The sequence below is a fragment of the Limnohabitans sp. WS1 genome (genome assembly GCF_003063265.1).
Lineage (GTDB): Bacteria > Pseudomonadota > Gammaproteobacteria > Burkholderiales > Burkholderiaceae_C > Limnohabitans_A.
The window spans coordinates 1-55691 of the sequence record NZ_NERU01000016.1 but is presented as its reverse complement, the minus strand read 5'-3'; the positions used below and the strand labels follow the sequence as shown (position 1 = coordinate 55691).

The window sequence follows — 55691 nt, the reverse complement described above, 5'->3', positions numbered from 1 at the left end:
TGCAGTGATGTTGAAATCGATTCAAATAGCATTCTTTATCAACTTCGATCATCACAAGATCAACACTTCTTTCCTCACTGACATGACGCAATCAAATCCTGATAAAAAAAAGCTGCAATTCATTGATGCGCATCATCACTTTTGGGATTTGGAAAAGAACGACTACCCGTGGCTGAATGACCATCCAGAACCCAACTTCTTCCTGGGTAATTACGATGGCATCAAGCGCAATTATTTATACAAAGACTATTTGCAAGACAGCCAAGACTTTGAAGTGCTGGCCACAGTGCATTGCGAGGCCGAATGGAACAGAGATGATCAAGTTGGTGAGACCCAGTGGCTGACCGATATCCATGCGCAAACGGGTTTTCCCACAGCCATCGTGGCGCATGCATGGTTTGATACTGACAATGCGGCAGAAGTCCTTTCAAAGCAGGCTGCTTTTCCCTTGGTCAAGGGCATCAGGTCCAAACCCAAGACCACTTTGAGACCCGATCTTTTGACAAATCATTTGCCTGGGGGCATGCAAGACAAGAGGTGGCTAGAAGGGTATTCACGCTTAGAACAATACGGTCTTAGCTGGGATTTGAGGGTGCCGTATTGGCACCTGTATGAAGCGGCTGAAGTTGCGCGGCAATTTCCCAACACCCCCATCGTCTTAAACCACACTGGATTTCCTTGGGATCGAAGTGCGCAAGGCATTTTGGCCTGGAGCAAAGCCATGGAGGCTTTGGCCAAACACCACCATGTACACCTCAAAGTTTCTGAATTCGGTTTGAAAGACCAAGCTTGGGACTACGCCTCCAACAAAGAAATTGTGCTGCGTGCCATCGGCATTTTTGGCATTGAGCGGTGCATGTTTGCATCCAACTTTCCTGTTGCGGGTCTGAGGGTTGATTTTTCGACCTTGCTCAATTCTGTTGCCAACATGGTCTCAGAATTTACGGAGAAGCAGCAGCATGATTTCTTCGTGGGCAATGCTGCCCGGTTTTATCGCTTGGATATCTGAAGACGCCAGACTGACATGCCATGAAGAACGTCTGAAAGAACGAGGCATGCGACCGCAGAAACGAAAAAGCCCGCTTTTGGCGGGCTAAGTCGTAGTTTGTATGGCTCCTCGACCTGGGCTCGAACCAGGGACCTACGGATTAACAGTCCGGCGCTCTACCGACTGAGCTATCGAGGAACAGCTTTAAATTATAGAGTGCTTTTGGGCAAGTTTTGGGCAAGAGGTGCAGTTTTTTGAAAAATTTGAAGCCTCTGTTTAAAAACTGGTTTTCAGGGCCACACGCAGCGTCCGGGGGGCACCTGCGTACAGGTAATAGTGGCCAAACTGTTTGGGCGATTCGCGCCAATACTGGCGATTGGCCAGGTTGTCGACGGCCAAAGTCCATTGGGTGCGGGTGCCTTGGATGCGCGTGTCGTGGTGCACGGCCCAGTCCAGCGTGGTCCATGCGGGCAATTGAACGCTGCCGTCTTCGGTGGCTTGGCGCTCTGCCTCGTGGCTCAGGCGCAAGCTGGTGCGCAGGCCGGGTACGGCCGCAAAGCGGTATTGGGCTTGGGCGCGAAGCGTCATGCGGGGCACGTTCAGGGCGCGTTGGCCGTTGACGCTGGGGTCGATCACGGCGTTTTGGCGCAGGGCTTGTATCCAGGCGGCACCCATGTCCAAGGTCCACTGGGCATGCGTCATGCCGGCCGACAAGTCCAGTCCCCGGTGACGGGCTTGGCCGTCGATTTTTCGGGTGCAGGTGTTGTCTTCGTCGCAAGTGCCTTCGTCGCCCGATACGGGACGCGTGATGTCAAACCCACTCGCTTGCCAGCGCGTTTGGGCCCATTGGCCTTTGACACCGATTTCTGTTTGATGGCTGCGCAGCGCTGGCAGGGCCTGTCCAGCGTTGGTGTAACGGCTGCGGTTGGGCGCGACATCGGTCTCAATGCCTTCGCCGTAACTGCCATACACCGAATAAGCCGGCGTGATCTGGTGCGTCACAGCCAGCCATGGGGTGTTGAAGCTGCGCTGGTCCTGCACGGCTCGGCTGCCGTCGGTGCGTTGGCTGGCGCGGTTGAGCTGTGTGTGGCGCATGCCCAGCCACAGCGCGGTTTGTGTGTTGAGTTCAATGCGGTTGCGCAGAGCCACTTCGGTGGTGTATTCGCTGCGCTCGGTGTTCAGCTCGCTTGGGGTGGGCTGGGCCTCGGGGCTGACTGAAGTGCCGTCAATGTTGCCGGTGCCCGCCCAGTTGTAGGCTTGCATGAAAGAGGGGCGGTCGAGCAATCGGCTGCGCTGCACACTCAGACTCAGGTTGTGACGCAGGCCTGCCCAAGTTTGCTGGCCACTGAGTTCGGTGTGCAGCGCATCGCTGCTGCGGCGCTCGTTGTCGCTGCGGTAGTCGTACAGGTCAAAGCCGCCGTTGCTGCAGTACTTGTCGCCAATCCAGTCACCGTTGGGCAAGGTGCAGCCAAACGCAAAGGTCAAACGGTCGTCGGTGCGCAAGCGTTGTGCGCCGTATTGCGTGGTCCAAAGCCAGCCGCCGTCGAGGTTTTGCTTGAAGCGCAAGGTGCCCGTGGTGCCTGCAAAAACGCCGGGCACCGACCAAGCTTGGCGCGTGATGTTGCGTGTGCCGTCCACGGTGGGTGGCAGGGTGGGCACGCCGTTCAGGGGGTCGGTGGCGTTGGCCAGCAGGCTGTAGGCGTTCACGCCCATTTGCTGGCGCTCGCTGCGTTCGATCTCCCATTCCAGACGGCTGTCGGGCGTGAGACGCCAGTCCATGGCCAGTGCAAACAGTTTGCGGTGGCCTTCGGTGTTCTTGATGTACGGGTTCAGGTCTTCGTAGGCGGCGTTGAAACGGTAGCCCAAAGCCTGGTCTTGGCCAAAGCGGCCACCCAGGTCCAGCCCGCCGCTGCTGTTTTTGCCCGGGCCATAGCTGGCGCTGGCCGAGCGGATGGTCTCGTCCTTGGCTGTGGGCGGACGTTTGACCACGTAGTTGACCAAACCGCCGGGTGCACTGGTGCCAGCCTGGATGCCGCTGGTGCCCTTGAACAGTTCAATGCGTTCTTTGTTGTCCATGCCGATCATGGTTTCGGCCGAAATGGGCAGGCCTTCGCGGCGGTAGTTGTAGCGGTTGTCCAAGGTGTAGCCGCGCACGCTCAGGCTGTCCCAATAGGCGGGTGAGTTGTAGCTGTCGGCCACGCTGGCGTCCAGGCGCAAGGCGTCGGACACACGTTGTGCACCGATGTCTTGCAGGGTCTGCTGGTCGATGGTCACCGCGCTGAAAGGCGCTTTGCGCAAAGGCACATCGCCAAAGCCGCTGACCTGCGAGGGGGCCGCGCCGGTGATGGTGATTTCACTCACCGCTGGCGTTTGAGCTTGGGCGCAGCCCCAGGCCAGATAAGCCACGGCACTGGCGATGTGGGTGACGCGGCAAGTCAAACGCTCAGAAAAGCGGTGCGAACTGGACGAAAAAAATGGCGAAAAAAATGCCATGACGTTTTTCCTTCAACGTAATGGCAGGTCGGCTGGCTGGGAACGTGGTGCGCCCACAAATGGGACACGGTTCTTTTGACAAGCTTCCCTGCGCGAGGATTACCTCAATCAGGTTCAAAGGGACTTTCTCAGTCGAAGGCCTCACGGCTTTCAACACCCCTAGCGAATGCGCCGCAGAATTGCGGCGCGAGGAGGATTCTAGGTCAAGGCGCTCACCACTGCGTGGGCAGGGGGTTTGCCTGTGCTGGGGGTCCCACAAAATGCGGGGCATCTCGTTGTAGGAGCGGCGCCCTCGCCGCGATCAAGCCTCGCAGACCACCACCCATCGCCCCGAGGGCGGGGCTCCTACAAAATGCAGGACTCCCACAAAATGCGGGGCACCCACAAAGGGAGGGGCATCTCGTTGTAAGAGCGGCGCCCTCGCCGCGATCAAGCCTCGCAGACCACCACCCATCGCCCCGAGGGCGGGGCTCCCACAAAATGCAGGGCTCCCACAAACTGTGGTGCATTCGCCCAAACGGCGTTCCTGCAAACTTCGATGGGTTTCAGGCTTGTGTTGGTTGCAGCAACAAGCGTTGATGCAGCAGGGTGGAGGTTGTGGTGTATTGCAAGAGCTGTTTTTCGGCAGGCCGCAGCAAGGCCACCGCGCCGAAAGCGGCCAGCGTGGCTTCGTGGAAGCCGCAGAGGATGAGTTTCTTTTTGCCGGGATAGGTGTTGATGTCACCCACGGCAAAGATGCCGGGCTCCGAAGTGCCGAAATTTTCGGTGTTGACCACCAGTTGCTTGCGTTCCATGGCCAGGCCCCATTGAGCCACGGGGCCTAATTTGGGCGACAGGCCCAGACAGGTTTGCAGCACATCCAGGCTCAGCCATTCGGTTTCGCCTTGCGGGTTGAGCAGTTCCAGCGCTTGCAGGCGGCCTTGCTCCACCTTCAGTCCAGTGGGTTGTCCGGCCACAAAGCGCATGCGGCCTTGGGCGCAGGCTTGGCGCATTTGCTCGGTCAACTCGGGTGCGGCGCTGAACTGGTCGCGCCGGTGCAGCAGGGTGACGCTGGCGGCCGCTTGGGGGCCTTGGGCTGCGTCCAGGCAGGTTTGCAAGGCGGTGTCGCCGTCGCCGGCCACCACCAAGTGGCGTCCTGCCCAGCGCTTGGGCGCGGGGTGTTCGGCAAACACCTGCGTGCCTTCAAAAGCGCTCAAGCCATCCAGCACCATGCGGCGCGGCACAAAAGCGCCCACACCCGCCGCAATGAACAAGGTGGAGGTGAGAAAGTGTTGTCCCGCATCGGTGCTGATGGCCAGGCGCTGGTCGGCTTGGCGTTCGATGTGGGTGACTTGTTGGCCCAGGTGCAGCGTGGCTTTGAAGGGGGCAATTTGCTGCTGCAAGCGCTCGACCAGCTCTTGGCCGGTACAAAACGGAATGCCCGGGATGTCGTAAATCGGTTTGCCCGCATACAACTCGGCGCATTGCCCGCCGACATGGGGCAGGGCGTCGATCACTTGGCAGTGAATGCCTTGCAGGCCCAGCTGAAACACCTGAAACAGGCCCACGGGGCCTGCGCCAATGACCAGCGCTTCGGTCTCGATGGGGGCCTGGGTCATGGGAGGTATTTGAAAAAAAATGGCCGAAAAATCGGCCCCTTGCTTGAAGGGGCCGGGCAAACGATCAGCCTTGGGGCGCTGGCGTTCAGCGGATCAATTCGGCCAGCTTGCCGGTTTTGTCTTTCCAGGCATCGGCATCGGCCATGGGTGTTTTGCGTTTGGTGATGCTTTTCCAGCCGGGCAACAGGGCCAGCTCGGCGTTCAGCTTCGTCATGTGCTGTTGGTCGGCCGGCAGGTCTTCCTCGGCATAGATGGCGTTGACGGGGCATTCGGGGATGCACACGGCGCAGTCGATGCACTCATCGGGGTCGATGGTCAAGAAGTTGGGGCCTTCGCGGAAGCAGTCCACAGGGCAAACGTCCACACAGTCGGTGTATTTGCACTGGATACAGGATTCGGAAACAACGTGGGTCATGATGGACTCGGAAAAAAAGGGGTCCGCGCTGTCAGATGGGCACGGAAGTCTGGATTTTAAAGGAGATCGTTGGCCGACCTCCGGAGGCGAACCCCTGCTCATGAAAGGGATGATGGTGAATCAAACGTGCGGGCGATGCGGGTCGATTTGTCGGGGCTGAAGCCACCGACCTACAAAATCATGGTGTCAACCGGTGGTGCGGGCGATGCGGACCGATTTGTCGGGGCTGAAGCCACCGACCTACAAAATCATGGTATCAACCGGTGGTGCGGGCGATGCGGGTCGATTTGTCGGGGCTGAAGCCACCGACCTACAAAATCATGGTGTCATCCGGTGGTTTGAGCCCCGGCATGAAATGAACCTGTAGGTCGGTGGCTTCAGCCCCGACATGTCGACTCAGTTCACCAGCACAGCCCCCGAGGTTTTGTGGCTGGCCGTGTCCACCAGTACCAGCGCACCCAAAATGCGCGACTGGGCAAAGGGCAGGGTCGCCAGCGGCTCTTGCAGGGCCAGCGTGACATGGCCAATGGCGTTGGGGGGCAGTTCGCTGGCTTCTTCTTCGGCCAAGGTGTTCACGTTCAGGCGGTGCACCACGCGCTGCACCTTCACTTTGACCCAGCGGTGGCCGTGCAGCGCCCAGTACAGGCGGCCCGCCACCAAGGGCTCGTCGTCCATCCAGGCGATGGTGGTGCTCAGCTGGCGCTGGCCCTCAGGAGCGCCCTCGGCGGCCAGCAGCCAGTCGCCACGCGACACATCCACCTCGCGGTCGAGGACGATGCCTGCGCTGTGGCCTGCGGCTTTGTTTTGCGGCTGGCGGGTGGCCGACAGCACTTGGGACACCACGGCGGTTTGGCCGCTGGGGAAGACCTTGACGGTCTGGCCCGGCGCGATGCTGCCGGTGGCCACACGGCCCCAGAACACGCGTCGGCCCTGGGTGGTGACGCCGGAGTCATGGAATTTTTCGACCCACTGCACCGGGAAGCTGAAGGCCACATCGGTCTCGGCCGGGGTGACGGGCAGGTCTTCAAGGATGCTCAAAAGGCTGGGGCCGGTGTAGCCGCACCAGTCAGGCTGGTCGTTGTTCTCGGTGGTCACCACGTTCCAGCCCTTGAGCGCCGACACGGGCACCATGGCGGTGACGGTGATGCCCGCTTCTTGGGCGAATTTGTTCAACGCCCGCGCGATGTTTTGGTAAGCCACAGTGGCATCGGTCACAGCGTCGAGCTTGTTGATGGCGAACACGATGGAGGGCACACGCAGCAGGTTCACCAGCAGCGAGTGGCGGCGTGTTTGCGGCAGCAGTTGCAAGTTGGGGTTGGCCCAGTCGAGCTTGATGGCGTCGACCAGCACCACGGCGGCGTCGGCGCTCGATGCGGCGGTGACCATGTTGCGGGTGTACTGCTCGTGGCCGGGCGCGTCACCGATGATGAACTTGCGCGCTTCGGTGTTGAAGTAGCGGTAGGCCACGTCAATGGTGATGCCTTGTTCGCGCTCGGCGCTCAGGCCGTCGGTCAGCAGGGCCAAGTCGGTTTCGCCCGACCGCTGCACCCCGGCCAGGTGGTCTTGCAGCACCGCCTTGGTGTCGACCAGCAGGCGGCCAATCAGCGTGCTTTTGCCATCGTCGACCGAGCCGCAGGTGATGAATTTGAGGGCTGAGAAATGTTGGTTGTTGTGCATGTCTTTTGCTTCCTGATCAGAAATAGCCGTCTTTTTTGCGCTTCTCCATCGAAGCCTCGGACGTCTTGTCGTCCATGCGGGTCGCGCCGCGCTCACTCACATCGGCCGCCAGCGTCTCGATCACGATCTGCTCAGGCGTGGACGCGGTGCTCTCCACCGGGCAAGTGCAAGTGATGTCGCCCACGGTGCGAAAACGCACGTCGCGCACCACCACTTTTTCGCCGTCTTTGGTGGGTGTCAGCTCGGTCACCGGCACCAGCAGGCCCCGGCGGTCCACCACTTCACGTTTGTGGGTGTAGTAGATCGAGGGCAGCGCAATGCGTTCGCGGGCAATGTATTGCCACACGTCCAGCTCGGTCCAGTTGCTGATGGGGAATACGCGAAAGTGCTCGCCCGGTTGCAGCTTGTGGTTGAACAACGTCCACAGTTCGGGCCGCTGCGCCTTGGGCTGCCATTGGCCAAAGCTGTCGCGGTGCGAAAAGATGCGCTCTTTGGCGCGGGCCTTTTCTTCGTCGCGGCGGGCACCACCGATCAGCGCGTCAAAGCGGAACTCTTCAATCGCTTCGAGCAACGTGACCGACTGGTGCACGTTGCGGCTCTCGCCGGGGTGGGCCAGGCGCACGGTGCCTTTTTTCATGGAGTCTTCGACGCTGCGCACGATCAGCTCAGCGTCCAGTTCTTTGGCACGCGCGTCGCGGAAGTCGGTCACTTCGGTGAAGTTGTGGCCGGTGTCGATCATGAGCAGCGGGTAGGGGATGCGGCCTGCGCCGAAAGCTTTTTCGGCGCACTTGAGCATGACCAGCGAGTCCTTGCCGCCCGAAAACAGCAGGGTGGGGCGCTCGAAGGCGGCGGCAACTTCGCGCAGGATGAAGATGGTTTCTTCTTCCAGTGCGTCCAGGTGGGCGTTGCTCAGGGTGTGCAGTTCGGTGGGGGTGAAGGCGGTCATGTTGGGCTTTTCGTAGAGGTTTTTGTAGGCCGGTGGCTTTAGCCCCGACGTTGTCTGTTATCCAAGCTTGCATGTCGGAGCTAAAGCTGCCGACCTACGGGGGCCATGCATGTCGGGGCTGAAGCCACCGACCTACGAGGGATTCATTTCTTGACGTGCAGGCCACATTCCTTGGCCGCCTCGTCTTCCCACCACCAGCGCCCGGCGCGGAACTCTTCGCCCAGGCTGATGGCGCGGGTGCAAGGGGCGCAGCCGATACTCGGAAAAAACTGGTCGTGCAGCGGGTTGTAGTCCACCTCGTTTGTGGCGATGTAGTGCCACACGTCACCCCAGGTCCATTTGGCCAGCGGGTTGAACTTGTACAAAGCCTTGGTGGCCACTTCGCTCTCGTCGAGCAGGGGCACTTCGGCGCGGGCGTTGGATTGCTCTTGGCGCAGACCCGTGATCCAGGCACGTTGACCAGTCAAGGCGCGGGCCAGCGGTTCCATCTTGCGCACGCCACAGCAGGCCTTGCGCAAGTCGATGCTCTGGTACATCGCGTCCTGACCTTTTTCACGCACAAACTGGATGACCGATTCGGACACAGGGCGGTACACCTTGATGGGGGCTTGCGAATGCGCTTGGGTGCGCTCGAGCAGGGCCAGGGTCTCGGTGTGCAGCGCACCTGTTTCCAGCACAAAGACCGGGATGTCGAGCTGCAGGCTGTTGATCAGGTGCGTGATCACCACGTCTTCGGCACCCAGGCTGGAGGCTTGGGTCACGGGGGTGAACTCGGTGGCCGCGCGTTGCAGCAAGGCTTGGGTCTCGGCCAGTTTGCCTGCAAAGTCAGGGCTGGCCTTGGCGTTTTGCTCGGTGGCTTTGACCGGAGCATTGCGAGAAGAAATCAGGCTGGAAGTCATGGATGTTGTCTGTAGGAGCCACGCCCTCGTGGCGATGAAGCGGTGGTGAAGGTCCGGAAGTTATCGCGACGAGGGCGTCGCTCCTACGGCAAAGTGCGGTTGGGTTTCGACAGCCGAGCCTTGGTAGAACCCGGCAAAGCGCTCAAACTGGCGCTGCGCTGCCGAGGCGTCCACGCCTTCACGCAGCACGGCCACGTCAAAACCCGTGCGCTGCATCTGCACCAATTGGTCAATCAGCACATCGCCCGTGGCACGCAATTCGCCTGCAAAGCCCAAACGGCGGCGTAGCAAAAAGGCCTGGCTGTAGGCGCGGCCGTCGGTGAATTTGGGGAACTGCAGGTCGATGCGGGTGATGCCGTTCAGGTCGAGCGTGCGCGGGTCGGCGTCGTTGGTCAATGTGAGGGCCTCTGGCGATTCAATGGTTTGGTGTTCGGATGAGGAGAGGATGTTCATGGTCGTTCTTTTCTGGTGCAGGAGAGGCACCCTCGCTGCGATTTGAAGCTCATCGCGACGAGGGCGTCGCTCCTACAAGGGGATGCTGTGCAGGTTGTGGGAGCCCCGCCCTCGGGGCGATGGTGGGTGGTGTTGGATGTCGTGCATGTTGCAGGAGCCCCGGCCTCGAGGCGATGTTGAGTGGCGTTGGATGTTGTGCATGTTGTAGGAGCCCCGCCCTCGGGGCGATTCTTGGTGGTATGCGTGGCTTGATCGCGACGGGGGCGTCGCTCCTACAAAGGGGGTCAGGCGGTGGTTTCCTCGGCGGGGTGACGGGCGGCATTGGCCGCTGCCTTGAACGGGTCTTGCCCCACGCGGCGCAGGGTGTCGATGAAGGCTTCGGCCTTGTGGCCCTGGCTGGTCCGCAGGGCTTTGTAGGTGTCCAAAATCGCTTCAATCACATCAGGCACTTCAAACGACGAGAACGAAGGGCCGACCACCTTGCCGGGGGTGGTGGGGCCTGACAGGTCTTTGCCGTCCGAGCCGCCCAGCGTGACCTGGTACCACTCCTTGCCGTCCTTGTCCACGCCCAAAATGCCGATGTGGCCCGAGTGGTGGTGACCGCAGGAGTTGATGCAGCCGCTGATGTGAAAGTCGATGTGGCCCAGGTCGTTCAGCTCGTCCAGATCCTGGTAGCGTTCGGTGATGGCGGCGGCCAAAGGGAGCGAGCGGGCATTGGCCAAGGCGCAGTAATCGCCGCCGGGGCAGGCGATCATGTCGGTCAGCAAACCGATGTTGGGCTGGGCCAGGCCCAAGGCCTTGGCCTCAAGCCACAGGGCGTGCAGCTGGTCCAGGCGCACCCAAGGCAGCACCAGGTTTTGGGTGTGGGTCACGCGGGCTTCGCCTGCGGAATATTGGGCGACCAGCGCCGCGGCGGCATCGAGCTGGTCGGCGGTGGCGTCACCGGGGGCTTGGCCTACACGCTTGAAGGACAGGCTCACGGCACGCAGGGCCGGGTTCTGGTGGGGCTTGACGTTTTGTGCGATCCAGCGGGCAAAGGCGGGCGTTTTGGCCGCTTCGATGCTGACGTCGGCTTCGGCTTTAGCTGCCCATTCACCCTGATCTACAGGCAGGCTCAGCGCCGGTGCCGCAAAGCAGGCGGCCACGCGGTCGAATTCGGCTTGCGGGATGGTGTGCAGGCCGCCGTCCTTGACCAGAATGTCCTGGTACTCGGCCTCGACTTCGTCAAAGTAGCGCTGGCCTTCGGCCTTGACCAAAATCTTGATGCGGGCCTTGTACAGGTTGTCGCGGCGGCCCCAGCGGTTGTACACGCGGATCACGGCTTCGAGGTAATTCATGATCTGGTTCCAGGGCAGGAACTCGCGGATGGGCGTGCCCACCACAGGCGTGCGGCCCATGCCGCCGCCCACCAGCACCTTGAAGCCCACTTCGCCCGCGGCGTTCTTGACCATTTGCAGGCCCACGTCGTGCCAGCCAATGGCGGCGCGGTCCTCAAGAGCACCCGTGATGGCGATCTTGAATTTGCGGGGCAAAAACGCGAACTCGGGGTGCAGCGTGCTCCACTGGCGGATCAGCTCTGCATAGGGGCGTGGGTCGACCACCTCGTCCACCGCCACACCGGCCAGCTCGTCGGTGGTGGTGTTGCGGATGCAGTTGCCGCTGGTCTGAATGCCGTGCATGTTCACGCTGGCCAGCAGGTCCATCACCTCGGCCGATTTGGACAGCGGAATCCAGTTGAACTGCACGTTTTGGCGGGTGGTGAAGTGGCCGTAGTTGGTGGTCAGCTTGGGCGAAACTTTGGATGAAGGCCTGTCAATTTTGTCTTGCGTGGCCTGGGCTTCGGCCAGCAGGGCGGCGTCGGGCGTGTCGTATTCGCGGGCAATTTGGCCCAGCACTTTGAGCTGGGACGCCGAGATTTCGCCGTAGGGCACGGCCACCCGCAGCATGGGGGCGTAGCGCTGCACGTACCAGCCGTTTTGCAGGCGCAGGGGCTTGAATTCATCGCCGCTGAGTTGCCCGGCCTGATAGCGCTCGAGTTGGTCACGGTGTTGAGCAGCGCGGGCGCGCACGAACTGTTTGTCAAATTCGGTGTATTGGTACATGAGGGTTCTTCTTCAGATCAAAACGAGTTTGGTGCCAGCCCAAGCCAGCAAGACGGAAAGCAAGGAACGGATCACGCGATCGGGCGTGTGGTGGGTCAGGCGCGAGCCCAGCCAGATGCCAGGGAGTGAGCCCGCCAGCAGCTTGGCCAGCAAAGGCCAGTCGACAGACCCCAATGAGGCATGGCCCAGCCCCGCCACCAGCGTGAGCGGCACGGCATAAGCGATGTCGGCGGCCACGATGCGCGGCAGGGGCAGCATGGGGTAAAGCAAGAGCAAAACTGTGACGCCAATGGCACCCGCGCCGACCGAGGTGAGGGTGACCAAGGTGCCAATCAGGGCGCCGAACACCACCGGCAGGCTCCAGTGGCGTGGGGTGCTCGCATGGGCTTCGTCCGCACTGGCCAAGTGGCGGGGCACTTGCTTGCCACGCACAGCTTTGTAAAGCATGGCCGCAGCCGTCAGCAGCAAGGCCACACCCAAAGTGGTGGTCATCAACGACTGCACTTTGGGATCGGCAGGCCCCACCCAGTGCAAAAAGCCCAGGGTCACCAAGCAGGCCGGAATGCTGCCCGCGCTCAGCAAGCCCACCACGCGCCAGGGCACGATGCGCTGGCGGGCAAAACTGATGGTGCCGCCCAGTTTGGTGAAAGCCGCAAACAGCAAGTCGGTGCCGACCGCCATGTAGGGCTTGACGCCAAAGAAAAAGATCAAGAGCGGCGTCATCAAGGACCCACCGCCCACCCCCGTCAGGCCCACGATGGTGCCTACGAAGAAACCTGCAAAGACATAAGCCAAATCAACCATGGGGGCGACTTTAAGGCGTCTTTATGCCTAAACAAACGATTTTTTAGTTGGGTATATATTCTTGAGGCTTATAAGAGGATGTTGGACCCTGGCTCAGTGCTTGCTGCGTTGAAAGGTTCGAAAGGGGTTGAATCCGGTGAGCAATGCCGAAGCGATCAAGATGAGCAGCACACCTGGCAGCAGGCCGGGTGTGAGGGGTTCGTCCAAAAACAGGGCCCCCCAGGTCACGCCAAAAAGGGGAATCAAAAAAGCCGACGAGGTGGAAGCGCTGGCCGGGATGTCCCGCATCAGGCGCATGCTGATCCAGTAAGTGAAGCCCGAGGTGACTGCGCCCAGCACCAACAAAGCCAGCAGCGCGGGCAGGCCCACCGCTTGGCTGGGGGCGGTGGCAGCCGCTGCGGGCACCAGCACCAGAGCGCTGGTCAGGTGCACCACCGCTGAGGCGGGCAGCGCATGGTGGGCCAGGGTGGCTCGCTTCATGAAGATGGCCCCAAAGCCATAACAGCCAGCGGCCACCACGCAGGCCAAGGTGGCCAGCAGCACTTTCAGGTTCGGGTTCACGGGCCCCAAGCCCAGCAACAGCGTCACGCCCAGCAGACCGATGCCACAGCCCAGCAGTTTGCTGGGGGTGAACCGTTCTTGGGCCAGCATGACCCCGGCCAAGACCCCAAACATGGGGGCGGTGGCGTTGAGCACAGCCGAATACCCGGCCGGCAAGATCAGACCGGCCCAGTTGTACAAGACAAAGGGCACCACCAAGGTCAAGATACCCAGCCCGGTGAGCGAGCGCCAGTGTTGGCGTGCCGGCCAGGCCTGGCGCGTCCAGCGCATGATGGCGCTGAGCACCAGCGCCGCCAGGGCGCAACGCAGACAAGCCATGGTGATGGGGCCAAAAGCCGGGGCGGCCACGCGGATGAGCGGAAACGAGCCGCCCCAAACGGCGGACAAAAGAACAAGTTGGGTGAATTGGCGTCCGTTCATGGTCAGTCCATTATCAGCGGGGGCTTTGCTGAGCATGGCCTCGTTTTTTTGATGCGCGCACCCCGCTGGTTCTATGTGCCATCAGCGAGAGGCTCATGGACGGCAATGACAGTCCTTTTTGCTTGCTTGGTAGAGGCCTATGTGGGCAAGCTTTACCCACGCGGCGGCAAAGTCACCTTGGTGCAGTGGCCTTATGCCGATGGCAAAAACGAGCAAGCAAGCGATGCCTGTTTGAAGGCTTGCCGCCCGGCGCAAGCGATGAAGTAAGGGCTTCAGCCTGCTTTGGCTTTGGGCACTGGTCGGCTGCGCTTGAGCACGTCACCGGCTTCCAAAATCAGCGTGGACACGGGCAGGTTTTGACGGAGTCTGAAGTTTTCTGCCCGCTCTTGTGAGCGAAACGGCCCAGTGACAACCCAAAAACGTGTGCTTTCTGTGTCGGTGGGCTTGAGCATGATCATGCGGGCGTTGACCAACTCGGCTTTGGCGTCGATTTGTCGTTTGGCTTGTGCGGCGCTGCTGTGGCTGCCGTGCAGGATCAGAAAATAGTCTTTGGGGATGGCGGCCAGCCAGCGGTAACCGCGCTGCGCTGCCTCGGGCACAGGGGGCAGTGGTGTGGCCGCGGCGCTGGGTTCAGAGGCGGCGGTCACGGCGGCACTGGATGGCGCTGCGCTGGTGGATTCGGGGGCAGAGGCGGATGTGGGTGTGGATGAGGCTGTGGGTGCCGCAGCAGATGGCACTTGTGTGGCCATAGAGGGGGCAGCTTGGTTTTCTCCAGCCGCTTGGGCGCTGCTTTCACCCAAGCCGCGTGCCTCTGGTGTGGCACTGGCGATTGAGGCGTCTGGGCTGGCTGGCCTGGTTTGGGCCAAACCAGGCGATGTGGGCGCAGCGGGGGCTGTGGCCGGGCGTTGCGAGACCACGGTGGCAGCCAGCACGGCCAGGCCCAACAAGCCCGCCAACCACAGTTTGCCCGATGGGGCAGGGCGGGGCGCGGCGGCAGGCGCGGCGGGGCTGTGCATTTGCCAAATCATCAGGTTTTTGCTGGGCGCATTCAAAACAGCGCTGAGCTTTTCCGAGGTGTCCAGCGTGGTTTTGAACAACAACACCAAACCGAGGCGCCAGCCGGGAAATCCGTCGATGATGCCTTGCAAGAGCAGCAGTTCGGAGGCGGTCAAACACTCTGCATCGCGCACCACACACAGCTTTTGCAAGGGTGTGCAGTCTTGGGTTTGCATGGCCAGGTGCAGGGGTCGTTCGGCCAGTGTGGCATTGACCAGCCCCAACAAGCCCGCACTGTGGCGACCGCTGCAGTGCTCTAAAAGCACCATGGGCGCATGGGTGCGCCACAGCGATTGAAGGTTGTCACTGAGCGTGTCCAATTCTTCGGACGAAGACCGCACCACCATCAGGCTTTTGCCTTGGTCTGTGACCGCTTGGGCAAAGCGCGTCAGCTCGGACGGGGCCGCGTTGTGCGGCAAGCTGTCAAGGTCGAGGGTGGCGGGGGCAGTCCAGGAGTTCATGGCGCGGTGCAAACAATTCAATACGAAGTGAGCGGATTAGACACCATGAAGATTTCTAAAGTGATCTTTTTGAGCCTGCTGGGGCTGTTTGTACAGAAAATCGCTCGGCCATCAGGTGCCGGGCCAGACTGGGTGCCAAGGGCAGTGGTTCGTTTTCGAGCCAGGCCGCGCAGAGTTCGCCGGCCATGACGGCCAGGCTGATGCCCCGAGCCCCCATGCCCGAGACCATCCACAGCCCGGGCCAACGCTGGGGGTTGATCGGCCCCACCGCAGGCAGGCGGTCGGGCAAGGTGCAGCGCAAACCTGCCCAGCCCTGCACCTGCCCGGGTGCAAACTGGTCTTGCAGGCTGGCCCCCAGATGTGGCAACAAGGTGGACAAACGCTGCTGGTTGGCGGCGTTGTCTTCTTCTCGCACCGGGGCCTTGACGCATTGGCGCTCGAAGGTCGAGCCGATGAACCAGCCGGCTTGCCCGGTGAGTGTGGGCACGCCGCTGATGAAGCTGCCGTGGCCATTGACCGGAAAAGGCGGCAGTTGCGCATGTTGCGAAGCCGACAGCGCCTGCATCTCTCCCGCACTGATTTGCCCGCGCAAGGGGTTCAGTGGGACAGGCGGTTTTTCGCCATCGGCGCACAGGGCTTGCAGCAGGGGGTGGGTGTCATAGGCGCTGGCCAAAACCACCAGGCTGGCACGGGCCAGCTCTTGGCCTTGTGGGTCCAGCACTTGCCATGTTGTTTCGCCGTCTTCGGTGTGGCCTGGGCCAATTTGCACGCGGGCCGCTGTTTGCCCCCACATGACCCGAATGCCGGGTGTTTGCAATTGGGCGCTCACCAGTTGTCGCGGCCTGATCCAGCCAGCCAGGCCATGCCACAGTGCGGGTGAGCCGGGCGGCAAGCCTGCAGCGGCGATGAGTTCGGCGCTGGCAGGGGTGCTCCATTCGTGGGCGCTGTCGGGCCAGGCGGGTCCGGTGGGCAGACTGCGTTTGCCCTCCACACGGTGCTCCAACACGCCCGTGGGGGCCCAATCGGTGTCGGCAGTCAGCAGTGTTTGCGCTCGTTGCAAGGTGGCCCGCACACCCGCGCGGGTGATGCGCGACAACACGCTGTCATCGGGTGAAACATGGGGGGCGGCCAGTCCCACGGGCAAGCCAGACGCACCGGCACCCACACCCGTGCCTTGCTCAATCACCGTGACCTGCCACCCCCTCAGGGCCAGGCTGTGCGCCACGGCCGAGCCTGACAAGCCAGCGCCAATGACCACCACCTCACGGCGGGTGGGCGGCTTGGCCTGCCTCAGGTGTTGTCGGCTGCGGCGGGTGTTGTAAAACGGGTGTTCGGTGGGTTTGGCCCAGGCCGGGGTCAGGTGTTCAGCGCCCATCAGCACTTGGTCGGCAGGCACATCGAGTTCACGGCCAAGCTTGTCGGCAGGCCCTGCATGCACGGTCAAGTGGACGTGCCCACCCCCCAAAACCAGGCGGTGGGTGCCCGGTGACATGCCGTGCCAAGCAGCCAGCCACTCGTCCTTGAAGGTTTGCAGTGCAGGCTCTACCGGCCAAGCTTGCAAGGCCGACCGAGTCGGCAAAGGCTGATCGGTCACCACCGTGAAAAACAAGTGGCGAGGGCGGTGAGGGTCGCGCTGCGAACTGGCCGAGCTTGCCGAGGTGGCCCAAGAGGCCCAAGAGGCCCAAGTGGCCAAAAAATGCTGGCCTTGGTCAAACCCGGTTTGCAGCACATGCCAGTGCTGCCGGGCTGGCGCGTTCAGGTTCGGGCTCAGGCTGCAGGGGGCACGTAGCCTTGCGCGGCATCGGCACCCGCACCAAAGAAATGGTTTTCCATTTGGCGGGCCAAGTATTGGCGGGCTCGTAAATCGGCCAGGTTCAGGCGGTTTTCATTGACCAGCATGGTCTGGTGCTTGAGCCAGTCGGCCCAGGCTTGTTTGCTCACGCCTTCCCAAATGCGTTTGCCCAAATCGCCGGGGTAGGGCGGAAAATCCAGACCTTCGGCTTCTTTGCCGAGTTTGATGCATTGAACGGTGCGTGCCATGGTGTTGTCGAGCCTTGATGTATCTTAAGAAGCGCTGGTTATACGGATATAAAATTTCAGTATTTCCAGTTGTGAACGAATCGCACGAAAATACGCGTTGTTGCCCAGCGGCCGCGCCATCTTCGTGTTCTTGCAGGCCGCAACTGTAGCAAGCTTTCAGCATCCCTCAGCGGCATTGGGGCTCTGGCCCCAACCCAAACCAACACAAATCAAATGAGTGCATTTCTCGAAGAACGCGTTTTGAGCGTTCACCACTGGACAGACCGCTTGTTCAGCTTCACCACCACCCGCGATCAGGCCCTGCGTTTTTCGAACGGCCATTTCACCATGATTGGCCTGCGCCAGGAAAGCGGCAAACCGCTGCTGCGTGCCTATTCGATTGCCAGCGCCAACTACGAAGAACACCTCGAATTTTTGAGCATCAAGGTGCCCGATGGCCCGCTGACCTCCAAGTTACAACACATCCAGGTGGGCGACACCATCGTCGTGGGCCGCAAGCCCACAGGCACCTTGCTGTGCGACTACCTGCTGCCTGGCAAAAACCTGTACCTCATGGGCACCGGCACGGGCTTGGCCCCGTTCATGAGCATCATCCGCGACCCCGAAACCTACGAGCGTTTCGAAAAAGTCATCCTGGTGCACGGTGTTCGCCAAGTCAATGAACTGGCTTACCACGACTACATCACCCAAGAACTGCCAGCCAACGAGTTTCTGGGCGAGATGGTGACAAAGCAGTTGCTGTACTACCCCACCGTGACCCGCGAGCCCTATAAAAACCAGGGCCGGGTGACCGAGTTGATGGAAAACGGCAAACTCTTTGCCGACCTGGGCCTGCCCCCGCTCAACCCCGAGACCGACCGCGTCATGATCTGCGGCTCCCCCGAAATGCTGCGCGACTTGAAACGCATCTGCGAAGAACGCGGCCTGAAGGAAGGCAACACCAGCACACCGGGTGCCTTTGTGATTGAGCGGGCTTTTGCTGAAGCTTGATGCGTCGCGCTTGGCCCTGCAATGCCTGATGGGGCTGGGGCCATGTGATCGGCTTCACCCAGCCAGTCACCCCACGGGCGCACAATGCGCCCGTTCGCTTTTGTAACCCCCTTGCCCATGAACATGAACAACATCACCCCCCCACGTTGGCTGGCCCTGATCGCCTTGTCGGGCATCGGCATGCTGGCATTTGGTCTGTATTTGCAGCATGTTGTGGGCCTGAACCCTTGCCCCATGTGCATCGTGCAGCGTTATGCCCTGATCGGTGTGGTGGTGTTGGGGGCTGTCGGCTGGCGTTTGCGCGGCTGGGGGCTTGTGGTGTCAAGTGTGTTGCTGGCGCTGGTGGCGGGTTTTGGTGCCTTCACGGCTGCCCGCCAAAGCTGGCTGCAGTGGTACCCCCCTGAAGTCGTCAGCTGTGGCCGTGACTTTTACGGCATGGTCGAAAACTTCCCCATTAACCGCGCCATTCCCATGATCTTCAAAGGCAGCGGCGACTGCACCAAGATCGACTGGACCTTTTTGGGTGGCTCCATCGCCAACTGGTCGTTTGTGGCCTTTGTGGTGTTTGCGCTGTTGGGCCTTTGGGTGGCGGCCACAGTCCGTTCCAGCCGCTCTCTTGTAGGAGCGGCGCCCTCGCCGCGATAGAGCCTGGCCGCACCAAATCCCCCCCTCATTGTCGAAGCCTTGTGGTCTGGTGCTGAGCCCCTCGCGCCAGAACCTGATCGCCCACATGCAGCAGTTGGCCGCTCGTCCTTGAAACCGCTCGATGACCATTTGACCCATGTGTGCCCACTACGAATCCCCCCACAACAAGGCCCTGCTTCAAAAGCATTTTGGCGTTGACTTGCCCAGCGAGTTGGCGCGGCGCGATGTCTGGCCAGGCTACAAAAGCACCTTCATCCGCAGCCACCCCCACGCCGATGTGGGCGATGACGCCGTGCCTGCGCGTGAAGCGCTGCTGGGCAGTTTTGGGCTGATCCCCCACTGGTCCAAAGACGACAAAATGGCCCGCCACACCTACAACGCCCGCAGCGAAACCGTGGCCGAAAAACCCAGCTTTCGCGATGCCTGGCGGCGAGCGCAGCACTGCATCATCCCGGTCAGCGCCATTTTTGAGCCCGACTGGCGCAGCGGCAAAGCCGTGCCCACCCGCATCACCTTGGCCCGTGGCGAGCCCATGGGCCTGGCCGGTTTGTGGGCGCAATGGCGCTCACCCGCAGGCGAGACGGTGCACAGCTTCACCATGCTGACCATCAACGCCGATGCACACCCTTTCATGCGCAATTTTCACAAACCGCAGGATGAAAAACGCTCGGTGGTGATCTTGCCGCCCGAGCGCTACGACGACTGGCTGCAGGCCAGTGCAGCCGAGAGTGCGGCGTTTTTGCAAGCCTGGCCAGCGGATGACTGGCTGGCCGATGCGCCGGTGCAGGCGGCTTTGATTTGATCCAAGGTGTGGACCGAGTTCTGGTTTCAATCCCACTTGGCCCCGACCTGCCGCATGCCCTGCAGTTGCATGCCATCCACGCTGGAACGCACGCCCAAAGAACCGCTGCCTGCTCGCACCGGAAATTTGCGCAAGGCGATGTCGAGCGCCTCAATGACCGGGTAAGTCGCGCAGGCCTGCACGATGCGCGTCATCAACCGCTCTTGGGTCTCGTACAGCCCGTCGGCGGCCAGTCGTTCGATTTCGATCACCAGAGGGTCGTAATCGAACACATGCGCCATGCCGTCTTCGGGAATCAGCACCAGAGCGGGGGTGATCCACAGTGTCAAGTCCAGCGCGTGGTATTCGGGCACGGTGTCGCCGGGGGTATAGGTGCCGATGCGGGTGGCCAGGTGAAAGTCTTTCAGCTCGATCCGGCTGGCGGTAGGTGTTGTGGGCAAGTGCATGGGGGACTGTCAGGATTTAACTTTTCAAGCGGCGACTTTTGCGGCTTTTTTCAAAAAATGCGTCGGGCTTGGTTTGCACCCAGCGGATGAAGCGGGCCATCTCTTCGGGTTGCTTCAGGGCCTCGACCGTGGCGTAGGTGCGGGCCAATTCGGTCTCGGTGAACAGCGCATGGATTTGGCGGTGGCAAATGCGGTGCAGCACCACGGTGTGTGCGCCGCCGTGGGACTTGGGCACCAGATGGTGTGCGTCTTGTTGGCTGGGCGGAATGGGCCGCTCGCACAGCGGACACAGCACGGCGTCGCTGCGCGGTGCGGGCAGGGCTTCAAGCTGGGCTTGAATGAGTTTTTTTCGAATGCGCCCTGTCACGGCAACAAGACTGTTTGAACCATCGCCCAAGGCTACATCAGACCGACAACGGCACAGGCTGTAAAGGGCGATTGATCCCGGTCGCTTTCAGGGCATCAGGTCAATCAAGATCTCGTTGCGTCGATTCCAAGGCAGGGTGAACGGGTCGTCGTAGCGGGCGATTTGGGCCGTGGGGCTGAGTTTGAGTTGGCGGGTCTGCGCCCAAGCCCGCAGGCGCTCGGTCTGCTCTTGAATGCTCGCTTGTGTGGTGAAGCCGCTGAAGCGCACGGCCACCGTCTCATGCTCGGGCACGGGGCGCAGTTGGATTTGCGGGTTGAGCGGCTGTGGCAGGGTCTGCACGCTCTCGGCCGATGGCATCACAAAATGCACGCGCCAGCCCTCGGACTCGGGCACGACGGTGACGGGTGCGGTCATGGAAATTTTGCGCTGCGCACCCAGCCCGGCTTGCAGGTTGTCGCCAAAGATATAAGAAGCAATGCGCCGAAAGCCACTGCGGCTGGCGGCATCAAAGTCGCCCTGGATTTGCGTTTGGGCCACTGTGAAGGCGGCGTAGCGGCGCACCTCAAAAGGCGGGTCTGAAACGAGCACGGTGTAACGCGGTTCTTCAACGGCCATAGCGGCTCCACTCAAAAGGAACAGGACGGGAAATAAGAGGGGTGATAAGAGGGGCGATAAGAGGGAAAAAAGCCAGCGCATCGGAGTCTTTCGTTTGGCGAGTAGGGTCATGACAGCAAATTCAGGCGTGCACCTCGGTCCGCTGGCGCACGCCTGCGGACGCTTGATCAGCCCCGGACCATGCGCATCACCTCGCCCGCGTCCAGGGTGGACGCCCGGGCCTGGATGTCACCCAAGTGCTGCTGTTGCAGGGTCTTGCCGCTGCTCAACAGGCCTTGGTAGGTTTGGCGCAGCAAGTCGGTGGACATGACACGACCGCCTGCGTAATAGCGTTTGGCCAAATGGCCGAGCGCGTAAGTGCTGGCAAATGAAAACGCCATGCCCGTGGCTTGGCTGCCAATACCGCCCAGCAGCTTGCCCCCCGCCTTGCCCAGCAAACCGCCCAACAGCTTGCGGCCAAATTCTTCGATGTATTGCGAGGTCAGGCCCACACCCGCAGCGGCAATGAATTCCTTGATGTGACCTTGGTCGAGCGACACGCCGTGGGCCTGGCCCACGCGGTAGACCATTTTGATTTGCAGCGGAATGATGGCCATGGACGCCCAGGACTGGGGCAGCAACTCCAGCGCGCCATTCAAGATGGCGTAGTTGAGGATGGAGCGGTCGATGGCGGTGCTGTCCACGGCGGGGGCGGCGGGCGAGGCGGGCGCAGCAGGCACAGCGGGCGAGGTGTGTGCCAGGGTCCCGGCCGATGCAGCGGGCGCTGCGCCGACCAGGGCGACGCCAGACAAAGCGGTGGCCGCCCTAACAGCGTGCAGCGGCGCGGCGGCCTCTTCGGCATAGGCGGCTTGGGCCAATGCGTGGGTGTGCGCGGTGGTCTCGGGCTCCGCACCACCCAGCTGCAAATCGGTTTTGAGGCGCTGCAAAAACGCCGTCTCGACTGGGCTGCACAGGCCGTCGGCGTGGCACACGGCGGTGGCCCACTCATAGGCCAGTTGGCGGTGCATCGGCTCTTGCAGCTGCGCTGCGGCTTGTTGCGCCGACAAACGCCCCAACAGCGCGGCTTGCACAGCCTGGGCGAGTTGCCTGGCGCCACCTTGCTCGTCGAGCTGCAAAGACAGGTCGCGCACAAAGTCGCGCTCGGCTTGGGACTTCTCTCCATCGGCCATGGCGGCGTGAACCATGATGGCCAAAAGCGCTTGCTGGGTGGGGGCGTTGATCATGTGACTTGCAGGAATTGAATGGGGTTGAAGACAAAAACCAATTCAAGCACATGGGGCCAAAAGGGTACTCGTTGGCGAGGGGCAATGACCTGTAGCTAAAGGGAATTGACGCGCTTTGCGCAGGCGCTGCGCTTTTGACAACGACGCGCCTCATGGCGATAGGTGTAAAAGAAGAGGGTACCCCCCTCAAGGTATTTGTTGTGCTGCGTGTTTCACACGCAAGATTTCGACGGTTCGGCTCTCGGTCAGCACGCGGTAAAACACGATGTCGTTCGGGTGCACCACCAGTTCGCGCAACCATTCGGGCAAACCTGGCCGGCCCTGCCGACCAAGCTGTGAGTGCTGTGCCAGCCTCCCCGTCTTGTCTCGCAATTCTTGGCCAAAGCTCTGGGCTCGCGTGGGGTTGTCCTTGCCGATGTAGCGCACGATGGCGCGCAAGTCTTCGCGGGCCATCGGACGCCATGCGACGCGAAAAAGCGGCTGCGTCATGCTCGTATTTTCTGACTCAAGGCATCCAGCTCGGCGGCCATGTCGGCCATGACGTCATCGTGCGCAATGCTTGGTCGCGGGTCATCCAGCGATGCCTGGATTTCGCTGGCCAGCCACTGGTTATAGGCGGCGGCTTCGTGTGCACCGCGCATGGCGTTGGCCCTGCCTCGGTTACCCGCAGTCGGTTCTTTGTCGGCCGGGTCGTAGTCGGTCGCGTCGAACTGGCCCACTGTGATGCCAATTTCTCGCAACACATTGAACGCCGCCAGAGGATTGCCAAAGCGGCGCGGCTCGGTGCTGCGGGCCTTTGACAGCAGGGCGCCGGAGCCGCTGCGGGTGTCGATCTGAACCAGAAACGCCCCGCCTTGCCCCTTCAGGGTCACGCCCGACACACCGCCGGCGTCGTTTGCAGCACGCAGCTGCTCCAGGGTGATGCTTTGCATGATGGGCTCCTTGTCCGTTGCGTTTGAAAACAAGGTTGATTGTGCAGGTATTCAAGGAGCCGTGCAATCTGGCGAGGTCTGTCACCATGTGATGCGGGGGGCAGTCCCCGGGACAAATCAGCCAAGGGACACCGATGAACTTCCACGCCAAAGCCTTGCTGGCCTTTCTCACTTTTCACGTCATCGTCACGGGCGGCGGACTGATGTTTGACCAGGTACCGCAGGCACTTGGCCAAGGCGCGAACGAGAACGACGCCCAGCTGGTGGGCGCGGTGCTTTGGGCGGTGTGGTGTCTGACGCTGTCGATGGGCGCGCTCGGGATGGCGTACCTGGGGCGGGCGGCTTGGAAGTTGGGCGGGGGAGTTTGTGGCGTGGCGGGGTACGGTAGCGGGGATGGACGGACGAACGATCATCCTGCCCATGCGGAACAATCATAAAATTTGAAGCGCCGTGACGGCGAGCCGTGTCACCCGTCATGAATACCCGCCAGTGTCCATCGTCGTGCCGGGGGCTCCTTTTTTCAACATGCCCTTCATCCGCAAACTCATCCAAGACGCCAAGGCTGGACACTTCACCGCCGTGTATCTGGTGCTCGAATTGATCGCGGTCGGGATCACGGTCGCGTTGCTGATCACCTGATCCCACCGCTCAAGGTCTCGTTATACTGTTCATCTATACAGTATTCGACACCCCCCCCATGCTCGCCCTCATCGACGGCAACAACTTCTACGTCTCCTGCGAACGCGTCTTCCAGCCCTGGCTGCAAGGCCGGCCGGTGGTTGTGCTGTCCAACAACGACGGCTGCGCCATTGCCCGCAGTGACGAGGCCAAGGCCCTGGGCATCAAGATGGGCGCGCCTTACTTCCAGCTGCGTGAGCTCGAGCGCGACGCCGGACTGATCGCCCTGTCGGCCAACTTCGCCCTTTATGGCGACATGAGCCACCGCATGATGAGCCTGGCCGCAGGCCTGGGCCACCAGCAAGAGGTCTACTCCATCGACGAAAGCTTTGTCGACCTGAGCGGCATCCGTGGCGACCTGGTGCGCCGCGCCCGCACCATCCGAAAACGCATCCACCAATGGATCGGCATCCCCACCTGCATCGGCATCGGCCCCACCAAAACCCTGGCCAAACTGGCCAACGCCATCGCCAAAAGCGCTGAACGCAAACCCGGCAGCTACCCGGCCCAACACGCCCAAATCTGCCACCTGGGCGCGTGCACCCCCGAAGAACTGCAGGCCCTGCTGCAGGCCACCGAAGTGGGCGAGGTGTGGGGCGTGGGCCGCAAGATCGGGGCGCAACTGCGCGAAAACGGCATCCACACCGCCCTGGACCTGCAACGCATGAGCCCGGCCGCCGCCAAAGCGGGCTGGTCGGTGGTGCTGGAAAAAACCGTGCGCGAACTGAACGGCACCCCCTGCATCGAGTTCGAAGACGAACCCCCGCCCAAACAACAAATCGCCTGCACCCGCAGCTTTGGCCACCCGGTGACCGAGCTGATCGAACTGCAAGAAGCCATCACAGAATTTGCCTGCCGCGCCGCAGAAAAACTGCGCAAACAAGGCAGCCACACCGGCCAAATCATGGCCTTCATCCGCACCAGCCCCTTCCGGCAACAAGACCCGCAATACAGCCGCAGCGCAAGCATCCCCCTGCCCAGCCCCACCAGCGACAGCGCCCACATCACCCAGGCGGCCAACGCCATCGTCCAACGCCTGTACAAACCCGGCTTCAAATACGCCAAAGCAGGCGTGATGCTGATGGACCTGCAACCGGCCACCCGCGAACAACTGACACTGGACTTTGACGAGACCATGCCCGAAAACCGCGTGCGCCTGATGCTGGCCATGGACCAGCTGAACCAGCGCTATGGGCGAGGGACGCTCAAGCTGGCCAGTGCGGGGGCAGGGCACACCGCCAAACTCTGGCACATGAAACAGAACTTCAAAACGCCGGGTTACACCACCGATTGGGCCAACTTGTGCACGGTGCAGATGGACGTTTGAGGTCAGAAGCAAAGCGATTAGAATTCGCCGACCGCCCGGTTGGTTAATTTGGCAAATTGGGCATCAACCTCACAGAAAGCTCTCAACCATGTCCCAAGTCCTGCAAAGTTTCATCGGTGGCCAATGGATCGGCCAGCAAGGCGCACAAAATCTGCGCAGCGCCCTCAATGGCCAGACGGTTTACCAAACCCATGCCGAAGCCATTGACTTTGGCGACGCGGTGCACCATGCCCGCACTGTGGGCCTGCCCAATCTGCTCAAGCTGGACTTTCAAGAGCGCGCCCAGCGCCTGAAGGCCTTGGCCAAGTACTTGGGTGAGCACAAAGAGCAGCTCTACGCCATCTCTGCCCACACGGGTGCCACCCGCGCCGACAGCTGGGTGGACATCGAAGGCGGCGCAGGCACTTTGTTTGCCTATTCCAGCATGGGCAGCAACGAACTGCCCAGCGGCAACCTGATCCACGAAGGCCCAGCTTTTCCTTTGGGTAAAAAAGGCGGCTTTGCGGGCACGCACATCCTGGTGCCACGCGGCGGCATTGCGGTGCACATCAACGCTTTCAACTTCCCTATCTGGGGCCTCTTGGAAAAGTTCGCGCCCAGCTTTTTGGCGGGCATGCCCTGCATCGGCAAACCCGCTTCGTCCACCAGTTACCTGACCGAAGCCATGGTGCGCCTGGTCGAGCAATCGGGCATCTTGCCTGCCGGTTCGCTCCAGTTGGTGATCGGCTCCACGGGCGACCTGCTGGACCGCCTGAACGGCCAAGATGTGGTCACCTTCACCGGTTCGGCCGACACCGCCGCCATGCTGCGTGTGCACCCCAATGTGGTCAAACACAGCATCCCCTTCAACGCCGAAGCCGACTCGCTCAACTGCGCCATCCTCGCGCCCGATGTGACGCCCGACGACGAAGAGTTTGATTTGTTCGTGAAAGAAGTCGCCCGCGAGATGACCGTCAAGGCGGGCCAAAAATGCACCGCAATTCGCCGCGCCATCGTGCCGCGCCAGCATCTGGACGCCGTCGCTGAAAAGCTCAAAGCCCGTCTGGCCAAAGTGGTGGTGGGTGACCCGTCGGTCGAGGGCGTGAAGATGGGGGCCCTGGCCTCACATTCGCAACAAGCCGACGTGGCCGAGCGTGTGGCCCTGCTGCGCCAAAGCGCCGAGCTGGTGTTTGGTGGCGGTGCTGGTTTCAGCCCAGTGGGGCAGGGCGTCGAGGGCGGTGCTTTCTTCCAGCCTACGTTGCTGCTGTGCCAAAAGCCCTTGCAAACCGACAGCGTGCACGACGTGGAAGCCTTTGGCCCTGTGAGCACGCTCATGGCGTATGACGGCATCGACGAAGCCCTGCAGCTGGCCGCTCGCGGCCAAGGCAGCCTGGTCGGCACGCTGGTCACCAAAGACCCGCAAATCGCGGCCCGCGTGATCCCGGTGGCAGCCGCTTTGCATGGCCGCTTGCACATCCTGGACCGCGAATCGGCGGTGGAATCGACCGGCCACGGTTCGCCTCTGCCCCCGCTCAAACACGGTGGCCCCGGCCGCGCAGGCGGCGGTGAAGAACTCGGCGGCATCCGCGCTGTCAAGCACCTGATGCAGCGCACCGCCTTGCAAGGCTCGCCCACCATGATCGCCGCCGTCACGGGCGAGTACATGCGCGGTGCCAAGCTGATCGAGACCGAGGTTCACCCCTTCCGCCGCCACTTTGAAGACCTGCAGATTGGCGAGAGCTTGCTCACCCACCGCCGCACCGTGGGCGAAGCCGACATCGTGGCCTTTGGCGGCCTGTCGGGCGACTATTTCTACATGCACTTTGACGAGATCGCTGCCAAGGATTCACCGTTTGGCAAGCGCATCGCGCACGGCTACTTCGTGTTGTCTGCAGCCGCCGGCCTGTTCGTTTCGCCCGCGCCCGGCCCGGTGCTGGCCAACTACGGCTTGGACACGCTGCGCTTCGTCAAGCCCGTGGGCATTGGCGACACCATCCAGGCGCGCTTGACCGCCAAACGCAAGATCGACCGCAACAAGAAAGACGCCAACGGCGTGGGCCAAGGCGTGGTCGCCTGGGACGTGGAAGTGACCAACCAGTTGGGCGAGCTGGTGGCCAGCTACGACATCTTGACGCTGGTGGCCAAGAAGGGCTGAAACTGGGTCATGCAGGCCGCGCTTTCAGGCGTCTAATTGATGAGGCCCGATGAAGTCTGCATGAACGTTTTTTTGTTGTAGGAGCGACGCCCCCGTTGCGAAAAGCCCCGCAGACCAAAAGAATCGCCCCGAGGGCGGGGCTCCCACAAAATGCAGGGCAGCCCTTGTAGGAGCGACGCCCCCGTCGCGATCACCCTCGCAGACCCCAACAATCGCCCCGAGGGCGGGGCTCCACCAAAATGCAGGGCAATCTCCCCGTAGGAGCGACGCCCTCGTCGCGATCACCCTCGCAGACCACCAACAATCGCCCCGAGGGCAGGGCTCCCACAAAATGCAGGGCAGCCCCTGTAGGAGCGACGCCCCCGTCGCGATCACCCTCGCAGACCACCAACAATCGCCCCGAGGGCAGGGCTCCCACAAAATGCAGGGCAGCCCTTGTAGGAGCGACGCCCTCGTCGCGATCACCCTCGCAGACCACCCACAATCGCCCCGAGGCCGAGGCTCCCACAAAATGCAGGGCAGCCCTTGTAGGAGCGACGCCCCCGTCGCGATCACCCTCGCAGACCACCAACAATCGCCCCAAGGCCGAGGCTCCCACAAAATGCATGCAGCCCCTGTAGGAGCGACGCCCTCGTCGCGATCACCCCCGCAGACCACCAAGAATCGCCCCGAAGCCGGGGCTCCCACAAAATGCAGGGCAGCCCTTGTAGGAGCGACGCCCTCGTCGCGATCACCCCCGCAGACTACCCACAATCGCCCCGAGGGCGGGGCTCCCACAAAATGCAGGGTAATGTCCCTGTCGACATTCCTTTCACTTTAACCTTCACAGGGCCGGAGGCCATTGCCATGACTATTTATGACCGCTACGTCTTGCCCTACCTGATCGACATCGCCTGCGGCCTGCCCATGGTGCAGGCGCAGCGCCGCCAGTTGGTGCCCCAAGCGCAGGGTCGTGTGCTGGAGATCGGCATGGGCACTGGCCGTAACCTGCCGTTTTACGACCGAACCCGCATCACTCGCCTGGTGGGTGTGGACCCGGCCATGCAGATGCACCGCTTGGCCCAAAAGCGCAGCCGCGAAGCAGGCATTGAAGTGGAACTGATGGGCTTGTCGGCCGAGCAATTGCCCACGGCCAATGCCAGCTTTGACACCGTGGTCTGCACCTACACCCTGTGCAGCATCCCGGATGCGGCACAAGCCCTGCGCGAGATGCGCAGGGTGCTGGTGCCGGGCGGCAAGCTCTTGTTTTGCGAACACGGCCGGGCACCTGACGAAGCTGTGCGCCGATGGCAGGACCGCCTGCAACCGCTGTGGGGTCCGCTGGCTGGGGGCTGCCAGCTGGGGCGTGACATACCTGCTTTGTTGGAAGAAACAGGCTTTGCATCCAGCATCCAGTCGGGCTACCTGGCGGGTCCGCGCCCGATGACATTTCACTACTGGGGCCAAGCACAAGCGGCGTGAGTTGGCGCATCCGGGATAATCCCGCCCATGAGATCCCCCATTGCCGTCGTTGACGTTGACCGTTGCGAAACCTGGACCCGTTACAAAAACGGTTTGTGTGACACCTGTGCGGCCAACTGCTGCACCATGCCGGTCGAGGTCAAGTTGGCCGATCTGGTGCGGCTGGAGCTGGTGGACCCCTTTGAGGCCGAGCACGAAGACCCCAAACAAATTGCCAAGCGCCTCTCCAAAGCCGGCTTGATCGAGCATTTCAACTTCAAGAACAGCATCTTCAGCTTGGCACGCCGTGCCAGCGGCGACTGCCAGTTTCTGGACGCCAAAACCCGCCGCTGCACGGTGTATGACAAGCGGCCCAACACTTGCCGCCTGCACCCGCAGGTGGGGCCACGTCCCAACCATTGCCCTTACGGCAACAAAGCGCAGTCGCGCTGAGGGTGTTGCTCAATCGATGAGCAAGTGACTCGGCAACAACAAAAGCGCAGCCAGTGGCATGGGTTTGCTGTAAAAAAAGCCCTGTGCTTGCCTGCACCCCAAACGCAGCAAGGTGTCACGTTGGAAACGGGTTTCAACCCCTTCCGATGTGACTTCAAGCTCCATGGACTTGGCCAAAGCCAAAATGCCCAGAACAATTTTTTCGTTTTCTTTTCGATCGAGCCCAGCCGTGAAGGACATGTCGATTTTCAGTTTCTGAATGGGCAGAGTTGACAGACGTGACAGCGATGAATAGGACTTGCCAAAGTCGTCGATGGCAATGCGAAGCCCCAAGCCCATGATGGACTGCAGTTGAATGGACAGCTCTTGGGGACTTAAACCAAAATCCGACTCCGTGATTTCAAGCACAAAGGCGTCCAGGCCATTTTCCAAATCGGCCGCCAGCGCTGAGAGGATGGTGAAGAGCCGTTTTCCTGCCAGCAATTGGGGCGAGGAGTTGAAAGAAATCACGGCTTTGGGAAATTTCAGGCGGATCGCCAGGCTGTCATGCACCACCTGTTGGAACATGCTTTGGGTCAAGGGGACAATCAGGCCCGATTGTTCGGCCAGGTCAATGAATTCAGCCGGACTGACTGCGCCCAGTTCCTCATCATGCCAACGCGCCAAGGCTTCAAAACCCACGATTTCTCCGGTCAGCATGTCCACTTCAGGCTGGTAGTGTGGTGTGATTTTGCCTTCGCGAATGGCCCCGGCCAATTTGCTGTCCACTTTGGCTTTGCGCAGGGTGTCCGACATCATTTGGGCGTTGAGCCATTGAATTTGATTGCGGCCTGATGCCTTGGCAAAAAGCAGGGCGGTGTCTGCAAAAACCAGCAGTTCATGGATGCTGCTGGAATGGTCAGGATAGACGGCTGCGCCTGCGCTGAAGGTGGCTGTGACTTGCACTGCGCCAAGGTGGTTGAGGGTCAAGAGTGCGGGTTCAAAAATCCGTTTCAAGGTGTCTTGAAACGCGGGCCATGGCGTCTTGACGTCCAGGACGGCGATGAATTCGTCGCCGGATCTGCGACACAAAAAGTTACCCTCAGGCAGGGTTGATTTCAGATGTTGTGCGGTTTGCCTGAGCACTTCGTCGCCTTGTTCATGGCCAAATGTGTCGTTGATGTTTTTGAAATGATCAAGGTCAATGAACAGCAAGACAAACCCATCATCGCCATTTTTTTGATGGATGTATTCAAGAAATCCTCTGTAGTTGGGCAAACCTGTGAGGACGTCTTCGCACAACAGATTTTTGAGTTTTTTCTCGGCATCGCGAATGGCGCGAATGTCCGAAAACACAGACACATGGCCTTGGCTTTCGCCTTGCTCTCCCAGCAAGGCAGACACAGACAGCAGCACTGGCAACTGCGATTGCTGCTTGCTCAAGAAATAGGTTTCTCCTCGCCAAGCGCCCAAGCGTCGGACCGTGTCGGCAATGATCTTGGCATCCAGGTCCTTGTGATCCTGGATGTACAGCCGTCCTGCGGGTTGGTTGATCAGCTCTTGTCGGCTGTAACCGGTCATGTCGGTCAAGGCGGTGTTGACATCCATGATCAAACCCTGCGGATTGGTGATCAAGATCGCCTCGGCAGCGGTCTCAAAAATTCTTGAAAAAACCTGCAATTTTTGGGTGGCCAATTGTTGCTTTTGCAGCATGTTTTGCAAGGCACCGGACACTTTGGAAATTTCATCACCTGAGTGGGCATCAATACTTTTGATGCCATGGCCTTGCACAATGTCCGAGGCCAGTTGAACCAGGTTTTCCAAACGCAGCGTGGTGCGTTCAGAAAACAGCCTTGTCCACCGTTTGAGCCCGAGCAACAGCAAACCTGCACTGCTCAAAGAGAGCAGCAAACCAGCCACGACAAACTTGAAGGCAGACCAATACGTTTGTTGCAGTTGAATGTGCAGGGCGAAATTTTTGCCGCCATCGCGCCACTCAAACACGAAAGCTTCGGTGTGCTCGGTGAGCTCGGACGTTTTGTCAAAAGGCCTGAGTTGGTAGTTCACTTTCAGGTCTTCCGGAAAATTCAACACCGACATGATGTTGCCCAGATCCAGATCAAGCAAAACAAGCCCGATGGGGCTGTCCGAAAAATCTGCAGAGATCGGCCTGCTGACGCTCAAATGATCTTGTTGCCCCAGTTGGATGAGTTGCAGATGGGTCTGGCTGTCTTGAATGGTTTTTTGAATGTTGGTCTGTGATTTCAGAGCCAAGCTCGTTGCATGTTGACCTTGCACGAAAGGTCTGCCCAGGTAATCGAGCAGTTCAAATTGACTGTTGGGGTTTTGATTGGCCTGGGTCAACAGGGGCACCAGGTACTGGCCACGTCCGCTGGAGTCGGTCAAACCTGTCCAGACTTTGGTGGACTGGGCCAGGTCGGCAGATTGTTTGACCGCAGAATTGAATTCAAACGACAGCCGGGTCGACATCAAGGCTTTGTAGTGCTTGAAGTCCTCTTGTTGAAAAGCATAAATGCCGTAGCTGGCCAACAAGATGCTCAGGCTGGTGACCCCAATGAGGTAAGTGCCAAACAAGCCAAAAACATCGCGGCTGATCTGGGCTTTGATGGATGCTGCTTCACCCATGTCAATCCAGCGCTGTCAATTGGCCCGTGGGGGTCAGTTTGACAAACAGGACTTGCGATTTGTCCAGGGCATCATGCCGTTGCGGGGTGAAGGCTTGGGCGTAGTGCTTGACCGCGCCGCTGAAGGGAGGGAGTGTTTCCAGGGCTTGTCTGATTTTTGGGGGCGAAGTGGTTTGAGCGATTTGCACAGCGCTGGCAATCAGGTGCACGGTGTCATAGGCATGCGCGGCCCCCACGGCGCTGGGGATGTCATGTGGGCTTTTGATGCCTTTGTTTTTCAAGATCCAGTTGGCCAGATAAACAGCTCGGGGCCGTTTGTTCTGATGGAAAGTGAAAGTCTGTATGAAATCGACTTGCACCAAGTTCAGCTCGTCTTTGACCATGTCGTGCAAGGTGCCGCCTACGGCGCCCCAATGGGAGACCACGGGCAATCGCATGGCGCTGGGGTGCGTGGCCATTTCCTTGATCAAAATGGCAGCTTCTTTTTCGTTACCGACAAAGAGCAAGCCCTGGGTTTGCGCATCCAGGCAGTTTTGGTAGTGGGTCTTGAGGGACAGATCTCCCCAGTTGTACCAGCGGATCACGGTGAAGCTGACTTTGTCGTGGTCCGTTTTTTTCTGAATCACTTTTTCTGCCGATCTTCCCCAAGCGGTATTGGGCAAGATGGCGCAGGCGCGTTGTGCGCCATATCGGGTGGCCAGGCGCTTGACCATGGCCTCGACGCCCCAGGCGTCCTTGAGTGAGACGCGAAACGAATAGGACGGTTTGAATTCGTGGTCCGTGATGGGGTCGGCCGATCCCCAAACGCTGATCAGCGGCACCTGCAATCGATGGGCCTCGGGCAACATTTCGACGCTGATGGGGCTGTATTTTCCGGTCAGCACCGCCACCAAATTCTGGGTTTTGGCCAAGGTGACGAAATTGTCCTTGCCGCGTGCAGACAGGCCTTTGTTGTCGGTGCTGATCAGTTTCAGGGGGCGGCCACCCAAGACGCCGCCACCGCTGTTGATTTCTTCCATGGCGGCCTGAATGCCCCATTCAATGGCCATGGCCGAGGTGTTGGTCTTGAGGCTGTAGGCATCGTCAAACCCGATCCAGACGGGGGCGAGATGGGGGTTGACACCACTTTGTGCCCAGACTGTGAAAGCCCCTGCGCCTGCAGCCAAGGTCACAAGGCGGGGCAGCCATTTTTGAGCCCACTTGCGCAAAGGTCCAGGGCATGGGTTCATGAGTGATGTCTCGCGAGTGGCTTGCCCATCAATGCGCGTTGGCCGGATTCATGAATCGGTAGCAATCACACGCACGCGATTGCAACAGTGGCCGATCGAGCACCCGCAACTGGCCTCGGGTGACTTCGATCAAACCTTCTTGGCTCAATTTGCCGGCCGCCAATGTCACCGATTCGCGACGTATGCCCAGAATGTCTGCGATTTCCTGGTGGGTGATTTGGAGACTTTGCCCTTCGGTTTTGTCCAGCGTGTTCATGATCCAGCGCACAATTTGTTGTTCGTTGCTGTGCTTGCTGCTGCACACAGTGGGCATGGCAATTTGCAAAATCATTTGCCGTGTGGTGGCCATCCAGATTTTGAGAAAGTCGTTGTTTTGTCCCAGCTCTGACTGGAACAAGCCCAAGGGAAGTTTGTAGGCAAACCCGGCAAAGCGCACCTTGGCGCGGCTGAAATTTTGGTTTCCCCCCATGACACCACTGCCCACCATGCCTTCTTTGCCAATCAACACGATGTCTGCACTGGCACCGTTGGCCATGTCAATTTGCATGGCGATGATGGCGCTGACGGGGAAAAATACAAATTGGATGTTTTCGTGCGGTCTGAAAATCAGTTGGTCAGCTTCCAGGCACACCAGCTGAAAGTGGGGCAGGAGTCGCAGGTATTTTTCCTGGATCAAATGTTTGAGCATCAAATTTTTTGATGGATTGAGCATTGATTGACTATTTATTGTTTCGATTGTTTTTATTATTTTATTTATAAATCAATGTTTATATGTGCGGCACCGGACGCATGGCGCTCTTCAGATGAAAGCTGTGCTGGCATGGAGGCCCGTTTGGGTGAAGTCGGGTCAGCTCGGGTGATGTGCGCCGGTTTTTGGGCGCAATAAAAAAAGCCTCCAGACGGGGCAGTCTGGAGGCTTTGCGCTTTTGAGGGCCGAGTGGTTTACATCGTGTCGATGAAACTGCGCAGTTTGTCGCTGCGGCTGGGGTGCTTGAGCTTGCGCAGCGCCTTGGCTTCGATTTGGCGGATGCGTTCGCGCGTCACGTCAAACTGCTTGCCCACTTCTTCGAGCGTGTGGTCGGTGGACATCTCGATGCCAAAACGCATGCGCAGCACTTTGGCTTCGCGGGGCGTGAGGCTGTCCAGGATGTCCTTGACCACGTCGCGCAGACCGGCTTGCAAGGCCGCGTCGATGGGCGCGGTGTGCGTGCTGTCTTCGATGAAGTCGCCCAAATGGCTGTCGTCGTCGTCACCGATGGGGGTTTCCATGGAGATCGGCTCTTTGGCGATCTTCATGATCTTGCGGATCTTGTCTTCCGGGATTTCCATCTTTTCGGCCAGGATGGAAGCGTCGGGCTCAAAACCAAACTCTTGCAAGTGCTGACGCGAGATGCGGTTCATCTTGTTGATGGTCTCGATCATGTGCACCGGGATGCGGATCGTGCGGGCTTGGTCCGCAATCGAGCGGGTGATGGCCTGGCGAATCCACCAAGTGGCGTAGGTCGAGAACTTGTAGCCCCGGCGGTATTCGAACTTGTCCACCGCCTTCATCAAGCCGATGTTGCCTTCCTGGATCAAATCCAGGAACTGCAGACCGCGGTTGGTGTACTTTTTGGCGATCGAGATCACCAAGCGCAAGTTGGCCTCGATCATCTCTTTCTTGGCGTCACGGCTGGCGCGTTCGCCTGCGTTCATGCGCTTGTTGATGTCTTTGAGCTCATCGAGTGGCACGACCACTTGCGTTTGCAGGTCAATCAGCTTTTGCTGCAAGTCTTGCACGGGCGGGATGTTGCGGCCCATGACGGCGCTCCAGTTCTTGCCCGCTGCCGCCTGCTTTTCAATCCACTTGAGGTTGAGCAGCTGAGAGTCGACACGCTTGCCGTTCTTGTCACGCCCACTGAAGTCGGCGATGAATTGCTCTTGCGGGTAGCCGCATTTGTCCACAATGATGCGGCGCAGTTCGCGCTCTTTTTTGCGCACGTCGTCGACTTGGCCGCGCACCATGTCGCACAATTTTTCAATGGTTTTGGCCGTGAAGCGGATGTTCATCAGCTCTTCAGACAAGGCCGCCTGGACCTTGTTGTAAGCGGGCGTGCCCCAGCCTTCTTTGTCGTACACCTTGTGCACTTTTTCAAAGTACTCGGTGATGCGGTCAAAGCGTTCCAGGGCCTGGTTTTTCAGCTCTTCGAGTTTCTTGGTCAGGGCCTTGGAGCCGCCTTTGCCATCGTCGTCATCGGCTTCGTCAAATTCGTCGAAATCTTCTTCGGCCACGTAGTCATCGGCTTCGTTGAGCTTGGCAAAACCGTCGACCACGGTGGAGATGACGACCTTGCCTTCACGGATTTCGTTGGCCATGCGCAGGATTTCGGCGATGGTGGCGGGCGATGCGCTGATCGCGGCCATCATGTCCATCAAGCCGCCTTCGATGCGTTTGGCGATTTCGATTTCGCCTTCGCGGGTCAGCAGTTCCACGGTGCCCATTTCGCGCATGTACATGCGCACGGGGTCGGTGGTGCGGCCGAATTCGCTGTCCACGGTAGACAAGGCAGCTTCAGCGGCTTCTTCGGCTTCTTCTTCGGTTGAACCGGTGGGCGCGTTGTCGGTGATGATCAGGCTCTCGGCGTCGGGCGTTTGCTCGTACACCGCCACACCCAGGTCGTTCAAGGTGGCGATCACCACTTCCAGGGTTTCAGCATCGACCAGCTTGTCGGGCAAGTGGTCGCTGATTTCGCCATTCGTGAGGTAGCCGCGTGTCTTGCCCAGTTTGATCAGGGCTTTCAGACGGTCGCGGCGCTGCTTCATTTCGGCTTCGGTCAGGACGGTTTCGTCCAAGCCGAATTCCTTCATCAAGGCCCGTTCTTTGGCCTTGCTGATTTTCATGCGAAGGGGTTTGACCTTCTCTGCCGTGTCAGAGCCGGATTCAACAACAGGTTCGCCTTCGAGGTCGGCTTCGATGTCCAATTCGTCTTCGAGGCTGGGCTCGGCAATGCTGCCTTTTTTCTTGGGGCCGCGTTTGGCACCGGTCACCACTTTTTTGGCAGCGGGTTTTTTGTCTTCTGCGGGCGCAGCAGCTTTGGCCGCTTTGGTGGTTTTTTTGGCTGTGGCGTCGGCCACGGGTTCGCTGGCTTTAGCGGTGGATTTTTTTTCGGTCACTTCAGATTTCTTGGCAGGCACAGATGCGGCTTTCTTGACGGGCTTGGCAGATGGGGCAGGGTCGCTCGCGGCCAGGACTTGTGTTCCTGCTGCCTTGGCGCTTGCTTTGACCGCAGTTTTTGCGGGCAGGGGAGCAGACGATGGGGCGGACACCGGGTCAGGTGCTTGGGCAGGCGTTTTGACTGATGCCTTGGTTTTCACAGCAGCAGAGGTCTTGGCAACGGACGTGGATTGGGCGGGGGCCTGGGCAGGATTCTTCGGCTTTTGAGCGGGCATGGCGAACCTCGAAACACAAAAAGGGACAAGGAAACAGACACAGTCAGCGCCTAATACATCCCGGCGCGGGCGTGGGTTAAGGCACAGATCAAATCCTCAGGTGGGATTCAAATCTGCAATGGCAAGGGGGTGGGCGAACATTTGGTGTGCAGTCCTTGCGGAACGGTGACCTGCCCACATGGGGGCGTCGCTTGGATGGCGGTGGTCTGGCCGGAGGTGCTGCTGTCGCGCTTGCCGAAAAACGTTGATTATAACCAAATATGCCACGGCAGCGCCATGTTTGGGGTGCCCCTGAGGCTGGGGGCTTCAGCCTTGACCTGAGGGGCAGGCCTCAGCGGGCAGGTCGGATGGCAGTTTTGGGTCGGAAAGCTTTGCAGACTTCATCGCGGGTTTCAATGTAAGGCCCGCCAATCAAATCCACACAATAAGGCACGGCCGCAAAAATCCCGTGCACCACGGCTTTGCCCTCGGCGTCCTTCAGGCCTTCCAGGGTCTCTGCAATCGATTTGGGCTGGCCCGGCAGGTTGATGATGAGGCTCTGCCCCCGAATGACGGCGACTTGGCGCGACAGGATGGCCGTGGGCACAAACTTCAGGCTGATTTGGCGCATTTGCTCGCCAAAGCCGGGCATTTCCTTGTCGGCCACGGCCAACGTGGCTTCGGGCGTCACGTCGCGCAGGGCGGGGCCGGTGCCGCCCGTGGTCAGCACCAAGCTGCAGCCGGCATCGACCAACTCGATCAGGGTGGCGCTGATGCGGTCTTTTTCGTCGGGAATCAGGCGCGGCTCGAAAGTGATGGGGTTGTGCAGCGCACGGGTCAACCAGTCTTGCAGCGCGGGCAGGCCTTTGTCTTCGTACACGCCGGTGCTGGCGCGGTCGCTGATGGACACGATGCCGATCTTGACCGGGTCAAAAGGGATCGTGGCGTTGGATTCACTCATCTTCGGCTTCCTCGTCGGGGGTCTCATCGCTCTGGCCGCCTGTCAGCACGCTGCGCACCAGCTTGAACAGCTCGCGGTAAGCACGGCCTTGGCGCGGGGCCAGGCCTTGCGACACGGCTGCGTTGGTCACTGGCACGGCGTCCTTGCGTGCCTGGCGCACCAAGGCACGCAGCTGCTGGATGTCGGTTTGTGCGTAATGTGCAATCCATTCACCGACAGCAGCATCGTCGGCAATCAGCCGGTCACGCCAGGCTTCGGCCAGGTGCAGGGCTTGGGTGTCTTTGGCGCTGCCCAGGCGCTGGATGTCCAGGGCTTCGCGCACGGCTTGCAGGGTTTCGGGACTGAGCAGGCGCATTTGCTTGCCAATGAACTGCATTTGGCGGCGCTTGCCTTCGAAGTTGGTGATGCGCTTGGCTTCGGCCAAGCCATCGACCAGTTTGTCGGGCAAGGTCAGGCCCTCCATCAGGTCGCGGCGCAGGGTGAGCAGCTCTGTGCCGAGGTCTTGCAGTTCGGTGCTTTCGCGCTTGAGTTCGGTGCGGCTCGGGCCGTCGAGGCCGCCTTTGAGCTCGCGCTTGTACTCCAGGTCAAGCTCGCTGCCTTCGGCAACAAACTGACCCCGGACGAAATAGCCTTTTTTGGGTTTACGGGACATGACTGGGGGAACTCGTTTTCAGATGCAGCGCTGGGGCTGGGTGGCAAGTATCATAGCGGCCACTGCGGGCCTGGTGCCCGCCATTTTTTTTGAGAACCCTTCCGTGAAAAGTTCCGTGAAAAAAAACACCGCCACCGCCACCCCTGCGCATGCCCACGACGGCTTCAGCTACTCACGTGCCCATTTTGAAGAGCTGGTCGACATCGCCTTGCACCACGCCAAAAAGCTGGGTGCCACCAACGCGGGTGCCGAGGCGTCCGAAGGTTGTGGCCTGTCAGTCAGCGTGCGCAAGGGCGAGCTGGAAAACGTGGAGCGCAACCGCGACAAGTCGCTGGGCGTGACCGTGTACGTGGACCACCGCCGGGGCAATGCCAGCACGTCGGACTTTTCCAAGGCAGCGATCGAGCGCACGGTGCAAGCGGCCTATGACATCGCCCGCTTCACCGCCGAAGACCCCACCGCCGGGCTGCCCGACGAAGCCGACATCGAAACGAACCACCGCGATCTGGACCTGTTTCACCCCTGGGCCATCAACAGCGAAGAAGCGGCCCGTATTGCATTGCAGTGCGAAGCCGCCGCCCTGAAGACCAGTCGCCGCATCACCAACAGCGACGGCGCGGCCGTGTCGGCCCAGCAAAGCCATTTTTTCAGCGCCCACACACATGGCTTTCGCGGCGGCTATGCCAGCTCGCGCCACAGCATTTCGGTCGCCCCGATCGCCAAGCTGCCAGGGCGCAACGCCGAAATGCAGCGCGACGCCTGGTACACCTCGATGCGCTCGGCCGACGAGATGGCCTCGCCCGAAGCGGTGGGGCGTTATGCCGCCGAACGCGCTTTGTCGCGTCTGGGGGCCCGCAAGATCGCCACGACCGAGTGCCCGGTGCTGTTCGAGTCGCCTGTGGCGGCTGGCCTGCTGGGCGGCTTTGTGCAGGCCGTGAGCGGCGGGGCGCTGTACCGCAAGAGCAGCTTCTTGCTGGATTCGCTGGGCAAGAAGGTGTTCCCCAAACACATTGACATTGAAGAAGACCCGCACTTGCTTCGCGGCAAGGGCAGCTCGCCGTTTGACGACGAGGGCGTGCGCTCCGTTCGCCGCAAGGTGGTCAAGGGCGGGCGCGTGGAGGGCTACTTCCTCTCCAGCTACTCGGCCCGCAAACTGGGCATGAAGACCACGGGCAACTCGGGTGGTTCGCACAACCTGACACTCACTTCGCGCCTGACGCAGTCCACCGACGACCTGGACGCCATGCTGCAAAAGCTGGGCACGGGCCTGTTTGTGATCGAGTTAATGGGGCAGGGCGTGAACTACGTGACGGGCGACTACTCACGCGGGGCCAGCGGCTTTTGGGTGGAGAACGGCCAGATCGCCTACCCGGTGCACGAGATCACCATCGCGGGCAACCTCAAGGACATGCTCATGGGCATCGAAGCCGTGGGCGCTGACACCTACAACATGGGGGCCAAAACGACTGGCTCGATTTTGGTCAACCGCATGAAACTGGCAGGCAGTTAAGGCCGGCTGCGCTGTGCAGGCTGAACTTTTGGCGGCGCTGGCCGCCTTGTCGTGGGCTGTGGGCAGCTTGTTTTCTGCCGCCGCTTCGAGCCGCATGGGCGCGTTTGCCTTCACCCGCTGGCGCTTGTTTTTTGCGCTCACCCTGCTGTGGGCGTTGGCCTTGTTTACCGGGCAGTGGCGCAGCCTGGACGGATCGAACATCGCCTTGCTCGCGCTGTCGGGCTTTGTTGGCATCTTCATCGGCGACACGGCGCTGTTTGCCTGCATGAACCGGCTGGGGCCGCGCCGCAGCGGTGTGCTGTTTGCCACACACGCCATTTTTTCCACCTTGTTGGCCTGGTTGTTTCTGGGTGAAACCCTCTGGGGCTGGACCTTGGTGGGCGGCAGTTTGCTGGTTTCGGGCGTGATGGTGGCCATTGTGTGGGGCCGCCGCGAGAGCGAAACCCACGCTTGGGAAAATACCCACGGCACTTTGATGACAGGGGTTTTGCTGGGCCTGTTGGCGGCGGTGTGTCAGTCGGTGGCCACCTTGATGATCAAGCCCTTGATGGCTTCGGGCGTGGACGCGGTGGCCGCGTCTGCTGTACGCACATCGGCCAGCTTTTTGGCGCATTTGGGGCTGCTGTGGGCTGGGGCGCAGGTGGCGCGGGTGCAAAACCCATTGAGCGCCAAAACCCTGTTCAACACCTGGGCCAGTGCGGCCGTGGCCATGGCGCTGGGCATGACCTTGATCTTGCAGGCCCTGCACACCGGGCAAGCCAACTTGGTGGGTATTTTTTCGTCGCTCACCCCCATCTTGCTGCTGCCGCTGCTGTGGGGGGTGTACCGCCGCCGCCCGGCCTGGGGGGCCTGGGGTGGGGCGGTCTTGGCGGTGCTCGGGGCGGCCTTGATTTTGCAGCGCTGAACCGCCAGTGCTCTGCGGGCTTCGGGCGTTGTGCCCGATGGGCCGTTCAAGCCCAGTGCTTTTGCCGAATGTCCTCAAAATACCCCGCCAGTGATTGCACCAGGCGGGCCTGTTCGGTTTGCAGTTTTTGCGCAGGCATCTGGTCGTGTTGCCCGGTGAAGGGGCAAACCACTTCGGTCTTCAAACCGCTCATTTGTTCCAGCACCGACATGCCCCAAAACGGCACCGACACCGGGCAGTAGCCGCCTTCGTGCGTCATGACCACGCGGCCTTGTGCGTGCTTGCGGGCCATGTCCAGCACCGCATCGGTCATCCAGCGAAAGGCCACGCCGTCCAGCATCATGCGGCCCAGCGGGTCAAAACGTCCGGCGTCGTAGCCGCAAGCCACGATGATCAGCTGGGGCTTGTAGGCGTCCAGGGCGGGCAAGATGACTTTCTCAAACGACTCGCGGTAAGCCCCAAAGCCGCAGCCGGGTGGCAGCGGCACGTTGAGGTTGTAACCCGCGCCCGCGCCTTGGCCCAGTTCGTCGGCTTCGCCCTTGACGAACAGATAGCCCGCTTGCTGGTGCACCGAAATCGTCAGCACATCGCTGCGGTCTTCAAAACACTTTTGCGTGCCGTTGCCAAAATGCACGTCCCAGTCCACGATGGCCACGCGCTCCAGTCCATGCGCCTCGATGGCGTGGGCGGCGGCCAGTGCGGCATTGGCGAACACGCAAAAGCCCATGCCTTGCTCGGGTTCGGCATGGTGACCGGGCGGGCGGGTCAGGGCATAGGCCGTTTGGGCTTGGCCCTGCATGACGGTGTCCACGGCGGTGAGGGCGCAACCGGCCGAGCGGCGAGCAGCGGCCCAGCCGTTGGACGAGATGGGCGCGCCAATGCCAGTGTCACCGCCACCGGCCAGGGCAATTTGCTCGACCTTGGCCACATAGCTGGCGCTGTGCAGTCGGGTGAGTTCGTGCACTTGTGCGTCGCGCGCCGGGATCACCTGCAGGCTCTGCATCAGGCCCGATTGCTGGATCAGGTTGTGCAGACGCCGCTTGGGATCGGCGTTTTCGATGTGGCGGTTGTAGGGCTCGACAAAGCCGCCGGGCTTGAGCATCAGGGCGTAGTTGCCTGGGTCATGCCAGAAGCAGATTTCATCGGTGATGTAAGCGGTGGGTGAGGTCATGAGGGGTCAGGCTTTGCGGGAAGAGACAAGTCGGGACAGCCAAGGCCAGATCAGCATCAGGACCATGACGGCCAAGATCGTGGCCGAGATGGGGCGTGTGACAAAGGGCATGAGCGAGCCGTCACTGCGGCCCAGCGCCTGCCGCAAGGCCGACTCCAGCGTGTCGCCCATGACCATGCCCAAAATGAGCGGAATTGTCGGGATGTTGGCCCGTGCACAGACCAGCCCAAAGACGCCAAACACCGTAGCAATCAGCACGTAATACATCGAATTGGCGGCCGAGTAGGCGCCCACAAAGCACAGCGCCAAAATCGCCAGACCCAGGATGCGCGGGTTCACATAGGCCAGGCGGGCCAGCGGTTTGACGCACACCACCAGCAAAACCAAGATGAGCACGTTGATGACCAGCAAGGCCGACAGCACGCCGTTGATGATTTCAGGGCGGTCCATGAACAGAGACGGGCCGGGCACGATGCCGTGCACCACAAACACGCCCATGATGATGGCGGTGATGGCGTCACCCGGTATGCCCAGGGTCAGCACCGTGATCATGGCACCGCCCGAGTTGGAATTGTTGGCACTCTCGGCGGCCACGATGCCTTCGGGGTTGCCCTCGCCAAAAGGCGTGGGGTCTTTGGCACCGCGTTGCGCCCAAAAGTAAGCCAACGAGGTGGACAGGGCCGCACCCACAGCGGGCAAGACACCGATGGCCGATCCCAGAAACAAGCCTTTGCCCAAAGTTTTGGGATATTTGAAGGGCTCCAAAAAGGCCCTCCAGGACACGCCGGCACGGCCAATCAGCGAAGAGTCAAACGTGGGCACGGGCGAGCTGACCATGACCAAAGCCTGCGCCATGCCGAACATGCCCACCGCCACAGGCACCAGCGGAATGCCGCTGAGCAGGCCTTGCAGGCCCAGGGTGTAGCGCTGTTCATTCGAGTTCGGGTCGATGCCCACGGTGGCCAGAAAAAAGCCCAGGCACATCATCATCATGGCCGAGGCAAATTGGCGCTGATAGGCCTTGCCCACACACAGGCTGGCCAGCAAGATGGCCATCACGCTTTCCGGGGCGCCAAATTTGGCCGCAAAACCGGCCAGTGGGCGTGCGGCCAGACCCAGCAACAAGGCGCTCACGATGCCGCCAATGAAGGCCGACATGAAGGCCAATGACAAGGCTCTTTCTGCCTGACCCTTCTGAGCCATGGGGTAGCCGTCGAACATGGTCATGATGGACGAGGCCTCGCCCGGCGTGCGAATCAGGATGGACGTGACCGCGCCGCCGTAAAAGGCCCCGCAGTACACCCCCAGCAGCAAAGAAATACCCGCCAGCGGGGCCATGCCGTACGTGAAGGGCAGCAGCACAGCAATCGTCACCCCCGGCCCCACGCCCGGCAGTACGCCCACCACAATGCCCAAGGCTGAGCCCACCAACAGGGACAGCACGATTGGCCAGGTGCCCAGCGCCGCAAAACCCTGCGACAAGCTTTCAAAAAATTCCATGCTCAGATCAACCAGCCGTGTCCAAAGTGGACTTTGAGAAGTTTTAAAAATACCCACCACATGGCCAAGGCCAGCGGCAGGCTCAGTGTCCAGGTGGTGCGCCAGGCAAAGCCCAACACACGGCTGCTGACCACCAGAAAGAGCAAAGTGCTGCTCAGATATCCCAGCCAGGGCACGGCCAGCATGTACAGGCCCAAAAGGCCCAGCATGCCCCAGGCCAGACCCATGCGGGCCTGGCTGGAATCGAGCTCTTCAGAGTCCTTGAGCTCCATGGCGTGGCGGCGATTGAACACTTCCACCAGGCCGGCCAGGGCCATCAGCCCGAGTGCCAGCAGTGGAAAAAAGGCCGCCGACTCGTACCAAAGGGCCGCCTCGGGGTAGGGCACGATGAGTTGGCGACTGGCCATCACCAAGTTGCCCGCCATCAAGGCCAAGACCAGCAGCAGTTGCCGGTCCCACGACCAGCCGCGCGGATTGGACTTGGCGCTCACTTCTTGGTCATGCCCAGTTCGGTCATCAGATCGCCAATCCACTTGGCGTCTTCGGTCACGCGTTTGCTCATCTGGTCAGCGGTCATGGGGAAGGCCGGGATGCCGGCTTTTTTGAACTGGTCCTGCACGGCCTTGTCTTTGAGCGACTCCATCATGACGCTGGAGAGCTTGTTGATGATGTCCTTGGGCACGCCCACAGGTGCGGCCATGCCGCCCCAGGTGTACAAGTCGCCGTAGCCTTCTTCGGCAGGTGTTGCGGCGTTCGGGAACACGGGGTTGCGGTGCGGGCCCCAGGCGGACAGGATCTTGATCTGACCGGCCTTGGCGTAAGAGATGGCACCTTCGGCACCGGCGGTGGTCACATCGGCATCACCGGCCACCAGTTCTTTGGCGCTGGGGTTGGGAAAGGCCACCACTTTGTAGGCCCAGCCGTCTTTTTTGGCAATCTTGGCGGCGATCAGTGCAGGCACGGCGGCGGGCGCATAGCTGCCAATCACCACGGGCTTGCCGCTTTTCTTGGCCCAGGCGGCAAATTCCTTGAGGTTGGTGGCCGGAATGTCGCCACGCGCAGCCAGCACGAAGTCGTTGATCAGCATGCCGCCGACCGACTGGTAGTCACTCATTTTGTAGGGCGTGTTGCCCGCCACGATCTGCGAGATGCCGGGGCCAGGCGTCCAGGTGCCGATGGTGTAGCCGTCGGGTTTGGCGCGGGTCATTTCGGCAAAGCCCACCACCCCGCCGCCGCCGGGCTTGTTGATCACCTGCACCGGCACGCCCAGGCGCTTGCTCATGCCTTCGGCCAGCAAGCGGGTCACCACATCCATGTCGTTGCCCGGTGGGTAGGGGTAGATGATTTCAATGGGCTTGCTGGGCCACTTGTCTTGCGCCATGGCGGGCAGGGCAGCAGCAGCGGCCAGGGCTGCGAGGGTGATCAGTCGGATGCGAGGGGTCATGGTTGTCTCCAGGTCAGTCAAGGATGGGGGATTAAACTTTTTCGGCGGCAGTGAACGCAAGGTGCAAAACCCTGAGCGCTTCGTCCACGTTCTCACGGGTGAACACCAAGGGTGGGGACAGGATGAGTCGGTTGCCTTGCACGCGGATGATGGCGCCTGCGTCTCGGGCCGTGCCCACCAGCGTTTGAATGTAGGGCGAGGGCGGCAGCAGCATGGCTTTGCTGGCTTTGTCGGTGACCAGTTCCACGGCGGCCATCATGCCTTTGCCGCGCACTTCGCCCACATGGGCGTAGTGCGACAGTTCTTGCAACTTGTCTTGCAGGTAGGCCCCCACGCGGCTGGCATTGCCCGGCAGGTCTTCGCTGGCCACGATGTCCAGGTTGGCGTTGGCCGCAGCGCAGGCCAGAGCATGGCCGGAGTAGGTGTAGCCGTGCATCAGCGCAGCGGGCACACCGGGCTGGTTCCAGGCGCTGGCCACGCGTTCGTTGATGAGCGTGGCCCCCAGGGGCACATAGCCGGAATTGATGCCCTTGGCCATGGCCATGATGTCGGGGGCCACGCCCCAGGCGCGGGCACCGCACATGGCGCCGATGCGGCCAAAGCCAGTCACGATTTCGTCGCTGATGAGCAAGATGCCGTGCTGGTCCAGCAGTTGGCGCAGGCCTGGCCAGTAGCTGTCGTGCGGCACGATCACACCGCCAGCGCCTTGTACCGGCTCGGCCACCAGGGCGGCGATGTGGTGCGCCCCGACTTGCTCGATCAGCTGGGCCAACTGGTCCAGGCACAGCTGGGCCAGTTGGGCCGGATCGGTTTCGTTCCAGGGGTTGCGGTAGGTGTAGGGCGTTTCGGCAAGGTGGCAGCCCGGCAGCAGGGGCTCGTAGGCGCTTCGGAACATCGGGTTGCCGTTGATGGACGCGCCACCAAAATGCACCCCGTGGTAGCCCCATTTGAGCGAGATGAACTGGTGGCGATCGGGCTGGCCATTGAGCTTCCAGTATTGGCGCGCCAGCTTGAGCGCAGTCTCCACCGCGTCCGAGCCACCCGAAGAAAAGAACACCTTGTTCATCTTCTCAGGCGCAAACATGCGCATCAGCCGCGCCGACAGCTCGATGGCGGGCGGGTTGGAGGTGTTTTGAAAGGTGGAGTAGTAAGCCAGCTTGTCCAGCTGCGCCTTGATGGCGTTGATGACCTCGGGTCGGTTGTGCCCGACGTTCACGTTCCACAAAGAGGCGACCGTGTCCAGGTAACGCTTGCCGTCGATGTCATAAACGTGAACGCCTTCGCCCCGGTCAATGATCAAGGGCGGCGCAGCTTGCACCGCCTTAGGGTCGATCATCGGGTGGTACATGTGCTGCGCGTTCGCGCTGCGGATGTCGATGGGGGATTGAGTGGATGCGTCGAGGGATGTTGTGCTCATGCCTTGAAGCATAGGCAGCAAGCATGTGATGGAAAAAATCCATTATCCTCAGGTCTTTCCCGTAGACAGGCCACATTCACCATGGGTTTTCCCAAAGCATCATTGGCCGCGCAAAGCCAATTGCCGGAATTTGACGCGCCGCAATCGATTTTCGATTTGCTCAATTTCCGCTTGTCCGAGCTTTTGGGCATCAGCGGCTCTCTGGTCACCCGCATCTGTGAAAACGAATACGGCATCACCCGCGAAGAGTGGCAGTTTGTGGCCATGCTGGCCGAGCTGAAGGCCATGTCGCCTTCGGACTTGGCCGCGCGCACCACGGTGGACCGCTCACAAGCCTCCAAGACTTTGCGTGGGCTGATGAGCAAAGGTCTGGTGGAGCGCCAAGGCGTGCCCGGTGATGGCCGCCGGGCTTTGGTGTTGTTGTCTCAGGCCGGCTTGAATTTGTTTGCGCAGTTGTTTCCGCGTGTGGTGCAGGTGCACCATGAGGTGTTGCAGGATTTGGAGCCTGCCCAGCGGCAGGCCTTGGCGCACAGTTTGAGCACCCTGCAGGCCCGGGCCTTGGCTGTAGCGCAAGAGCACAAGCCCGAAGGCGCTGCGGGACGCAGGCAAGGCGGCAGTCGTGCCATCTGGAAAGCCTCGTCCTTGGGTGCTTAAGTCACCAGGTCTTCCCGGATCAGGTCAGCGGCTTTTTCGGCCATCATGATGATGGGCGCGTTGGTGTTGCCCGACACGATGAAAGGCATGACCGAACCATCCACCACCCTGAGGCCTTGTGCACCATGCACACGCAGCCTGGCATCGACCACCGCCAAGCCGTTTGATGCTGGGCCCATGGCGCATGTGCCGACCGGGTGAAAGATGCTGCCCGCCCGGCGGCGCACCCAGTCGAGGATGTCGGCATCGCTTTGAATGTGTGTACTGGGTTCGTGCTCTTGCGCCACGAAGTTCGACAGCGGTGCTTGGCGGGCAATGTCACGCATTTTTCGCACCATTTTGACGGCCAGCTGTTGGTCGTTGTCGCAGCTCAGGTAGTTCGCCTGAATGTGGGGGGGCGTCAAGGGATCGGCGCTTTGAATGTGCACGCGGCCACGGCTTTCAGGGCGCAGCATGCAGGCCGACAGCGTGATGCCCGGAAAAGGGTGTGGAGGCTGATGGGGTCTGTCAAAACTGACCAGCCCAAAGTGGATCTGCACATTGGGCCAATCAGGCTGCGCGTCATTGTCGAGTGACAAAAAAGCGCCTGCTCGGTAGACCCCGGTGGCCAAAGGTCCTGTTCGAGTGAGTTGGTAGCGCAAAAAATCTCGCGCACTGCGCCAACGGCTGTTGGCCACATCGTTGAGCGTTTCTATGCCCTGGCAGCGAAAGGAGGGGCGCACTTGCAAATGGTCTTGCAGGTTTTCTCCCACGCCAGGCAAATCGATCAGCGGGTCAATGTGGTGCTGTTTCAGGAGATCGGCAGGCCCAATGCCTGACAGCTGCAACAGTTGAGGCGACTGGATGGCACCTGCACACAGCACCACTTCATGCCGTGCGTGCAGGCTGTGGTGTTGCCCGTCTTGGACCCAGCTCACGCCATGTGCCCTTTGCTTGTTCATCAGCACGCGGGTGACCTGTGCACCGCTGATGACCTTGAGGTTGGGGCGGGTGAGTGCGCGTTGCAGGTAGGCCCGCTCAGTGCTCATGCGCTGGCCATGGCGGGTGTTCATGCGAAAGTAAGCCGCGCCAGCGTTGTTTCCGCCATTGAAGTCATTGGTGGGTGCAATGCCACATTGCCCGGCAGCGGCAATGAAGGCATCTGACAAAGGGTCATGTGGCAAGTCAGACACCCACAAAGGCCCATCTAGCCCGTCGTTGGCGTGAGAGCTTTGGCTGCCCATGGCCTTTTGGAAGTAGGGCAGCACATCGTCCCACGACCAGCCCGGGTTGCCCAGTGCTTGCCAGCGTTCGTAATCCTGGCGGTGGCCCCGCAAATACAGCATTCCGTTGATCAGGCTGGAGCCGCCCAGGCCCTTGCCGCGAGGCCATGGCAGACGCCGGTCGGCCATGCCGGCTTCGGGCTGGGTTTCAAATTTCCAATCGTGTGCCGGGTTGCCCACCGTTTTGAAGTAACCGATCGGAATGTTCAACCAAGGGTCGCGTGATGGGGTGCCCGCTTCGATCAGCGTGACGTGCAGCCGGGGGTCTTGACTCAGGCGGGCGGCCAGCGTGCAGCCTGCCGAGCCAGCACCGACAACGATGACATCGGTTTCAGTGGGGTGTGCTGACATTCAATCGGCCCGGATCTGTGCTGCGCGGCCAATTTTTTGCCACTTGTCGGTTTCGCTGGCAATCACCAAGCCAAACTGCGCACTGCTCATGGGCTCAGGCTCCAGGGCCAGGTTGGCCAGACGATCTCGCACATCGGGCATGTTCAAGGCTTTGTTCAGTTCGCTGTTGAGCCGTTCAACAACCTCTTTGGGAGTGCCTGTTTTGACCATCATGCCGTCAAAGGATCGCAGGACAAAATCACCAAAACCTTGCTCACTCATGGTGGGCACGTCTTTCAGTGCGGGCAAGCGTTTGGCGCCCGTCACAGCCATGGCTTTGAGTTTGCCGCCGTTGATTTGCGGAAGTGCGGCCGATGCGGTCAAAAACATGAAGTGGGTGCGGTCGGCAATCAGGTCGCCAATGGCCAAGCCAAATTGGTTGTACGGCACATGCGTGGTCACCGTGTTCGTTTGTTGTTTGAACAGCTCGCCCGCCAGATGGGCCGGTGTGCCGTTGCCGCCTGAGGCGAAACTCAAACTGCCGGGTTTTGCCTTGGCCGTTTGGACAATGTCGGCAGGTCCCTTGAGGGTGCTGGTGACGGGGGCGACCAGCACGTTGTAGCTCCAGGCCATGTGCCCGACCGACTCCAATTGGTTGAAGGGGATGCTTTGCGCAGGAAAGAGCAAAGGGGCCACCAAGGATGCCGATGACAGCAGGTAAAGGGTGTAACCATCGGCCGGTTGGCGCAGGGCGTCTGCCATGCCAATCGTGCCTGCCGCGCCGGGTTTGTTGTCCACCACAATGGCTTGCCCCAGGCTGGCGCTCATCTTTTCTGCCACGATGCGCCCGGTCACATCTGCGGGTGTGCCCGGAGGCCATGGCACCACCATGCGAATGGCTTTGCTGGGGTAATTTTGTGCGCTTGCCACCCAGCTCAGCAACAGCAAACTGGCCATCACCGGCAGCGTTCGACGGCGCGAAAAAAATGACTTTGACATGGTGATGGGTCTCCTCAATGGGTGAATGTGTGAGGTCATTATTCAAAGCCGTGAAGGTCCTGACAAATGAAAAAGTTCGATTCATTCATATCCAAATTGATATGATGGACCATGACTTTGAATTTGCAACGTGACCTGACGCTCAAACAACTTCGGTTGGTCAGTTTGCTGGGACGAACGCTCAACCTGAGCCGCTGTGCCGAGTTGTTGCACACCTCGCAACCCGCCGCTTCGAGGGCCTTGGCCCATTTAGAGACACAGTTGCAGCGGGTCTTGTTCCAAAGGACCACCAAGCAGATCTTGCCCACAGTGGCGGGCCTGAGTTTGATCCAGCATGCCAATCGAATATTGGCTGAGATCGATGTGGCCCAAGAAGAGTTGTTGGGCCTGTCTGCGGGAATCAGTGCCGAGATGCGCTTGGGGGTGCTGGCCGCCTTTTCACCCGATGTGCTGGCGGGGGCCTTGGCCAGGTCGCGTCAATTGCTGCCTGAGGTCTTGCTCTCGACACAGATGCAGCCGCTGGAGGTGCTTTATGAGCAATTGCTGGATGGGCGCATTGACCTGATGCTGGCCCATGCTGAGTTCAGGGTGGACCTGAATTTGGTGGAGGTGACGCCCTTGTACGAGGAGCACAGCACCATTTTGGCGGGCCAGTCGCATCGTTTGCACAAGAAAAAGAAACCCAGCTGGTCGGACTTGGCTCAGGAAGCCTGGATCTTGCCTCCGGTCAATACCCCGTTGCGTCCCAAAATTGACCGCATGTTGTCGGTATACCGCAGTGGCCAGCGCTCGGGTCTGGGGCCAGATGTGCAAACGGACTCGTCATTGTTGGCACTCCGGTTGCTCTCTCAAACCCCGATGCTGTGGGCCATCGCGCACCAGCAAGCCAGGCAGTTTGAGTCCACCGCCCAAGTGCGGGCCATTGCGGCCCCTGTGGAGCTGCTGCGAGGCCCCATGTGTTGTTTCAGGCTGCGCCAAGAGCGCATGAAGACGCCCCAAAGCATCTTCATGGGCTGCCTCAAGGACAGTGCAAGCCAACTTCGGGTGCCGTACCCACAAAATGCTGCAGGCCCCTGAGTCCTTGTCAGCCGGCCAAAGCGGCCTTGACCGCGGCAGACACCTGGCCCATGTCGGCCTTGCCTGCCAACTGGGCTTTGACCGCGCCCATGACTTTGCCCATGTCGCCGGGACCTTTGGCACCCAGTTCGATCACGATGGCCTGCACCGCAGCGCTGACCTCTTCAGCCGACATGCGTGCGGGCAGGTAAGCCAGCAAAACGGCCATTTCGGCTTTTTCCTTGTCGGCCAAATCCTGGCGGGCGGCTTGTTCAAAGGCAGCAATGGAGTCTTTGCGCTGCTTGATCAGTTTGTCCACGATGGCCACCACGGCCAGATCATCCAGTTCAATGCGCTCATCCACCTCTTTTTGTTTCATGGCGGACAGCAGCAAGCGGATGGTGCCCAGACGTTCACTGTCTTTGGCCCGCATCGCGGTTTTCATGTCTTCGGTGATCTGTTCTTTCAGGCTCATGAGAGGCTCCTGGGTGAGGTGTTGAAAAAAGGGAGTAGTCAGAAACAACAAAGCCCGCCTGAGCGTCCTCCAGCGGGCTTGTTTTGCAGACCTTTGCAGGTCATACAAAAAGGAAGATCAATACATCTTCTTGGGCAATTGCATGCTGCGAACGCGTTTGTAGTGACGCTTGACGGCAGCCGACTTCTTGCGCTTGCGCTCAGTGGTGGGCTTTTCGTAGAACTCGCGGGCACGCAGATCGGTCAGCAGGCCGAGTTTTTCGATGGTGCGCTTGAAGCGACGCAGGGCAACGTCAAACGGCTCGTTTTCTTTCACGCGGATGGTGGTCATTGAATCAAAGTTTCCAAAAATGTGCCGGCTGCAGAACCAAGGGAGATCGGGCCCTTGAATCCCAGTTACGGCGGTTCCCCGTCACGAACTAGTATTTGGCAGACGGGGGTTTGCCAGCAAAGCCTGAGATTATAGCCTTAAGTTTGGAGGGTTCTGTCCTTCACTCATCCAAGGATGGCCCTGGGTGAGAAACTGCAAAAATTTGTAACCTGTTCAATTGAATGAAGCAAATAATTTACATTATTGACTCTTTTAACTTCATTCGATATACAAAATGACTAAATTCACAAAAATCGTCGGTTTGACCCTGGTGTTGGCCGCTGCCGCTTCTGTTCAAGCTCAACAAAAGGGCCAGGGTTCGGGTTTGTACGGCGAGTTGGCCATTTCTCCAATCAAGCTGGACCTGGATGACGGTGCTCAATCGAAAGCCGGTTACAACCTGAACGGTCTGCGTGTAATTTTGGGTCAAAAAATCCACCCCAATTTGTCGGTTGAAGGCATGTTGGGCATGGGTTTGGGCGATGACACCAAGACCGTGGTCAGCAACAACGGCACGGCCAAGGCGACTGCGAAAGTGAACAACTTCACGGGCGCTTATCTGCGTGCGCACACCCTCCTGACGCCCGAGCTCGAAGTGTTTGGCCGTGCCGGTTTTGCCCGCATGAAGTTGAGTGTCACCGAGGTTGTTGGCGGTAAGACTGAAAAAAACAGTTCCACAGACAATTCGTTTTCTTACGGTTTGGGCATGAACTACAACCTGAACAAGACCACCTATGTGGGCCTGGACGTCACACGTTACAACACCGAAGGCAAGAGCAAGGTCCAGGGCGTGTCCCTGACAGCTGGATACCGTTTCTGATCATGCTGCAGGCCCTGCAGGGGCCTGCTTGTTCTGGGGGCCCGCATTGCAAGATGCGGGCCTTTTTCGTGGGTGTTGGTGACAGCTGCGCTGGTTAAAATAATTATTTTTACTTCTTGGTTTGAACGCCAAACCCACTCAAATGCAAGCTCAATATTGGCTGTTGGTGTCCATGGCGGCGGGGCATTTGTGGGCTCCTGGCTTGTTGCAAGCCCAAGAGGTGGGCCATCGGTCTGCCTTTGCATCTGTCTCTGCCCGGGCCCCGGCCCCTTCGGTCGTGGTGGTGTTGGCCGGTGGTGGGGCCAAAGGCTTTGCGCATCTGGCCTTGCTGCGCAAGTTGGAACAGGACCGAATTCCGATTGCCCGGATTGTGGGCACCAGCATGGGGGCCGTGATTGGTGGCTTGTATGCCAGCGGCTTGTCCACCGACGACATTGAACGCGTGGTCGGGGGCTTGGACCCGTCCAAAGTGGCGCTGGACCAACTCAACCGTTTGGAGTTGCCATCGCGCACCCGGGCTTACCAGCAAAAGTACCCGGTGGAGTTGGAGTTTGGCATCAAAAACGGCGGTCCCAGTTTTGCCCGCGGGGTCAGCGATGGTCAGCGGTTTTTGGCTTTGCTGCAGGATTTGACGGCCCATGTTCCGCCGAACGTCGATTTCAACGATTTGAAGATTCCTTTTCGTGCGGTGGCCACCCGTTACCGAGATGGCGAGATGAAGGTGTTTGACCAAGGGGCCTTGCATTTGGCCATCCGGGCCAGCATGGCCGCACCTGCTGTTTTTGCACCGGTCGAGGTCGATGGTGAAACCTACGTCGATGGTGGGTTGGTGGCCAATTTGCCGATTGAGGTGGCTTTGCGCGAGGGTGCCGATGTGGTGGTCGCTTCGTATTTGGCTGGGGGCATCGACGAAGCGAAATCCGATGCGCCCAACCATGCCTTGGTGGTGGCCAACCGCATGCTGGACATTTTGATTCGCCAAAATGAGAAAAGAAATTTGGCTTTGCTGCGCCCCCAGGATGTGTTGGTTGCACCGGCCTTGGCTGACATTGGCTTTGCAGATTTCAACCGCGCCCGAGAGATTGTTCAGCGAGGCCAGACGGCCCTTGGCACTGTGCAGGCACGTTTGACCCAATTGAAAGCCGATGCAGGCGGGGTGGAAAGCCTGAATAAGACAGAGCTGTCGTTTGACCAAAGGGAAAAACGCATCGTGGCCATTGAGGCGCAAGGCCACCAAGATGTCTCAGCCCAGTTCATTCAAGAGGCTTTGGCCGGGTTGTTGGGGCAGGAATTCAAGCCCAAAGAGGCTGAACGCCACATCGATGCGCTCTACACCAGCGGTTACTTTGAATTGGTCAGCTACAGCTTGGCGCAAGTTCAGGGCGATCAATACAAATTGGTGGTGACCGTGCGAGAAAAGCCCTATAGCCCCCATTTCATGAAAACCACGCTGGGTTTTTCGACCGAATCGGGCGGCGTGACCCAATTCACAGCGGGTTTTGGTTACCGCCGACCCTGGTTGACCCCTTCGGGTTTGGAGTTTTCACTCGATGCCCGAGTGGGCACGCAGTCTGAGTTGGCTGCTCGCCTTTACCAGCCGCTGGGCGCAGGGTGGAGTGCCGAAACCGGGCTTTCATGGGATCGCAACTACTTGCCGCTGTACAAGTCTGTCATCGACAAAGACGACCGAAGCAACATCAAACTGGCCTATTACAACCAGACCACCCGAAGCCTGGATGCCCGTGTGGTTTATGACTTTGAGCGCAAGGCCAATATCAAACTGGGGGTCACGTCGAGCAGCATTCAGCAAACCTTGGACACCGTTTCCGAGTTGGCCGACACGGGCTCGCGAACAGACACGCTGCGCTTCAACGGTCTGAGAGCACAGGTGCAGATTGACCAACTCGATTCGCTGAGCTTTCCCACTCGGGGTTTTTACCTGAATGCCATTTACGAACAGGGCATTTCAGGGGCGGATTATTTCGGTGGGCGTTTGAGCGCCAAGTGGGCCACTGCGCTGGGGCCGCATATTTTTAACTTCGGCTTCAACTGGGCGCAGGACCAAGTGTCATTGAATTGTGTCAAGTGCAAAAGCCCTTCCCAGTTGATCTTGGGAGGGTTTCAGTCCATGGGTGCGTATCGCATGGGGCAGTTGGTGGGGGACCAGTTGGCTCACTTGCATGCCACCTACATGTACCGATTGACCGATGGTGGTTTGTTGAACCAAAAAACCTTTGTGGGCACTGTGCTTGAAGCCGGGGATGTCTGGAACGCTGGCGATACCCTGCATGCCCGTTACAGCGGCACTTTGTTTGTGGCTGTGGACAGCAAGATCGGTGACATTTATTTGGGTGCGGCCAGAGGGTCCGGTCGGGCGTACAACCTGTTCCTTCAGTTGGGTCGGCGCTTCAGTTTCTGAGTGGAAAGGTCCGAATCATGGGTCTGAGCTTCATGCGCATCGATCAAGTCGTGATGAGCGGCGATGGTTTTTACCAATCCATGGCCTACCACGCCTATGGCCAACTGTCGCTCAGCAGTTTTGTGTTGCAGTGCGCACTGTGCCTGGCCTCCATTGCACTGGCTTATGGGGTGCGCCATTGGGCCCTTGTCCGTCTGCGTTGGCAGGGCCCTTGGCTGCGGCATGTTCGTTCGGGCATCCAAACCATGGGGGCGGCTGTGGTGACCGTCTTGTTTTTGTCCACCCTGTTTTGGGGAGGACGGGTACTGGGCTTGAGCGCTCACGACTTGATGGTGCTGTGGAAAGTTCTGGCCTTGACCCTCTGGGTTTTGGCCATTCGGGCGGGCGGGTGGTTTTTCAGGCATGTGCTGCATCCTCACGAGGTTCTGCGGATTTTTTTGCATCTGTTTGAATGGGCAGCCGTGGCCGTTGTGGTGCTGACGTTTTTTGGCCTGTTTCAACCCATCACGGCCTACATTCAGGCTATCGAGTTTTCCATTGGCGAGCAGGTGTTCAAAGGCGCCAACATCGTCACCGGCGTGCTCATGGGGGTGGTGGCGCTCACGGTGGCCGGGCAAATTGCCGACGTGGTGGACCGCTTGCTTCAGCGCTATGCGCGGCAAGAAACCATTCAGGGCAACGACGCCCTGATTTTGACGCGCCTGTTCAGCATGGGCATTTTTGTGTTGACTTTGGTGGGTGTACTGGTCAGCTCGGGCATTGACCTGACCACCCTGGCCGCTTTTGCCGGGGCCATGGGCATTGGCTTGGGTTTTGGTTTGCAGGAGTTCGTGGTCAACTATGTCAGTGGCCTGTACGTGCTGCTGGAGCGGGCGCTCAAGGTGGGCGATTACGTGACCATCGACAAGATCACTGGGCGTGTGGTGCAAATGAGCAGCCGCGCCCTGGTGGTGCGCGATGCGGTGGGCACCGAAAGCCTGATCCCCAACAGCAGCGTGATCAAGGGCGTGTTGCAAAACCATACCCTGAGCAACGACGATTTCCGAGTGTCTTTTTTGTTGAAAATCGCCGATGTGGCCGACTATCCACGCGCGCGCGAATTGATTTTGCAATCGCTCAAAAACGCGCCCCGCGTACTGCCCGATCCGGCAGGGGATGTGCTCATCGCTTCAGTGGCCGCTGGTGAGGTGACGCTGGAGACCAGCTTCTGGATCAACGACCTGCACAACGGCCACAAGGGCCTGATTTCTGATTTGATGTTTGACATTTGCATGCTTTTTCGCAGCGAAGGCGTGCTGCTGGCCTCCGAAGGGGCTGATCTGTTTGCGTCTGCCAAAGCCCTCACCCCAAAGGCCCTTGGCACTGAATGGCTGCTTCGATGAATGTGACCCAATGAAGTTGGCACAGATGTCATTCCCGTAAGACCAACACTCCCGCCGCGATAAAGCCCCGCACACCACCCCCCCCATCGCCCAGGCCGCGTTGCTCTCCCCCCTGTAGGAGCGGCGCCCCCGCCGCGATC

53 protein-coding genes, 1 tRNA gene and 1 riboswitch (1 of these 55 running past the window's edge) are annotated in these 55691 nt (G+C 60.1%); of the genes, 19 read left to right on the top strand and 35 right to left on the bottom strand.

Annotated features, from left to right (window positions below):
• Positions 1-81: the final stretch of a flagellar biosynthesis protein FlgA gene (locus B9Z48_RS16905; RefSeq protein WP_158273302.1), read on the top strand. Its footprint begins 1314 nt before the window's first position; 81 of the gene's 1395 nt are visible here — the last part of the coding sequence; the start codon falls outside the window, past its left edge; its stop codon occupies positions 79-81.
• Complete coding sequence (locus tag B9Z48_RS16900) at positions 8-1009, top strand: amidohydrolase (RefSeq protein WP_233261171.1); 1002 nt, start codon at positions 8-10, stop codon at positions 1007-1009. The genes B9Z48_RS16905 and B9Z48_RS16900 overlap by 74 nt, the downstream gene beginning before the upstream one ends.
• Before the next feature lie 101 nt (positions 1010-1110).
• Here the strand turns inward: B9Z48_RS16900 and B9Z48_RS16895 are convergent.
• From B9Z48_RS16895 to B9Z48_RS16845, 11 genes are all read right to left on the bottom strand, one after another.
• Positions 1111-1186, bottom strand: a tRNA-Asn gene (locus tag B9Z48_RS16895).
• A 78-nt stretch (positions 1187-1264) separates the two neighbouring features.
• The gene (locus tag B9Z48_RS16890; protein WP_108379962.1) at positions 1265-3481 is read right to left on the bottom strand and encodes a TonB-dependent siderophore receptor; all 2217 of its coding nucleotides are present in this window, start codon (positions 3479-3481) and stop codon (positions 1265-1267) included.
• A gap of 68 nt (positions 3482-3549) precedes the next feature.
• Positions 3550-3652: riboswitch (TPP riboswitch) on the bottom strand.
• A gap of 374 nt (positions 3653-4026) precedes the next feature.
• Positions 4027-5079, bottom strand: coding sequence for an NAD(P)/FAD-dependent oxidoreductase (locus B9Z48_RS16885; protein WP_108380036.1), 1053 nt, complete (start codon positions 5077-5079; stop codon positions 4027-4029).
• 85 nt (positions 5080-5164) lie between these two features.
• Positions 5165-5494: a ferredoxin FdxA gene (gene fdxA / locus B9Z48_RS16880; protein WP_089963447.1), complete on the bottom strand. Its 330-nt coding sequence runs from the start codon at positions 5492-5494 to the stop codon at positions 5165-5167.
• A 396-nt stretch (positions 5495-5890) separates the two neighbouring features.
• Positions 5891-7171, bottom strand: a complete 1281-nt coding sequence (locus B9Z48_RS16875) for a sulfate adenylyltransferase subunit 1 (RefSeq protein WP_089963449.1) — start codon at positions 7169-7171, stop codon at positions 5891-5893.
• Positions 7172-7187: 16 nt separating this feature from the next.
• Positions 7188-8117, bottom strand: coding sequence for a sulfate adenylyltransferase subunit CysD (gene cysD / locus B9Z48_RS16870; RefSeq protein WP_089963452.1), 930 nt, complete (start codon positions 8115-8117; stop codon positions 7188-7190).
• A gap of 143 nt (positions 8118-8260) precedes the next feature.
• Positions 8261-9016, bottom strand: a complete 756-nt coding sequence (locus B9Z48_RS16865) for a phosphoadenylyl-sulfate reductase (RefSeq protein ID WP_108379960.1) — start codon at positions 9014-9016, stop codon at positions 8261-8263.
• A gap of 60 nt (positions 9017-9076) precedes the next feature.
• Positions 9077-9469, bottom strand: coding sequence for a DUF934 domain-containing protein (locus B9Z48_RS16860; protein WP_108379958.1), 393 nt, complete (start codon positions 9467-9469; stop codon positions 9077-9079).
• Between the two features lie 284 nt (positions 9470-9753).
• Positions 9754-11571 (bottom strand): nitrite/sulfite reductase, encoded by a 1818-nt coding sequence (locus B9Z48_RS16855; RefSeq protein WP_108379956.1) that lies wholly within the window; start codon positions 11569-11571, stop codon positions 9754-9756.
• A gap of 12 nt (positions 11572-11583) precedes the next feature.
• A complete protein-coding gene (locus tag B9Z48_RS16850) occupies positions 11584-12375 on the bottom strand; it encodes a sulfite exporter TauE/SafE family protein (protein ID WP_089963460.1) in 792 nt (263 codons plus the stop codon).
• Between the two features lie 93 nt (positions 12376-12468).
• Positions 12469-13356 carry a DMT family transporter gene (locus tag B9Z48_RS16845; RefSeq protein WP_089963474.1) on the bottom strand — a complete coding sequence of 296 codons (888 nt, stop codon included), beginning with the start codon at positions 13354-13356 and terminating at the stop codon, positions 12469-12471.
• A 105-nt stretch (positions 13357-13461) separates the two neighbouring features.
• Here B9Z48_RS16845 and B9Z48_RS21580 point away from each other — a divergent pair, with 105 nt between their 5' ends.
• Positions 13462-13623 (top strand): hypothetical protein, encoded by a 162-nt coding sequence (locus B9Z48_RS21580; protein ID WP_158273301.1) that lies wholly within the window; start codon positions 13462-13464, stop codon positions 13621-13623.
• A 5-nt stretch (positions 13624-13628) separates the two neighbouring features.
• On the opposite strand, the gene B9Z48_RS21575 is transcribed toward B9Z48_RS21580, so the two are convergent.
• From B9Z48_RS21575 to B9Z48_RS16830, 3 genes are read right to left on the bottom strand one after another with little or no spacing between them, the layout of a single operon-like run.
• Positions 13629-14873 carry a hypothetical protein gene (locus tag B9Z48_RS21575; protein ID WP_158273300.1) on the bottom strand — a complete coding sequence of 415 codons (1245 nt, stop codon included), beginning with the start codon at positions 14871-14873 and terminating at the stop codon, positions 13629-13631.
• Between the two features lie 55 nt (positions 14874-14928).
• Complete coding sequence (gene mnmC, locus B9Z48_RS16835) at positions 14929-16602, bottom strand: FAD-dependent 5-carboxymethylaminomethyl-2-thiouridine(34) oxidoreductase MnmC (protein WP_233261170.1); 1674 nt, start codon at positions 16600-16602, stop codon at positions 14929-14931.
• A 38-nt stretch (positions 16603-16640) separates the two neighbouring features.
• A complete protein-coding gene (locus B9Z48_RS16830) occupies positions 16641-16913 on the bottom strand; it encodes an oxidative damage protection protein (protein WP_089963464.1) in 273 nt (90 codons plus the stop codon).
• Positions 16914-17126: 213 nt separating this feature from the next.
• Between B9Z48_RS16830 and B9Z48_RS16825 the strand changes: the two genes are divergently transcribed.
• From B9Z48_RS16825 to B9Z48_RS16815, 3 genes are all read left to right on the top strand, one after another.
• On the top strand, positions 17127-17903 hold the full coding sequence (locus B9Z48_RS16825) for a ferredoxin--NADP reductase (protein ID WP_108379954.1): 777 nt from the start codon (positions 17127-17129) through the stop codon (positions 17901-17903).
• 117 nt (positions 17904-18020) lie between these two features.
• Positions 18021-18548, top strand: a complete 528-nt coding sequence (locus B9Z48_RS16820; protein WP_108379952.1) for a disulfide bond formation protein B — start codon at positions 18021-18023, stop codon at positions 18546-18548.
• A 136-nt stretch (positions 18549-18684) separates the two neighbouring features.
• Positions 18685-19350 carry an SOS response-associated peptidase gene (locus tag B9Z48_RS16815; RefSeq protein WP_108379950.1) on the top strand — a complete coding sequence of 222 codons (666 nt, stop codon included), beginning with the start codon at positions 18685-18687 and terminating at the stop codon, positions 19348-19350.
• Between the two features lie 26 nt (positions 19351-19376).
• On the opposite strand, the gene B9Z48_RS16810 is transcribed toward B9Z48_RS16815, so the two are convergent.
• The 6 genes from B9Z48_RS16810 to B9Z48_RS16785 form a co-directional block, all read right to left on the bottom strand.
• Positions 19377-19796 carry a dihydroneopterin aldolase gene (locus tag B9Z48_RS16810; protein ID WP_108379948.1) on the bottom strand — a complete coding sequence of 140 codons (420 nt, stop codon included), beginning with the start codon at positions 19794-19796 and terminating at the stop codon, positions 19377-19379.
• Between the two features lie 16 nt (positions 19797-19812).
• Positions 19813-20163 carry an HNH endonuclease gene (locus tag B9Z48_RS16805; protein ID WP_233261169.1) on the bottom strand — a complete coding sequence of 117 codons (351 nt, stop codon included), beginning with the start codon at positions 20161-20163 and terminating at the stop codon, positions 19813-19815.
• A gap of 87 nt (positions 20164-20250) precedes the next feature.
• A complete protein-coding gene (locus B9Z48_RS16800; protein ID WP_158273299.1) occupies positions 20251-20778 on the bottom strand; it encodes a heme-binding protein in 528 nt (175 codons plus the stop codon).
• A 167-nt stretch (positions 20779-20945) separates the two neighbouring features.
• Complete coding sequence (locus B9Z48_RS16795; RefSeq protein ID WP_108379944.1) at positions 20946-22001, bottom strand: DUF533 domain-containing protein; 1056 nt, start codon at positions 21999-22001, stop codon at positions 20946-20948.
• Between the two features lie 186 nt (positions 22002-22187).
• Entirely contained in the window at positions 22188-22490 is a 303-nt protein-coding gene (locus B9Z48_RS16790; protein ID WP_108379942.1) for a type II toxin-antitoxin system RelE/ParE family toxin, read from the bottom strand.
• Entirely contained in the window at positions 22487-22933 is a 447-nt protein-coding gene (locus B9Z48_RS16785) for a hypothetical protein (RefSeq protein ID WP_089963285.1), read from the bottom strand. Before B9Z48_RS16785 ends, B9Z48_RS16790 begins: the two co-directional genes overlap by 4 nt.
• Positions 22934-23067: 134 nt before the next feature.
• Between B9Z48_RS16785 and B9Z48_RS16780 the strand changes: the two genes are divergently transcribed.
• The 6 genes from B9Z48_RS16780 (at position 23068) to B9Z48_RS16755 (ending at position 28965) form a co-directional block, all read left to right on the top strand.
• Positions 23068-23370 carry a hypothetical protein gene (locus B9Z48_RS16780; protein WP_089963283.1) on the top strand — a complete coding sequence of 101 codons (303 nt, stop codon included), beginning with the start codon at positions 23068-23070 and terminating at the stop codon, positions 23368-23370.
• A gap of 13 nt (positions 23371-23383) precedes the next feature.
• A complete protein-coding gene (locus B9Z48_RS16775; RefSeq protein ID WP_089963281.1) occupies positions 23384-23572 on the top strand; it encodes a hypothetical protein in 189 nt (62 codons plus the stop codon).
• A gap of 58 nt (positions 23573-23630) precedes the next feature.
• Positions 23631-24938, top strand: coding sequence for a Y-family DNA polymerase (locus tag B9Z48_RS16770; RefSeq protein WP_108379940.1), 1308 nt, complete (start codon positions 23631-23633; stop codon positions 24936-24938).
• A gap of 88 nt (positions 24939-25026) precedes the next feature.
• Positions 25027-27072, top strand: a complete 2046-nt coding sequence (gene paaZ / locus B9Z48_RS16765) for a phenylacetic acid degradation bifunctional protein PaaZ (RefSeq protein WP_108379938.1) — start codon at positions 25027-25029, stop codon at positions 27070-27072.
• An 846-nt stretch (positions 27073-27918) separates the two neighbouring features.
• Entirely contained in the window at positions 27919-28533 is a 615-nt protein-coding gene (locus tag B9Z48_RS16760; RefSeq protein ID WP_108379936.1) for a class I SAM-dependent methyltransferase, read from the top strand.
• A gap of 27 nt (positions 28534-28560) precedes the next feature.
• Positions 28561-28965, top strand: coding sequence for a YkgJ family cysteine cluster protein (locus tag B9Z48_RS16755; protein ID WP_019430691.1), 405 nt, complete (start codon positions 28561-28563; stop codon positions 28963-28965).
• A gap of 9 nt (positions 28966-28974) precedes the next feature.
• On the opposite strand, the gene B9Z48_RS16750 is transcribed toward B9Z48_RS16755, so the two are convergent.
• The 6 genes from B9Z48_RS16750 to yjgA all read right to left on the bottom strand — a co-directional run bounded on the left by B9Z48_RS16750 (position 28975) and on the right by yjgA (position 37839).
• Positions 28975-31590 carry a bifunctional diguanylate cyclase/phosphodiesterase gene (locus tag B9Z48_RS16750; protein ID WP_108379934.1) on the bottom strand — a complete coding sequence of 872 codons (2616 nt, stop codon included), beginning with the start codon at positions 31588-31590 and terminating at the stop codon, positions 28975-28977.
• Between the two features lies 1 nt (position 31591).
• Positions 31592-32818, bottom strand: a complete 1227-nt coding sequence (locus B9Z48_RS16745; RefSeq protein ID WP_233261168.1) for an ABC transporter substrate-binding protein — start codon at positions 32816-32818, stop codon at positions 31592-31594.
• A 28-nt stretch (positions 32819-32846) separates the two neighbouring features.
• The gene (locus B9Z48_RS16740; protein WP_108379932.1) at positions 32847-33506 is read right to left on the bottom strand and encodes a Crp/Fnr family transcriptional regulator; all 660 of its coding nucleotides are present in this window, start codon (positions 33504-33506) and stop codon (positions 32847-32849) included.
• Positions 33507-33760: 254 nt separating this feature from the next.
• Positions 33761-36247 carry an RNA polymerase sigma factor RpoD gene (gene rpoD, locus B9Z48_RS16735; protein WP_199233540.1) on the bottom strand — a complete coding sequence of 829 codons (2487 nt, stop codon included), beginning with the start codon at positions 36245-36247 and terminating at the stop codon, positions 33761-33763.
• Positions 36248-36578: 331 nt separating this feature from the next.
• Positions 36579-37187 (bottom strand): molybdopterin adenylyltransferase, encoded by a 609-nt coding sequence (gene mog, locus B9Z48_RS16730; protein ID WP_108379930.1) that lies wholly within the window; start codon positions 37185-37187, stop codon positions 36579-36581.
• Positions 37180-37839: a ribosome biogenesis factor YjgA gene (yjgA, locus tag B9Z48_RS16725; protein WP_108379928.1), complete on the bottom strand. Its 660-nt coding sequence runs from the start codon at positions 37837-37839 to the stop codon at positions 37180-37182. Before yjgA ends, mog begins: the two co-directional genes overlap by 8 nt.
• Before the next feature lie 22 nt (positions 37840-37861).
• Here yjgA and pmbA point away from each other — a divergent pair, with 22 nt between their 5' ends.
• Together pmbA and B9Z48_RS16715 are read left to right on the top strand one after the other, a co-directional pair.
• Positions 37862-39349 (top strand): metalloprotease PmbA, encoded by a 1488-nt coding sequence (gene pmbA / locus B9Z48_RS16720; protein ID WP_199233542.1) that lies wholly within the window; start codon positions 37862-37864, stop codon positions 39347-39349.
• A gap of 13 nt (positions 39350-39362) precedes the next feature.
• Positions 39363-40253, top strand: coding sequence for a DMT family transporter (locus tag B9Z48_RS16715; protein WP_108379926.1), 891 nt, complete (start codon positions 39363-39365; stop codon positions 40251-40253).
• A 46-nt stretch (positions 40254-40299) separates the two neighbouring features.
• On the opposite strand, the gene B9Z48_RS16710 is transcribed toward B9Z48_RS16715, so the two are convergent.
• Genes B9Z48_RS16710 through B9Z48_RS16690 form a run of 5 tightly spaced genes read right to left on the bottom strand, consistent with a single transcriptional unit; the run spans position 40300 to position 45785 of the window.
• Positions 40300-41424 (bottom strand): class II histone deacetylase, encoded by a 1125-nt coding sequence (locus B9Z48_RS16710; RefSeq protein ID WP_108379924.1) that lies wholly within the window; start codon positions 41422-41424, stop codon positions 40300-40302.
• 6 nt (positions 41425-41430) lie between these two features.
• Positions 41431-42924: a tripartite tricarboxylate transporter permease gene (locus B9Z48_RS16705; protein WP_108379922.1), complete on the bottom strand. Its 1494-nt coding sequence runs from the start codon at positions 42922-42924 to the stop codon at positions 41431-41433.
• A 2-nt stretch (positions 42925-42926) separates the two neighbouring features.
• Positions 42927-43415, bottom strand: a complete 489-nt coding sequence (locus tag B9Z48_RS16700; protein WP_108379920.1) for a tripartite tricarboxylate transporter TctB family protein — start codon at positions 43413-43415, stop codon at positions 42927-42929.
• Positions 43412-44368 carry a tripartite tricarboxylate transporter substrate binding protein gene (locus B9Z48_RS16695; protein ID WP_108379918.1) on the bottom strand — a complete coding sequence of 319 codons (957 nt, stop codon included), beginning with the start codon at positions 44366-44368 and terminating at the stop codon, positions 43412-43414. The genes B9Z48_RS16700 and B9Z48_RS16695 overlap by 4 nt, the downstream gene beginning before the upstream one ends.
• A 31-nt stretch (positions 44369-44399) precedes the next feature.
• Complete coding sequence (locus B9Z48_RS16690; RefSeq protein WP_108380024.1) at positions 44400-45785, bottom strand: aminotransferase class III-fold pyridoxal phosphate-dependent enzyme; 1386 nt, start codon at positions 45783-45785, stop codon at positions 44400-44402.
• A gap of 81 nt (positions 45786-45866) precedes the next feature.
• On the opposite strand from B9Z48_RS16690, the gene B9Z48_RS16685 reads away from it, so the two are divergent.
• A complete protein-coding gene (locus B9Z48_RS16685; RefSeq protein WP_108379916.1) occupies positions 45867-46439 on the top strand; it encodes a MarR family winged helix-turn-helix transcriptional regulator in 573 nt (190 codons plus the stop codon).
• On the opposite strand, the gene B9Z48_RS16680 is transcribed toward B9Z48_RS16685, so the two are convergent.
• On the bottom strand, positions 46436-48052 hold the full coding sequence (locus B9Z48_RS16680) for a GMC family oxidoreductase (protein ID WP_108379914.1): 1617 nt from the start codon (positions 48050-48052) through the stop codon (positions 46436-46438). The two genes, B9Z48_RS16685 and B9Z48_RS16680, sit on opposite strands and share 4 nt — an antisense overlap.
• Positions 48053-49030: a tripartite tricarboxylate transporter substrate binding protein gene (locus tag B9Z48_RS16675; RefSeq protein ID WP_158273298.1), complete on the bottom strand. Its 978-nt coding sequence runs from the start codon at positions 49028-49030 to the stop codon at positions 48053-48055.
• A gap of 111 nt (positions 49031-49141) precedes the next feature.
• On the opposite strand from B9Z48_RS16675, the gene B9Z48_RS16670 reads away from it, so the two are divergent.
• Positions 49142-50107, top strand: coding sequence for a LysR family transcriptional regulator (locus B9Z48_RS16670; protein ID WP_108379910.1), 966 nt, complete (start codon positions 49142-49144; stop codon positions 50105-50107).
• Between the two features lie 7 nt (positions 50108-50114).
• Here B9Z48_RS16670 and B9Z48_RS16665 read toward each other — a convergent pair whose 3' ends face one another.
• The gene (locus B9Z48_RS16665) at positions 50115-50561 is read right to left on the bottom strand and encodes a GatB/YqeY domain-containing protein (RefSeq protein ID WP_108379908.1); all 447 of its coding nucleotides are present in this window, start codon (positions 50559-50561) and stop codon (positions 50115-50117) included.
• Positions 50562-50678: 117 nt separating this feature from the next.
• Positions 50679-50891, bottom strand: a complete 213-nt coding sequence (gene rpsU / locus B9Z48_RS16660; protein ID WP_019428257.1) for a 30S ribosomal protein S21 — start codon at positions 50889-50891, stop codon at positions 50679-50681.
• Between the two features lie 274 nt (positions 50892-51165).
• On the opposite strand from rpsU, the gene B9Z48_RS16655 reads away from it, so the two are divergent.
• The 3 genes from B9Z48_RS16655 (at position 51166) to B9Z48_RS16645 (ending at position 55551) form a co-directional block, all read left to right on the top strand.
• The gene (locus tag B9Z48_RS16655) at positions 51166-51750 is read left to right on the top strand and encodes a porin family protein (protein WP_108379906.1); all 585 of its coding nucleotides are present in this window, start codon (positions 51166-51168) and stop codon (positions 51748-51750) included.
• Positions 51751-51892: 142 nt separating this feature from the next.
• Positions 51893-54169, top strand: a complete 2277-nt coding sequence (locus tag B9Z48_RS16650; RefSeq protein ID WP_146186317.1) for a patatin-like phospholipase family protein — start codon at positions 51893-51895, stop codon at positions 54167-54169.
• A gap of 17 nt (positions 54170-54186) precedes the next feature.
• Positions 54187-55551 carry a mechanosensitive ion channel family protein gene (locus B9Z48_RS16645; RefSeq protein ID WP_108379902.1) on the top strand — a complete coding sequence of 455 codons (1365 nt, stop codon included), beginning with the start codon at positions 54187-54189 and terminating at the stop codon, positions 55549-55551.
• Positions 55552-55691: the final 140 nt, after the last annotated feature.

Bases quoted from the DNA above. Each gene is read 5' to 3' on its own strand.
- B9Z48_RS16900 (WP_233261171.1), top strand. From the start codon at position 8: ATGTTGAAATCGATTCAAATAGCATTCTTTATCAACTTCGATCATCAC.
- B9Z48_RS16890 (WP_108379962.1), bottom strand. From the start codon at position 3,481: ATGGCATTTTTTTCGCCATTTTTTTCGTCCAGTTCGCACCGCTTTTCT.
- B9Z48_RS16885 (WP_108380036.1), bottom strand. From the start codon at position 5,079: ATGACCCAGGCCCCCATCGAGACCGAAGCGCTGGTCATTGGCGCAGGC.
- fdxA (WP_089963447.1), bottom strand. From the start codon at position 5,494: ATGACCCACGTTGTTTCCGAATCCTGTATCCAGTGCAAATACACCGAC.
- B9Z48_RS16875 (WP_089963449.1), bottom strand. From the start codon at position 7,171: ATGCACAACAACCAACATTTCTCAGCCCTCAAATTCATCACCTGCGGC.
- cysD (WP_089963452.1), bottom strand. From the start codon at position 8,117: ATGACCGCCTTCACCCCCACCGAACTGCACACCCTGAGCAACGCCCAC.
- B9Z48_RS16865 (WP_108379960.1), bottom strand. From the start codon at position 9,016: ATGACTTCCAGCCTGATTTCTTCTCGCAATGCTCCGGTCAAAGCCACC.
- B9Z48_RS16860 (WP_108379958.1), bottom strand. From the start codon at position 9,469: ATGAACATCCTCTCCTCATCCGAACACCAAACCATTGAATCGCCAGAG.
- B9Z48_RS16855 (WP_108379956.1), bottom strand. From the start codon at position 11,571: ATGTACCAATACACCGAATTTGACAAACAGTTCGTGCGCGCCCGCGCT.
- B9Z48_RS16850 (WP_089963460.1), bottom strand. From the start codon at position 12,375: ATGGTTGATTTGGCTTATGTCTTTGCAGGTTTCTTCGTAGGCACCATC.
- B9Z48_RS16845 (WP_089963474.1), bottom strand. From the start codon at position 13,356: ATGAACGGACGCCAATTCACCCAACTTGTTCTTTTGTCCGCCGTTTGG.
- B9Z48_RS21580 (WP_158273301.1), top strand. From the start codon at position 13,462: ATGACAGTCCTTTTTGCTTGCTTGGTAGAGGCCTATGTGGGCAAGCTT.
- B9Z48_RS21575 (WP_158273300.1), bottom strand. From the start codon at position 14,873: ATGAACTCCTGGACTGCCCCCGCCACCCTCGACCTTGACAGCTTGCCG.
- B9Z48_RS16830 (WP_089963464.1), bottom strand. From the start codon at position 16,913: ATGGCACGCACCGTTCAATGCATCAAACTCGGCAAAGAAGCCGAAGGT.
- B9Z48_RS16825 (WP_108379954.1), top strand. From the start codon at position 17,127: ATGAGTGCATTTCTCGAAGAACGCGTTTTGAGCGTTCACCACTGGACA.
- B9Z48_RS16820 (WP_108379952.1), top strand. From the start codon at position 18,021: ATGAACATGAACAACATCACCCCCCCACGTTGGCTGGCCCTGATCGCC.
- B9Z48_RS16815 (WP_108379950.1), top strand. From the start codon at position 18,685: ATGTGTGCCCACTACGAATCCCCCCACAACAAGGCCCTGCTTCAAAAG.
- B9Z48_RS16810 (WP_108379948.1), bottom strand. From the start codon at position 19,796: ATGCACTTGCCCACAACACCTACCGCCAGCCGGATCGAGCTGAAAGAC.
- B9Z48_RS16800 (WP_158273299.1), bottom strand. From the start codon at position 20,778: ATGGCCGTTGAAGAACCGCGTTACACCGTGCTCGTTTCAGACCCGCCT.
- B9Z48_RS16795 (WP_108379944.1), bottom strand. From the start codon at position 22,001: ATGATCAACGCCCCCACCCAGCAAGCGCTTTTGGCCATCATGGTTCAC.
- B9Z48_RS16790 (WP_108379942.1), bottom strand. From the start codon at position 22,490: ATGACGCAGCCGCTTTTTCGCGTCGCATGGCGTCCGATGGCCCGCGAA.
- B9Z48_RS16785 (WP_089963285.1), bottom strand. From the start codon at position 22,933: ATGCAAAGCATCACCCTGGAGCAGCTGCGTGCTGCAAACGACGCCGGC.
- B9Z48_RS16780 (WP_089963283.1), top strand. From the start codon at position 23,068: ATGAACTTCCACGCCAAAGCCTTGCTGGCCTTTCTCACTTTTCACGTC.
- B9Z48_RS16770 (WP_108379940.1), top strand. From the start codon at position 23,631: ATGCTCGCCCTCATCGACGGCAACAACTTCTACGTCTCCTGCGAACGC.
- paaZ (WP_108379938.1), top strand. From the start codon at position 25,027: ATGTCCCAAGTCCTGCAAAGTTTCATCGGTGGCCAATGGATCGGCCAG.
- B9Z48_RS16760 (WP_108379936.1), top strand. From the start codon at position 27,919: ATGACTATTTATGACCGCTACGTCTTGCCCTACCTGATCGACATCGCC.
- B9Z48_RS16755 (WP_019430691.1), top strand. From the start codon at position 28,561: ATGAGATCCCCCATTGCCGTCGTTGACGTTGACCGTTGCGAAACCTGG.
- B9Z48_RS16750 (WP_108379934.1), bottom strand. From the start codon at position 31,590: ATGGGTGAAGCAGCATCCATCAAAGCCCAGATCAGCCGCGATGTTTTT.
- B9Z48_RS16745 (WP_233261168.1), bottom strand. From the start codon at position 32,818: ATGAACCCATGCCCTGGACCTTTGCGCAAGTGGGCTCAAAAATGGCTG.
- B9Z48_RS16740 (WP_108379932.1), bottom strand. From the start codon at position 33,506: ATGCTCAAACATTTGATCCAGGAAAAATACCTGCGACTCCTGCCCCAC.
- rpoD (WP_199233540.1), bottom strand. From the start codon at position 36,247: ATGCCCGCTCAAAAGCCGAAGAATCCTGCCCAGGCCCCCGCCCAATCC.
- mog (WP_108379930.1), bottom strand. From the start codon at position 37,187: ATGAGTGAATCCAACGCCACGATCCCTTTTGACCCGGTCAAGATCGGC.
- yjgA (WP_108379928.1), bottom strand. From the start codon at position 37,839: ATGTCCCGTAAACCCAAAAAAGGCTATTTCGTCCGGGGTCAGTTTGTT.
- pmbA (WP_199233542.1), top strand. From the start codon at position 37,862: ATGCAGCGCTGGGGCTGGGTGGCAAGTATCATAGCGGCCACTGCGGGC.
- B9Z48_RS16710 (WP_108379924.1), bottom strand. From the start codon at position 41,424: ATGACCTCACCCACCGCTTACATCACCGATGAAATCTGCTTCTGGCAT.
- B9Z48_RS16705 (WP_108379922.1), bottom strand. From the start codon at position 42,924: ATGGAATTTTTTGAAAGCTTGTCGCAGGGTTTTGCGGCGCTGGGCACC.
- B9Z48_RS16695 (WP_108379918.1), bottom strand. From the start codon at position 44,368: ATGACCCCTCGCATCCGACTGATCACCCTCGCAGCCCTGGCCGCTGCT.
- B9Z48_RS16690 (WP_108380024.1), bottom strand. From the start codon at position 45,785: ATGAGCACAACATCCCTCGACGCATCCACTCAATCCCCCATCGACATC.
- B9Z48_RS16685 (WP_108379916.1), top strand. From the start codon at position 45,867: ATGGGTTTTCCCAAAGCATCATTGGCCGCGCAAAGCCAATTGCCGGAA.
- B9Z48_RS16680 (WP_108379914.1), bottom strand. From the start codon at position 48,052: ATGTCAGCACACCCCACTGAAACCGATGTCATCGTTGTCGGTGCTGGC.
- B9Z48_RS16675 (WP_158273298.1), bottom strand. From the start codon at position 49,030: ATGTCAAAGTCATTTTTTTCGCGCCGTCGAACGCTGCCGGTGATGGCC.
- B9Z48_RS16670 (WP_108379910.1), top strand. From the start codon at position 49,142: ATGACTTTGAATTTGCAACGTGACCTGACGCTCAAACAACTTCGGTTG.
- B9Z48_RS16665 (WP_108379908.1), bottom strand. From the start codon at position 50,561: ATGAGCCTGAAAGAACAGATCACCGAAGACATGAAAACCGCGATGCGG.
- rpsU (WP_019428257.1), bottom strand. From the start codon at position 50,891: ATGACCACCATCCGCGTGAAAGAAAACGAGCCGTTTGACGTTGCCCTG.
- B9Z48_RS16655 (WP_108379906.1), top strand. From the start codon at position 51,166: ATGACTAAATTCACAAAAATCGTCGGTTTGACCCTGGTGTTGGCCGCT.
- B9Z48_RS16650 (WP_146186317.1), top strand. From the start codon at position 51,893: ATGCAAGCTCAATATTGGCTGTTGGTGTCCATGGCGGCGGGGCATTTG.
- B9Z48_RS16645 (WP_108379902.1), top strand. From the start codon at position 54,187: ATGGGTCTGAGCTTCATGCGCATCGATCAAGTCGTGATGAGCGGCGAT.